The organism is Bradyrhizobium sp. UFLA06-06 (assembly GCF_054820065.1).
Genome location: NZ_JADFUD010000062.1, coordinates 1 through 47,398 on the forward strand (window position 1 = coordinate 1; position 47,398 = coordinate 47,398).

A 47,398-nucleotide genomic window follows, 5' to 3' on the forward strand; every position below is an offset into this window, starting at 1 on the left:
GGCGCGGTGTCGGTCGGCAACGCGACGAGCTACCGGCAGATCACCAATGTGGCCGACGGCACCCAAGACAGCGACGCCGTCACCGTGCGGCAGCTGACCGGCGCACTGACGTCGTTCGCGACCACGACGACGAAATACTTCCACGCCAACTCGACGCTCGCCGACTCGCTCGCGGTCGGCAACAACTCGGTCGCGGTGGGCCCCGCGACCGTGGTCAACGGTGACAACGGCATCGGCATGGGCTTTGGCGCAACCGTGGCGCAGACCGCGCCCGGCGGCATCGCGATCGGCCAGAATTCGGTGTCCAACTTCGCCGATTCGATCGCGTTCGGCACCAATGCCCAGGCGAGCGGCGTCCAGTCGGTGTCGATCGGCGCCGGATCCCAGACCACCAACCCGACCAGCGTTGCGCTCGGTCCGAACGCCAAGGCGACGGCGCAGGCCGGCGACGTTGCGCTCGGCGCCAATTCGACCACACAGGCGGTGGTCGCGACTTCGAGCACATCGATCGGCGGCACCACCTACAACTTCGCCGGCACGACGCCGACCTCGACCGTCAGTGTCGGCAGCGCCGGTGCGGAGCGCACCATCACCAACGTGGCCGCGGGCCAGATCACCCAGACCTCGACCGACGCGATCAACGGCTCGCAGCTCTGGGCCACCAACACCTCGCTTGCCGCTCTCTACACCACGGTGAGCAACATCTCGACCGGCGGTGGCGGCGTGAAATATTTCCACGCCAATTCGACCGCGGCGGATTCCATCGCGACCGGCGCGGAGAGCGTCGCGATCGGGCCGCAGTCGGTCGCGAGCGGTAGCAATGCGATCTCGATGGGCAACGGCTCGGCCGCGTCGGCCGACAACTCGGTCGCGATCGGCGCCGGCGCCAAGGCGACGGCGGCCAACTCGCTGGCGCTTGGCGCCAACGCGACCACCACGGCCAATCTGAGCGATGCGGCCTATACGCCGGTCGTCGGCAAGACCGTCGCCGGCGTTGCGACCGGCGAAGTGTCGGTCGGCGCGTCCGGCGCCGAACGCCGCGTCACCAACGTTGCCGCGGGCTCGGCGGCGACCGATGCGGTCAATGTCAGCCAGCTCCAGGCGGTTGCGTCGAGCTCGATCCGCTATGACTCCGACGGTTCCGGCAACACCACCAACAAGCTGACGCTGAACAGCGGCAACGGCGCGCCAGTGACCATCAGCAACGTGGCGCCCGGCGTCCTCGGCACCGATGCGGTCAACGTCAATCAGCTCAACAGCGCGTTCCAGCAGCTCAACGGCCAGATCGGCGAGGTACGGCAGGACGCCTGGCGGGCGGCCGCGATCGGCATGGCCGCCGCATCGCTGCGCTATGACGACCGGCCCGGCAAGGTGAGCGCCTCGGCGGGCGGCGGCGTCTGGCGCAGCCAGGGCGCGCTCGCCTTCGGCATCGGCTACACCAGCGAGAACGGCAAGCTGCGCACCAACGCCGCGGCAACCACCGCCGGCGGCGACTGGGGCGTCAGCGCCGGCGTGAGCCTGACGCTCAATTGACCCTGACGGCGACGAGGCGGCTGGCGTGTCTGGCTTTGGCGATCTGGCTCGGGGCGGCGGCGAACGCGGCCGCGCAGGGCGCACCGCCTGCCGCCTACGCCGTGAAGCCGTCGGACGTCGTGGTGCCGGAGGGCGAGACGCTCGGCGAGTTCAGGCGGATGATCCAGCCGTTCAAGAACTGGACCCTGATTTGCGACGAGAGTCTCAAATCGAAGCGCCGCGTCTGCAACGTCACGCAATCGATCGTCAACGCGCAGGGCGCGGTCGCCTTCAACTGGTCGCTGATCGCGACAGCCGACGGCAAACCGCTGATGGCGATGCGGATTCCCGCCGCCGCCGGGGTCGGCGCGCAGATCGAGCTCGCGATGGGCGACAGTCCGGACCGCATCGTCGCGCAGACCGACCGCTGCGATGGCAGTTTCTGCTTCGCCACGGTCGCGATCGGCAATGTGCTGAGGCGACACATCCGCGCGGCGACGCCGTGCCGCGTGTCCTATCAGCTGCCGCAAGGGCCGATCGCGCTGGAGGCGCCGCTGGACGGACTGTCAGGCGTGCTGGCGAAACTGAAATGAGACGACAAGCTGCATGCGGATCCGGAATCCGGAGCGACGCATCGAAGTGCGGGACGAGAGGATGAATACGTCGATGCGACTGAAGACCCCCATCCTGATTTTCACGGCGGTCGTCGTGGCGGCGCTCAGTGCAGCCGGCGTCGTGGGCTATGCCCAGCAGATGCAGCCGGCGCAGTCGCAGCCGATGCCGCTGCAGCCGGCGACGCCCGCGCCGGCCAAGAAGCCCGCCGCCGCCGCAAAGCCGCAGCCGCACAAACAGCGCCCGCAGGAAACGCCGACGCTGCCGTCTGCCGCGGCATCCGTTTCGCCGCAGCAGGCGGGCCAGCAACCGACGGTGTTCGACGAGCACGCGCGGCAGGGCAACATCGTGACCTGCGCCAATCTGTTCGGGACGCTCGGCCGCGGCCTCGCGATGAACTCCAATTACACCGCGCAGTCGCAGTGGGACGCCAAGGCCGGCAATTCGCATTCGGTGCAGTCGCTGGTCGCGCTCGCACCCAGCCAGCCCAGCCAGGCCACCCCCGCCGCCAATCAGCAGGCCGCCGGCATCGTGTTTGCCGCGCCGGTTGGATCGTCCTGCGAAGGCAATCTGGTGCGGGTGACGCCGCGGACGGAGAATTGCTCGACGGTTGCCGCCGAGCTCGCCAAGCTCAACGGACAGACCGGCGCGCTCGGTGATCTCGCGACGATGGCGCTGCCGAACGGCGCACAGGTGGTTCTGATTCCGCTGGGCAATGCCTGCGTCGCGGTGACCGCGCTGCGGGTCGCCGGGTAGCGCTGCCGCTCAACCCGGTCGACCCATGCCGTCGCCGGTCAGCCTGGCTGGCCGCGCCGCGTCGGTCCGGCCGATCTCACCAATGACGCCAGCGATGATGCCAGCGCGGGTAGCCGCCGCGATAATAGGCGTATGCCGGGCGCACCACGTGACGATAGCGGTAGCCGTAATAGGCCGGCCGGTATCCGCTATAATATGTCGTGGTGTAGCCGCCGCCCCAACGATACGGCGCAGCGTAATAGCCGTCATCATAGGCATAGCCGCCGCCGTAATAGGCGGGCGAATAGCCGTAACCGTAGCCGGGATAGCCGTAACCATAGGCATAGCCCGGATAGCCGTAAGCTGACGAGGCGAGGCCGCCGACGACTGCGCCGGCAATCAATCCGCCTGCGAGCGCGGGACCCCACCCCCACCCGCCGTGTCCCCACCGTGCTTCGGCGGGCGCCGGGGCTGCGATGGCGCTCACCCCAAGCGCACCGACGGTTGCAAGAACAAGGCCTGTCTTCCTCATGGGATCCTCCTCGATGATGATTGCCCAGCCGGTCAACGGGGCAGAGTGGCATTGGTTGCGAATGGCGGCGCCTGCAACGAACCCGGGCCTGCAACAAGCCTCGCTGGCGAGATGGGCACAGCGGTGCTGCCGTTGACGGCGAAGCAAATGTTCAAAGCCGAACGGAACCTGTTCCGATCTTCCGCCGGTCGCAGCGGATGATAATCCGCGCGAGCTCGCTGAACATCGACGTGACGGCGAACCCACCCTTCATTTCAAAACGGGAAAGCGCGGCCATCGGTTCCTGAAGGGATGATCGCGCGGCAGTTCCCTTGGTGCGAAATGTCGCGTCGCGCCGGCATCTAGGAACGGTGCGGGCGGCGACGCCGTTTTCTCACAGTTCACCGGCGAAAAGCGCGCACGGCTGTGCCGCGTCCTCGCCGGCTTTGTTGGAATGCGGCCGCGGTGCGGAGCGTGCCGGCCATTGGCGCCGGCTTCGCAATCCGGGTAGCCGCCAAACTCCAGGAGGAATCGGTAATGCAGAGCAAGATCATGAAGAGCAGGTTTCTGCTGACGACGGCCGTGCTGTTGGCCGGCGTCAGTCTCGCTTCGGCGCAAGGCATGCGCGAGGGCGGCGGTGGCAGCGTGGGTGGCGGCGGAAGCGTCGGCGCAGGCGGTGGCGGTGGTGAACACGGCCGATCCGCAGGCCCGTCGAGCGGCAGTTCCGGCGGCGCAATGCATGGCAGTCCCGGGGCGTCGCGAAGTGAAGGCATGACGGTCGGCCGCGGCCAGGGCGGCGCACGAGAAAGCCAAGGCGCACGAGAGAGCGGTCGGGCCGAAGGTCAGATGGGCCGCGGTGCGGCCGAGCGCAGCCAGACCACCGGCCAGGCCCGCGAGAGCGGCCGCGCCGAGCAGGGTCAGCGCAGCCAGAGCAAGCAAGACCAGAGCAAGCAAGAGCAGACCGTCGGCCAGAGCCGAAACCAGCGCGAGCAGATGGGACGATCTGAATCCCGCGAACGCGGCAGCGCCACGACGCGGCAAAGCCAGCAGCAGCAGGAGAATCGCGCCAACAGCGCGAACCGCAGCCAGGGCACCACGACCGGCCAGGGGACGGCTCAGGACAAGGCTCAAGGCAAGACTCAAGGCAAGGCGGACACGACGACCGGCCAGGGCACGACCACGGGCCAAGCAAAGGGCACGAATACGACCATCGGCCAGGGCACAACGGCAGCCCCGAATACGCGAGCCGGCCAGACCACGGGCGCGGCCGCTCCGCAGTCCGGCACGACGCAAAACCGGATGAACTCCGGACAGACCACCGGTCAGGCTCAGGGACAAACCGGGACAACCGCTCAGACCCAGGCCCAGTCGAACGCCACGGTCCAGACCGAGGCGGGGCGCACTGTGACCGCGCAACAGCAGAGCACGATCCAGCGCTCGGTGCTGTCGGCGCGTAACGCCCCGCGCGTCAATGTCGGCACGATCAACTTCGCGGTCAATCCGGGCGTGGTGGTGCCGCGGAGGTTCAACGTGGTGTCGGTCGCCGCCTTCCCGGCGCTGATCGATGCGTTCCCGTATTATCGCGACGACAGCTTCTTCGTCGTCGAGGATGAGGTCGTATTCCTCGATCGCGAGCGCCGTGTCGTCGACGTCGTCCCGGTCGGACCGCGGACGCGCTTCAGCCATCGCGGCGGTGGTGGTGGCGGTAGCGTTGCGATGATGGACCTGAACCCGCAGCAGATCCGCGAGGTGCAGCAGGTGCTGATCGACCGCGGCCTGCTGGTCGGCGAGGCTGACGGCGTATTGGGATCGCGGACCCGCGAGGCGCTGATCACCTTCCAGCGTCGAGAGGGCATCACGACCAGCGGCAGCGTCGACACGCGCACGGTGACCGCACTTGGCCTGTCGGATCGGATCGGTCAGGGCGCGGGCGCGTCGTCGACGGTCGGCCAGAGCCCCACCCAGCAGAACACGACTGGACAGACGACCGGTCAGACCAACAACGCGCCGCAGAACCAGTCGACCGGCCAGACCGGCGCTCAGCAGCCTGCCCAGCAGAATACGACCGGGCAGACCACGGGTCAGGCGAACTCGCCGCAGAACCAGTCGACAACCGGCCAGAGCGGAAATCAGCCGTCCGCTCAGCAGCAGGCACCGCAGCAGAATACGACGGGCGAGGCTGCACCGCAGGACCAGTCGACCGTCGGTCAGGGCAGCGGCAACCAGCCAAATGCCGGCCGGGATGCGCAGCCCAGCCAGCCCAACCAGAACAACAATCCGCCGTCGTCAGGCTCAGGCCAAAGCCCGCAGACGCCGGCGCAAAATTCCGATCGGAAATAGGATCCGAAATAGAATCCTTGGACAGGAGCCCCGCTGCAGAGCGGGGCTCCTTTTTTGCGATCTTGCGATCAGCCTTTCACGTCGGACTTCGGCACCAGGCCGAACCGGCCGTGCAGCCCGCGCCAGAGGCCGGCGCACAGAATGCTCAGAAGCTTGCGCATCGAACTCCCCTCGACATCAGCCATCGTGTGATCCTGCTGACGCCGGTGGTGAAAGGACAGAACCAATTCTGAGCAGGTCTGCGCAATCTTTGAGCAAGGCATCGTCGCTGCGGCGCAGTGCGTGCGAAAAAATCTCATGAGATTCAATTGCCGCTCGGCTGGCACGCCTCGTGCATCAATGGCGTCGAGTTGGCCGCTAGGGTTCCGATCTTGCGAAGCAAGATGCTGGTCCGAGAGCAGCCGCTTGCGGGGGAGACATCCCCGCAGGTGCACGGCGGGATAAAAGCCCGGGAGACCTCGTCAGCCAAGGGATTGGCGGAGCGATGGTCTTTTCGCCAGTCCCTTTTTGTGAAATTTCGCAAGAGGGATCGGCAATGAACAAATTCGTTTTCTTCTTTCGCTCTGTTGTCATCGGCTGCGCGGTCGCGCTGGCGGCTGCGCCTGCGGCCGACGCCGCGCCGAAGAAAAGCTTCAAGGTCGCCTGGTCGATCTATGTCGGATGGATGCCGTGGGGCTATGCGGCCGACACCGGCATCGTCAAGAAATGGGCCGACAAATACGGCATCGCGATCGAGGTCAAGCAGTTCAACGACTACGTCGAATCGATCAACCAGTACACCGCCGGCGGCTATGACGCCGTCACCATCACCAACATGGACGCGCTTTCGATTCCGGCAGCCGGCGGCGTCGACACGACAGCGGTCGTGATGGGCGATTTCTCCAACGGCAATGATGCCGTGATCCTCAAGAACAAGTCCGGTCTCGCTGACATCAAGGGGCAGACCGTCAATCTGGTCGAGTTCTCGGTGTCCCATTATCTGCTGGCGCGCGCGCTCGAGACCAGCAAGCTGAGCGAGAAGGACGTCAAGGTCGTCAACACCTCCGACGCCGATATCGCGGCGGCCTACAAGACGCCTGACGTCAGCGCGGTGGTGACCTGGAATCCGATCGTGACGGAAATCCTCGGCTCGCCCGATGCGAAGAAGGTGTTCGATTCCTCGCAGATCCCCGGCGAGATCATGGACCTGATGGTGGTGAACACCGCGGTCGCCAAGGACAATCCGGATTTCGCCAAGGCGCTGGTCGGCATCTGGTACGAGACGCTGTCGAAAATGACGGCGGACGATCCTGCCGCGAAGGCCGCCAAGGAAGCGATGGCCAAGGCCTCCGGCACCGACCTTGCCGGCTTCGACAGCCAGCTCTCGACCACAAAATTGTTCGACAAGGCGACCGATGCCGAAGCCTTCACGCGCAGCCAGACGGTCGGCGTGACCATGGATCGCGTGCGCAAGTTCCTGTTCGAGAAGGACCTGCTTGGCAAGGGTGCGAAGTCGGCCGACGCGGTCGGCATCGAGCTCGCCGACAAGTCGGTGCTCGGCGACAAGGCGAACGTCAAGCTGCGCTTCGACCCGACCTACATGGACGAAGCCGCCAAGGGCAAGCTGTGACTATGTAGTGCCGCATCAGGCAGGAGCCGACCATGCGACTCGTGAACATACGGCCGGGACGGCAGACGCGGTTCTATCTGCTCGCGCTGCCGTTCCTGTTGGTCGCAATCGCCTACTTCGCCGGCTCCAGCGCGCGGCTCGCGCAAAACCCCAACGACAAGCTGCTGCCGGCGCTGCCCAGCATGGTGCAGGCCGTCAAGCAGATGGCGTTCGAGGTCGATCCGCGCACCGGTGGCTATCTGATGGCCTCCGACACCGTCGCCAGCCTGGGGCGGCTGGGCTCGGCGCTGGCGATCTCGACGGTGGCGGCGCTGGTGCTCGGCATCGTGATCGGACTGTTGCCGGGCGCCAATGCCCTGCTCGGGCCGTTCGTGTCGGTCACCTCGATGGTGCCGCCGCTGGCGCTGTTGCCGATCCTGTTCATCGTGATGGGGCTCGGGGAGAATTCCAAGATCGCGCTGATCGTGATCGGAACGCTGCCCTGCATGATCCGCGACCTCGCCATGAAGGTGCAGGAGCTGCCGCGCGAGCAGATCGTCAAGGCACAGACGCTCGGCGCCTCGACCTGGCAGATCGCGCTTCGCGTCGCGATGCCGCAAACCCTGCCGCGGCTGATCGACGTGTTGCGCCTGCAGCTCGGGCCGGCGTGGCTGTTCCTGATCGCGGCCGAGGCGATCGCATCCGATTCCGGGCTCGGCTACCGGATCTTCCTGGTCCGCCGCTATCTCGCGATGGACGTCATCATCCCCTACGTCGCCTGGATCACGCTGCTGGCGTTCCTGATCGATGTCGGCCTGCGCGTCACGCAGCGGAAACTGTTTCCGTGGTTTGCCTCGGTGAGGGCGGAATGAGCGCGATCCGTTTCGACGACGTGTGGAAGGAATATGGCGACCACATCGTGCTCGAGCGCATCACGATGGAGGTCGAGCCGCGCGCCTTCATCGCGCTGGTCGGCCCGTCCGGCTGCGGCAAGACCACGCTGCTCCGCATGCTGCTCGGCGAGGAGCAGCCGTCCCGCGGGCAGATCCTGGTCGACGGCAAGCCGTTGCCCGGCGAGCCGGACGCCGACCGCGGCGTGGTGTTCCAGCGCTACTCGGTGTTTCCGCATCTCACAGTGCTGCAGAACGTCATGCTCGGCCGCGAACTGCGCGACGCCAAATTCACCGGCCGGCTGTTCGGCGCCGCGCGCCGCGCTGCCACCGACGAAGCGATGAAGCTGCTCGCCGAGGTCGGGCTCGCCGGCCAGGAGAGTAAATATCCGTCCGCCTTGTCGGGCGGCATGCAGCAGCGGCTCGCGCTGGCGCAGGCGATCATGCGCGGCCCGAAGATCCTGCTGCTCGACGAGCCGTTCGGTGCGCTCGATCCGGGTATTCGTGCCGACATTCACCTCCTGATGAAGCGGCTCTGGAACGAGACCCATCTCACCGTCGTGATGGTGACGCATGACCTCAGCGAGGCCTTCGGGCTCGCGACGCGCGTGATCGCGCTGGAGCGGCAGCGCAACCGGCCTGAGGAGCGCGACCGCTACGGCGCCACCGTGTCGCGCGACCTCGAGATATTCCCGCGCCGCAGCGCGGAGTTGCGGTCGTCAGTTCAACCAGCTCCGACCGGGACGACCCGGTCAGGCAAGGAGCATCAGCCGGGACGGCCCGGCGCTCTCGTCTTGAAGGAGCAACCATGATCCTGTCAGAGGAACAAAAGGCCGAGATCGCGGCGCATACCCGGCGGTATAACGAGCTGAAGGCGGCGGGGCAGGAGCACGCGCCGCGGGCACTGCCGGCGCCGACCGCGCGCGACGCCGCGCCGATCGATGCCGACACGGTCATTCACCGTGAGACGATCCCGTCCGGCTGGTACTGGACCACGCGGCTGAATCGTGGCGACACCCTGCGCATCGTCAATACGTCGGGGACGTCGACCGTCAGCCTGCTCGCCTGGAACGGCGCCGACACCACCGAGCGGCTCAACCACGCCGACACCATCAAGGTGCAGTGGGCGGCGCGGCTGCAGAAGGGACGGGTGCTGCTGTCCGACATGGGGCGCGCGCTGCTCGGCATCATCGAGGACAGCAGCGCCGCGCATGATGCTGTGGTCGGCGGCTCGACCGCGGCGACCAACCTGGCCAAATACGGCGACGGGAATTTCCGCAACACGCGCGACAATTTCATTCTCGCCGCAGCCAAGCTTGGCCTTGATCGCCGCGACGTGCATCCCTGCGTCAGCTTCTTCGCACCGGTCGCGATCGACGCCGACGGCAAGTTTGTCTGGTCGGAGCAGCGGCGGCAACAGGGCGATTTCGTCGATCTGCGCGCGGAGATGGAGCTTCTGATCGCGCTGTCGAACTGCCCGCATCCGCTCGATCCCGCGAAAGCCTATCCGCAGGCGGGCGTGGAGATCGTGCGCTATCGCGCGGCCGCGCCGGCGGCCGACGATCTGTGCCGGACCGCCACCGCGGAAGCGGTCCGCGCCTACGAGAACAACGCGCTGTATCTCGGCGAGACCCTGGAAGGAGCCGTGCGATGACCGCGCAATCTGTTCGCACCGGCGGTCGCATCGTTCTCGATGTCGAAATTCCCGCGCGCAAGCCGTGGTCGGCGATCATCCGCAAAGGGCAGACGCTGCGGATCACCGATAGCCATGGCCAGCAGGCGGTTGACACGCTGTTCTATTGCGCCGGTGATTTCGGCGAGCGCTACAGCGGGCAGGATACGCTGCGCGCGCAGGGCTCGGCCTATGTCGGGCTCGGCACCAGGATCATGTCCAACGAAGGCCGCGTGATGCTGCGCGTGACGGCGGATAGTTGCGGTCTGCACGACACCTCGGCGGGCGCCTGCTCCTGCGAGAGCAACACCGTGCGGTTCGGGCACCAGACCCGCTATCAGCACGCCTGCCGCGAGAATTTCGTGATCGAAGCCGCGAAATACGGCATGTCGAAGCGCGACATCGTGCCGAATCTCAACTTCTTCATGAACGTACCGATCGATCCCGCCGGCAATTTCACCGTGGTCGACGGCGTCTCCAGGCCCGGCGACGCCATCGAGCTGGTCGCCGAGATGGACGTGCTGTGCCTGATCTCGAACTGTCCGCAGATCAACAATCCCTGCAACGGATTCTTCCCGACGCCGGTCCAGGTCACGATCTTCGATGCGACGATCGTCGAGCCGGAGGCGTGAGGCATGTTCAGCAAGGTCCTGATTGCCAACCGCGGCGAGATCGCCGGGCGGATCGGCAGAACATTGCGCCGCATGGGCATCGGCTCGGTCGCGGTCTATTCCGACGCCGACCGCTTCACCCGGCCGGTGCTCGACGCCGACGAGGCGGTGCGGATCGGTCCGGCGCCCGCCGCGGAGAGCTACCTCAATGTCGATGCGATCATGGCGGCGTGCCTCGCGACCGGTGCGCAGGCGGTGCATCCCGGCTACGGCTTCCTGTCGGAGAACCGCCGCTTTGCCGAGCGGCTCGCCGGGCACGGCATCAAATTCATCGGGCCGCGGCCGGAGCATCTCGACGCCTTCGGTCTCAAGCACAAGGCGCGGGAGATCGCCGAGCGCAGCGGCGTGCCATTGTTGCCGGGCTCCGGGCTGCTGGAGACCATCGACGAGGCGGTGCAGCAGGCCGAAGCGATCGGCTTCCCGGTGATGCTGAAGAGCACGGCGGGCGGTGGCGGCATCGGGATGCAGCTGTGCCACGACATGGCGACGCTGCGCGAGCGTTTCGAATCGGTGCAACGCACCGCGCGGGCAAGCTTCGGCGATGCCCGGGTCTATCTCGAACGGTTCGTCGCCCGGGCCCGCCATATCGAGGTGCAGATCTTCGGCAACGGCAAGGGCGACGTGGTCGCGCTCGGCGAACGCGATTGCTCGCTGCAGCGGCGCAACCAGAAGGTCTTTGAGGAGACGCCTGCGCCGGGACTGTCGGCCGACATCCGCCGGCGGCTGCATGCGGCCGCGGTGTCGCTCGGCAAGGCCGTGTCGTACGAGTCCGCCGGCACGGTGGAGTTCATCTACGACGTCGAGCGTGAGGATTTCTACTTCCTCGAGGTGAACACCCGTCTCCAAGTCGAGCATCCCGTCACCGAGCAGGTCACCGGCGTCGACCTCGTCGAATGGATGATCCGGCAGGCGGCAGGCGAGGACGTGTTCGGCCAGGCGGGCGCGCTCGCGCCAAAGGGCGCTGCGATCGAGGTGCGGCTCTATGCCGAGAATCCGGGCGCGGGCTTTCGCCCGAGCGCGGGCCGCCTGACGCAGGTCAGCTTTTCGCCGGATGCGCGGATCGACGGCTGGATCGAGACCGGCACCGAGGTGTCGCCGTTCTACGATCCGATGCTGGCCAAGATCATCGTTTCAGCCGAGACGCGCGAGGCCGCGATCGCGCGGCTTTCGCAGGCGCTGGACGATACGGTCGTCGCCGGCATCGAGACCAATCTGGACTATCTGCGTGCCATTGCAGCCTCCGACGTGTTCCGCGGCGGCCAGGTGGCAACGAGTGTGCTCGGCGCCTTCGCCTATCGCCCGCGCACCATCGACGTCGTCGCGCCGGGGGCGCAGAGCGGGGTGCAGGAACTGCCCGGCCGGCTGCATCTCTGGCATGTCGGTGTGCCGCCGAGCGGCCCGATGGACGAACGGTCGTTTCGCCTCGCCAATCGCGTGGTCGGCAATCCGGAAGTAACGACGGCGCTGGAGCTGACGGTCAACGGACCGACCTTGCGCTTCAACACCGACGCGATCGTCGCGCTCTCGGGCGCGCGGATGAAGGCGTCGCTCGACGGTGCCGATGTCGCGTATGACGAGCCGCTCGCCGTGCGCGCCGGCCAGACGCTCGCGATCGGCAGCATCAAGGGGCCGGGCCAGCGCAGCTATCTCGCCGTGCGCGGCGGCATCGACGTGCCCCAGATTCTCGGGTCGCGGGCGGTGTTTGCGCTCGGCGCCTTCGGCGGCCATGCGACGGGCTCGCTGAAGGCCGGCGACGTCTTGCATATCGGCGCCGAGCCGCCGGGCCTTGCCGCGCCGCGGCGCGCGACGAAGGACGAGCGGCCGCAGCTCACATCGGCATGGCAGATCGGCGTCGTCTATGGCCCGCACGGCGCGCCGGACTTCTTCCTCGACGAGGATATCGAGACGCTGTTCGCGGCGAACTATGAGGTGCACTTCAACAGCGCGCGCACCGGCGTGCGGCTGATCGGGCCGAAGCCGCGCTGGGCGCGCGCCGATGGCGGCGAAGCCGGGCTGCATCCGTCGAACATCCACGACAACGCCTACGCCGTCGGCTCGATCGACTTCACCGGCGACATGCCGATCATCCTCGGCCCCGACGGACCGAGCCTCGGCGGCTTCGTCTGTCCGGCCGTCGTCGCGCGCGACGAGCTCTGGAAGGTCGGCCAGCTCCGGCCCGGCGACACCGTCCGCTTCGTGCCGGTCAAACGCGACGATCCGGTTGCCGGCCCCACGGTGCTGCGCGCGCCCGAACTTGGATCGGCGATCGTCGGTCGCAATGATGACGGCCCGATCCCGGTGGTCTATCGCCGCGCCGGCGACGACAATCTCCTGGTCGAATATGGCCCGATGGAGCTCGACATCGCGCTGCGGCTGCGCGTGCATGTGCTGGCGCAGGCGCTGGAGGAGGCGAAGCTCGGCGGCCTGATCGATCTGACGCCCGGCATCCGCTCGCTGCAGATCCATTATGACGGCACAGCGTTGTCGCGCGGAAAATTGCTCGACGTGCTCAAGCGGATCGAGCGCGAATTGCCGCCGGTCGATGCGATGCGGGTGCCGAGCCGCACCGTGCATCTGCCGCTGTCGTGGCGCGATCCGGAGGCCGAGCTTGCGATGCGCAAATATCAGGAGCTGGTGCGCGCGGACGCGCCCTGGTGTCCGTCGAATGTCGAGTTCATCCGGCGCATCAACGGCCTTGCGAGCGAGGACGATGTCCGTCGTATCGTGTTCGACGCCGATTACTTCGTGCTCGGCCTCGGCGACGTCTATCTCGGCGCGCCGGTGGCAACCCCGCTCGATCCGCGGCATCGGCTGGTGACCACGAAGTACAATCCGGCGCGGACCTGGACGCCGGAGAACGCGGTCGGGATCGGCGGCGCCTATATGTGCATCTACGGCATGGAGGGGCCGGGCGGCTACCAGTTGTTCGGCCGCACCATCCAGGTCTGGAACACCTGGCGCACCACGCGGGTGTTTGCATCAGGCCATCCCTGGCTGCTGCGGTTCTTCGACAAGATCCGCTTCTTCCCGGTCGACGCCGACGAGCTCCTGGACGCACGCGCCGCATTCCCGCACGGGCAGTACGACATCAGGATCGAAGAGGGCGAATTCTCCTACGCGGACTACGCGAAGTCACTGGCCGAGGCGCGGCCGTCGATCGCCGCGTTCAAGGCAACGCAGCAGGCCGCGTTCGACGCCGAGCGGCAGCGCTGGCGCGAGATGAAGCTCGACGAGGCGCCGGCGGAATCGGTCGATGCGAGCGTCGCCGCGACCGGTATTCCCGATGGTCAGCTAGGGGCCTTCTCGGAAGTGCCCGGCAACATCTGGAAGATCCTGGTCGAGGAGGGCGCCGAGGTCGCAGCCGGCGACACTCTCGCGATCATCGAGTCGATGAAGATGGAGATTTCGGTGCTCTCGCCCGCGGCAGGCCGCATCGCGTCGGTGCCGGTGAAGCCCGGCCAGACGCTGCGCGCGGGCGATGTCGTGGCGCTGATCCGGCCGGGCTAGCGCGGCTGCACAGCCGCACTAGTCCTTGGGATCGGTCGGTGGGACGGGCGGAGCGGGCGTCTCGGCCTCTTTCTCCGGCCGCTGCCGGCTTTGATGATCGGTTGACGCGCTTTGCCTTAACATTCGATCGATCTTCATCCTTACGCGGCGTGCCGCCAGCAATCCCAGGACCGCCTGAACCGTTCCCGCGAAGTTGCGATCGCCGATGGAGAACGAGTAACGCCAGGTGCCGGCGGCCTCGCCTTCAATGATCATGTAATGAATTGAACGATGAATGCCGCTATGCTGGGCAGGTGTTTCTCCAACCACGACCTAGCTCATATCGCTGTTCGCTTCGGCGTCAATCGCCTGTCCCAGCGAGTTTGCATGCTTGACCAAGCCCATGACGAGTTCGCCCCTGCGCGGGCCCATTGGAAGCCGACTGCCGTCGTTTCGAGGCAGAAATGGAGTGGCCGCGAAGCAATCGGCTAGATGATTTGTGTCCGTTGCGTCTTGTGATCCTGGGTCTTTAAATTGCGAGATGGTGTCAGACCGGATGCCCCGAACCCATGAGCTCGTTTGACATAGGTCAAAATACGATTCCGGAAGCTCCCGACGCTGAGCCACGAACACAGTTCGGTGCCGAATGAAAACCGCCACACGCCTTGCAAGCGCCTTGCCGTCGATACCGAGCTCTGCCGGGGGGATCGCGCGTCTCGCGTGTGCCCGGCTGCGGGACGCGCAGGTTGATCCGGCCCCGATCGTGTCAGCTGCAGGCCTGGCAATCGACGACGTCGAGGACCGCAAGCGCCGGATCGATGCGCGAGCGCAGGTCAGGCTGCTCGAACTTGCCGCAAGGGAATTGCAGGACGACTGCTTCGGACTCCATCTGGCTCAAGGCTTCAAGCTGGGCGAGATCGGGCTTCTGTACTACGTCATGGCTTCATCGGAGCATCTCGTTGACGCCTTGCGAATCGGCGGACGCTACTGCGCGATTAACAACGAGGGTGTGCGGTTGCGGAGCTCTCTGGATCGCGGCTTCGCCATCGGGTTCGAATATGTCAACATCGATCGGTCGTCGGATCGTCACCATGCGGAATTCTGGCTGGTTACGCTGATCCGTATTTGCCGCGCACTGACTGACGGCAGGCTGGTCCCGAAGCAAATCAAGCTGAGGCACGCCAGACGAGAAACGCCGTTGGATGTGCGATCTCTTCTCGGATGCGAGATCGAATTTGCAGCGGACAGGGACGAGCTCTTGTTTCCGTCCCGGATCGGCGCATTGCCTGTCGTGGGTGCGGATTTGCATCTCAACAGGATGTTGCTTCAATATGCCGACGAAGCGCTTCGTAACCGGGCATCACGACGAAGCAGCGTGCGGTCTCGCGTCGAAGGACACATCGCCCAATTGCTTCCGCACGGCAAAGCCAATGCCGAGGCGGTCGCGCGTCGTCTTGGCATGAGCCGGAGAACTCTCGCTCGAGCATTGTCGTCGGAGGGGGTGGGCTTTTCAGACGTTCTCGAGGCGTTTCGAACCGCACTTGCCCGCCATTACCTCGAAGATGAGGAACTGCCGATTTCCAAAATCGCATGGCTGTTGGGCTACAGCGAGGTCTCTTCCTTCACACATGCGTTCGTCCGCTGGACCGGCCTGACGCCGAGGGCCTATCGCAGTTCGAATGGCGATCGGTGATCGGCTGACACGAGGTATCAAGTAGCTGGCACAGACTAGCAAGACCTGGCGGATCGTCCTCCGCTAGGGCAGTTCCATGCGGTCGAACCTCCTTTCCCAGCTCGCGCGTCGCTGTCGCCGCGCTTCGGCCGAGGCCTTCGGCCCGATGACCAGAGACGACTGGCTATTCCTGGCTTCGATCATTTGTTTCCACAGTCTCTTGGTCGCGCTGGTCTGGATCGTGTTCGCGAACTGACTGATGGCGCTGCTACGCGGACGCTCGATTGCTTCGTCGATCCGCCGTCACCCGCCTCACACCTCGAGCCATTCCTCGCGAACGGCCGCACTGCTCTTGAGCTGGTCGGGGGTGCCTTCGAACACGACGCGGCCGTGGCCCATGATGTAGACCCGGTTCGAGATCTTCATCGCAATCGACAGCTTCTGCTCGACCAGGAGGATGGCGACGCCGGCCTTGGCGATCCGCGCGATCAATTCGCCGACCTGCTGCACGATCAGCGGCGCCAGGCCTTCGGTCGGCTCGTCGCCCTTCATGTTCCGCAGAATGCCGCGCAGGCCAGAAGTGCTCCGGTCAGAACATTCGAGAGGAACAGCCGGAAACTCACCTCGGGTCGGGCAAGGTCCAGCTGCCAGGTCTGCCAGGCAAGATGCGCGGCGATGACCAGCATTCCAAGGGCGTAAGGCATCGACATGCCCAGCAACCAGCCCCCGATCGACCAGGCCAGGACGGTCAGGCCGTAGAACAGGCCGATGCAGGCCTTGCCGTGCCGGCCGAACAGAATTGCCGTCGATTTCAGACCGAGGCGGGTATCGTCCTTCACGTCGACATAGGCATAGACGGTATCGTAACCGATCTGCCACGTGATGGCCCCGATCCACATCAGCACGGCTCCTGCCGGGATGTGTCCTGCGATCTCGGCCCACGCCATCAGCATTCCCCAATTGAACGCCGCACCCAGCACGGCCTGCGGCCAATGGGTGACGCGCTTGCAAAACGGATAGATGAACACGAGCGGCAGAACGCAAATCGCGACCAGGCGCGCGTCGGGGGTCAGAAAGAACAGGAGGCACGCCGCAAGCGCAAGCTGAACGGCCAGAAAGACAAAGGCGTGTCGTGTGCCGATTTGACCGCTTGCCAGGGGGCGAAGGCGCGTCCGCTCGACGTGGCCGTCAAACTTGCGATCGGCAATGTCGTTGGCGGTGGCACCGGCGCTTCGCATCAGCAAGGCGCCAAGGGAGAAGATCGCGAGCTGGCGCAGATCGGGGAAACCGTGCGACGCCTGGTTCAATGCGGCCCAGCAGGGAAACAGCGTCAGCCATATTCCGACGGGGCGATCCAGCCTTGCCAGTCGTGTGAATGGCCGCCACGCGGTCGGCAATCGGCGATCTACCCAGTCGCCCGGATGAATATCGCTCAGGTAGGGCCGGTTCACGGCAGCCATTGTCTCATCCGGGTCAGACTCTCATCCGGGTCAGAGGCACGTCACAACCTCCCAGCCATCAGCGCGTTTGCCATCAGCTTGCGGACGCCATATTTGTGGAACGGAACGACGAAGAAAAGATACACCTTGCCGGACCAATGATGGACCGTGCAGATGGTTGAGACGATCACGCTGGCTCCGTCGCCGTCGGGCACCTTGAGGACCGACAGTCTGAAATCCAGGTGCTTGTTGTTGCGGCCGGCGACGATCTCATTCTCGCCCAGCGCGAAGATCGGCCAGACGCCGATCGTGTCGCCGACGGCGTAGCGGTCCTTCACCTCGACATGGAAGATTTCGGACGCGGTCGGTGTATCCAGGCCTGCAAGGGAGGCGACCTTGTTGCGCGCGATCAGGAGCAGCTTCATCCACAATGGATGATGGGCGAAAATGCCGAAGAAGATATCGATGATGCCAAGCTCGATGCGGCTGAGCGGCGTCCGGTAGGAGTCACGGAAATAGGCCTGCTCGACAGCCTCGCGGCTGAGCAAGCCTCCGGATGGTACATCGCATTCAACAACGTTCATGCGAACTCCGAATCCAATCGTCGTTGCGCCGGCGCCGGCCGTCCGCCCAATGCAGTGCTTGCGGTGCAGGTCCGGCAACAGTCATTTAGCGCTCGATGGTGCCGGTCCGTCGAATCTTTTTCTGCAACAGCATCACGCCGTAGAGCAGCGCTTCCGCCGTCGGCGGGCAGCCGGGTACGTAGATATCGACCGGCACGATGCGGTCGCAGCCGCGCACCGCCGAGTATGAATAATGATAATAGCCGCCACCGTTGGCGCACGATCCCATCGAGATCACATAGCGCGGCTCCGGCATCTGATCGTAGATCTTGCGCAGCGCGAGCGCCATCTTGTTGGTTAGCGTGCCGGCGACGATCATCAGGTCGCTCTGCCGGGGCGACGCCCGCGGGAAGCACCCGAACCGCTCCAGGTCGTAGCGCGGCATCATGACCTGCATCATCTCGACCGCACAGCAGGCAAGTCCGAACGTCACCCAATAGACCGACCCCGTGCGGGCCCACGTGATCATGTCGTCGACGGAGGTGACGAAAAATCCCTTGTCCGCAAGCTCATTGCTGATTTCGAGCAAGGACGTATCATTGCCGGCCAATTCCATCTGAGCCTGCTCTCCATGGAGGCGGGTCGTTCGACAATTCGCGATTGCTTTCAACGTGCCAGACGTCGACTGTTCCTGTATTGAACGGTTCGGACACGCTCGAACGATGCCAGGCCTCCCGGGAAGCGCTGCAGTGACTGCGACGACCAGCTCTCAGATCGTGTGGCCGGGTCCGTCGATTGCGGGTTGCGTCTTCTGTACGATCATTCGGGATACGCGGGGCGTCGCGCTCGATCAGGCCCAACGGTTCAATTTCTTCCCGGCGGCGCCGCTCTGCTCCGTGACGTGGGTGCTCGCCGGTGACTGGCATCGGATCGATCAGCCAGACCAGATGGTGCGTCCCTGGACCGGAGCAGTGATGCCCACACTTGCTTTCTCCGGGACGCAGCTCGGGCCGGTCGTCACCTGGAACCCCGGCGAGACCTTTGCAATTACGATCGCATTCTATCCTGACGCGTTTTCTGCGATGACCGGGCTCGACTTGAGTACATTCACCGGGCGCACGGTGCCAGCGGAGCAGGTGCTGCCACCGCCGATGCTGGCGCTTTGCCGCGACTTCCTCGGTGCCGTTCAGTGCGATGGAGCCGAAACAGCGCTCGCGGTTCTCAAGGACAAGATCGCGGTCATGTGGGCAAGCGCGCGCCCCGCCGGAGCCGGGCCGATGCGATGGACCAAGGACTGGAGCAGAAGCCTCGTGGTCAGGGCCGCGCTGACCGACCTTGGGCGCAGTGCGCGGCAAATCGCACGGCGGGTTAGGTCATGGACCGGCGCCAGTCAGAGGGACCTGCAGGGCCTCGGCCATACCGAGCAGCTCTATGCCAAATTGCACGAGGCAATCCAGGACGGCGAGGTGAACTGGGCCGGCCTCGCAGCCGCGTCCGGATTTGCCGATCAGGCGCACATGATCCGACAAATGCGCCGCCACACCGGCTTCACACCGGAGCAATTGCGCAGGAGTGCGGGAAACGACGAAGCCTTCTGGGCCTACCGGCTGCTCGGGCAGTATTTCGACGAGCCGAAAGGTCAGTAGGCCGATGCAGTGCTCTGGTCGAGAAAGAGGCCTCTGGCGCGGCCGGTGCCCGGCTACACCTCGAGCCATTCCTCGCGAACGGCCGCATTGCTCTTGAGCTGGTCGGGGGTGCCTTCGAACACGACGCGGCCGTGGCCCATGATGTAGACGCGGTTCGATATCTTCATCGCGATCGACAGCTTCTGCTCGACGAGGAGAATCGCGACGCCGGCCTTGGCGATCCGCGCGATCAATTCGCCGACCTGCTGCACGATCAGCGGCGCCAGGCCTTCGGTCGGCTCGTCGATCATCATCAGTTCGGGGTCGCCGAGCAGCGTGCGGCAGGTGGTCAGCATCTGCTTCTCGCCGCCCGACAGCACGCCCGCCGGCGTGTCGGCGCGCGCGGCGAGGTTCGGGAACATGTCGAGCATCTCCTGCAGCCGCCACTTGCCGGGGCGGCGCGGGTCCTTGATGCCGAGGATCAGGTTCTGGCGAACGGTCAGTCCGGGGAAGATGTCGCGATGCTCCGGCACGTAGCCGAGCCCGAGGCGGGCGATCTTGTGGCTCGGCAGGCCCGCGATGTCCTGGCCCTTGAAGCGGATGGTGCCCTGCGGCGGCACCTCGCCCATGATCGCCTTGACGGTGGTGGAGCGGCCGACGCCGTTGCGCCCGAGCAGGCTGACGACCTCGCCGGCCGCGATGTCGAGATCGACGCCTTGCAGGATGTGGCTCTTGCCGTAATAGGCGTGAAGATTCCTGACCTCGAGCATCAGTCGACCTCCTCGCCGAGATAGGCTTCCTTGACCTTCGGATTGCCGCGGATCTCCTCGGGCGTGCCGGAGGCGATGATGTGGCCGTAGACCAAGACCGAGATGCGGTCGGCGAGGCCGAACACCACGCTCATGTCGTGCTCGACGATGACGAGCGTGCGCCCTTCGGTGAGGCGGCGGATCAGCGCGACGGCCCGCTCGGTCTCGGCGTGGCTCATGCCCGCGGTCGGCTCGTCCAGCATGATCACGCTGGCGCCGCCCGCGATCGTGATGCCGATCTCGAGCTCGCGCTGCTCGGCATAGGTCAAGAGTCCCGCCGGCACGTCGCGGCGATGGCTGAGATGGATGTCGTCGAGGATCTGCGCGGTGCGTTGCTTCACCTCGGGCAGATTGTCGACGTTCTTCCAGAACGCGTAGCGGTGGCCGGTCGCCCACAGCACGGCGCAGCGGACGTTCTCCCACACCGTCATGCGGGCGAACACGTTGGTGACCTGGAACGAGCGCGACAGCCCGCGCCGGTTGATCTCGAACGGCCGCAAGCCCGAGGTCACCTCGCCGTTGAGGCGGATCTCGCCCGAGGTCGGCTTGATGTGGCCGCTGATCAGGTTGAACGTCGTCGACTTGCCGGCGCCGTTGGGGCCAATGATGGCGTGACGCTCGCCCTTGGCGACGCTCAGATTGAGGTCGCGGATGATGGCGACATTGCCGAAGCTCTTCTCGACGGCGTTGACTTGGATGGCTGCGGTCATGCGAGATACCCCCGGTCACGGGCCACCGTCGCGGCGCGATCCCAGGCTTCCGCAACGCGCCGCCAGGTGATGCGCGCGACCAGGAAGCCGCCGACGAGCAGGACTGCCGCAGCGACCCAGGTCGTCGGCGCCGTGGCGATGAACGGGATGCCGAGCAGGTTGATCGCGTCGCCGCCCGAGAAGCGCGCGACGGTCTCGATGGTCAGGATGATACCGAGCGCCAGCGCCAGCGTCGGGATCGCCGCGACCAGGTAGGACGGGATCACGGAACCAAGCGTTCCGGCGCGGATCAGCGGACGGTGCTTCATCAGGATGCCGGCGATGCCGCCGGGCGCGAACATCACGATGCCGATGAAGATGATGCCGAAATAGAGCTGCCAGACCGAGGTGACGCTGGTCAGCCCGAGCTGCAGATAGGTCACCAGGATGGCGCCGAGGATCGGACCGAAGAAATAGGCGGTGCCGCCGATGAACGCGGAGAACAGCACGAGGCCCGATTGCGTCGCGCCGAGATAGGCCGAGTTGGCGATCTCGAAATTGATCGCGGCCAGCCCGCCGGCGATGCCGGCAAAGAAGCCTGCGAACATGTAGGCGAGATAGCGCACCACATGCGGATCGTAGCCGATGAACTCGACGCGCTCCGGATTGTCGCGCACCGCGTTGCAGATCCGCCCGAGCGGCGTGCGGGTCAGCGCGTACATCGCGATCGCCGAGACCATCACCCAGAACGCGATCAGGTAGTAGACCTGGGTCTGCGGCCCGAAGGTCCAGCCGAACATCGGCATCAGCGAGGTGCGGTCGGTGGTGATGCCGGACTCGCCGCCGAACACGCTGCGCAGGATCAGCGACGACGAGGCGACCAGTTCGCCGATGCCGAGCGAGATCATCGCGAACACGGTGCCGGCGCGCTTGGTCATCACCCAGCCGACGAGGAGGGCGAATGCCATGCCGCCGATGCCGCCGACCAGCGGGATCACCGGCAGCGGGATCGGCCAGTTGTGGCTCGCGACCGCATTCATGACATGCACGGCGAGGAAGCCGCCGAGGCCGTACTGCACCGCGTGCCCGAACGACAGCAGCCCGGTCTGGCCGAGCAGGATGTTGTAGGACAGCGCGAAGATGATCGCGATGCCGATCAGGCAGAACGAGGTCAGCGAGCCGCCGGCGCCGAACACCAGCGGCAGCACGACCAGCGCGATGGCTGCGAGCAGCCAGACGGCATAGAAGCTCAGGGCGCTGCCGGGCTCCTGCTTGGCCGCAGCGATGGAGGGCGTGGAAGCGTTGGTCATGACTCGCGCGTCCCCAACAGGCCCATGGGGCGGAAGATCAGGACCAGCACCAGCAGCACATAGGGCAGGATCGGCGCGATCTGCGCGATCGTGACGTTCCAGATGTCGGTGAGCGGCGAGGGGCCGAGGCTCGGATCGAGCGGGCCGAACACGCTGGCGAGCGACCCGTTCAGCGCGACCGCGAAGGTCTGGATCAAGCCGATCAACAGCGAAGCGATGAAGGCGCCGGGCAGCGAGCCGAGGCCGCCGAACACGATGACGACGAACAGGATCGGGCCGAGCAGCGCGGCCATGTCGGACTGTGTCACCAGCGAGGGACCGGCGATGACGCCGGCAAGGCCGGCGAGCGCGCTGCCGACGCCGAACACCAGCATGAACACGCGTCCGACATTGTGGCCGAGATGGCCGACCATGCTCGGATGGGTCAGCGCGGCCTGCACGATCAGGCCGACGCGCGTCTTCTTCAGCGTCACCAGGAGCGCGATGAAGATCACGACCGACACGACAAGCATGAAGATCTTGTAGGCCGGGTAGTTGGTCGAGAACACGGTGAAGGCGGGGAAGTCGAGCGCCGCCGGGACGCGGTAGTCGACCGGGCTCTTGCCCCAGATCATCGAGACGATCTCTTCGATCGCGAACGCAAGTCCGAAGGTCAGCAGCAGTTCGGCGACATGGCCGTGCTTGTGGGTGTTGCGCAGACCGTAGCGCTCGACCGCCATGCCGACCGCGCCGACCAGCAGCGGCGCCAGCACCAGGGCCGGCCAGAATCCGATCCAGCGGGTGAGCTGAAAGCCGAAAAACGCGCCGAGCATGTAGAAGCTGGCATGCGCGAAGTTCAGCACGCCCATCATGCTGAAGATGACGGTGAGCCCGCTGGACAACAGGAACAGCAGCATGCCGAACAGGACGCCGTTGAGCGTCGAGATGACGATCAGCTCAGCCACGGCGCACTCGCTTGAGACTGGAACGGTTCACGTGATCAAAGACCTGTCGCTGAAATGAACTGCTTGTCATTCCGGGATGGTGCGCAAGCACCAGACCCGGAATCTCGAGATTCCGGGTTCGATGCTACGCATCGCCCCGGAATGACTGAGACGGCCGATCAGGGCCGCTTCATGTTGCAGGTGGTCGGAAGCATCGTCTGCGCGGTGTCGATCTTGGACACGATGCGCCAGCCCCAGCCGGTGTTTTCCTCGTCGAACGGCTCCTTGGTCTTGTCGGCCAGCGAGCCGAACGAGGAGATGTAGATCGGCTGGAAGAACTGGTGGTCGTCCTTGCGGATGAAGCCTTCGCCGCCGTCGAACACTTCGAACTTCATGCCTTCGAGCGCGGCCGCGACCTTCACCGGATCGATCGAATTGGCCTTCTCGGCGGCCGCCTTGAACATCCGCATCTCGTTGACCGCGCGCGGATACCACACGGAAATGCCGGTCTTGGCGCGGAAGTCCTTCTCGAAATCCATCGCCGCCTTGTTGCCGGAGTTCGGGACGCCTTCGCTGATCTGGAACACCTGGCTTTCGAGGCCGGCCTGCTTGATCGCGGTCGGTCCACCGGCGCCGCCGGCATAATAGGTGTACCAGTTGACCTTGAGGCCGGCGTCGGCCGCCGCCTTCAGCAGCAGCGCGAAGTCCTGGCCCCAGTTGCCGGTTACGACGGTGTCGGCGCCGGACGCCTTGATCTTGGCGATGTAGGGCGAGAAGTCGGTGACCTTGAGCATCGGGTGCAGTTCGTCGCCGACGACCTGGATATCCGGCCGCTTTTCGCCCAGCATCTTGCGCGCCGTGGTGCGAACCGACTGGCCGAACGAATAGTCCATGTTGATCAGATAGACCTTCTTGATGGACGGCTGGCCCTTCATGTAGTTGGTCAGCGCTTCCATCTTGATGTCCGAGTTCGCATCCCAGCGGAAATGCCAGTAGCTGCACTTCTCGTTGGTCATCGCCGGATCGACCGCGGCGTAGTTGAAGTAGAGCACTTCCTTGCCGGGGTTGCGCGAATTGTGCTTGGTGACGAAGTCTTCCAGCGCCGCGCCGACCGACGAGCCGTTGCCCTGGGTGATGTAGTGGACGCCGGCGTCGACCGCCTTCTGCGCCTGCACCAGGCTTTCCTGCGGATTGGTCTTGTTGTCGAGCGGGACGATCTCGACCTTGTGGCCGAGGATGCCGCCCTTGGCGTTCAACTCGTCGGCGAGATACTGAAACGTCTTCAGGCCGCCTTCGCCAACGCTGGCGCCGCCGCCGGAGAGCGGATCGATATAGCCGATCTTGATGGATTCCTGCGCGGACGCCGCGCCTCCCAACACCGTCAGCGCTGCCGCGGCGGCAACGATCAGCCTATGCATCCTGCGTTCTCCCTTGCTCGTGTTTCTTGATCTTTAGCGATCGAGGCCGTCTCATAACCCCAATCGCCGAGCCTTCGCAACTTTCGCTTTGAATACTGCGTCAAGTTTTAGCGGAAGGTATTATGATGTTATAGGCTATATATCGTCGGAATCGGGCGCTGTTTTGAATTACAGGTAAACTTTTGGGTGAAGCAGCGCTCGCTCACTCGCTGGTTCACCATTTGGAACTGACGTCGTCCAGGACCTGCACCAAGCGAGCCTGATCGCTTTAGCCGGCACGCGAATTGGCGTTTGAGCCCGGATGTCGGCGCGGCTTGAGGCCCGCGAGGAAGAGCCGCGCGAAGTGATCGGCGATCTCGGCTGGAGACCAGTCACGCCGGGTCTTGAACCAGATCGGATACCAGTGGCCCATTCCGGTGAGAATGCGCTCTGCGAAATAGGTATCGATGCGGCGGAAACGGCCCTCGTCGATCCAGCGCTGATAGCTGTTCTGGTCTTGCCGGATCGTCGCCAGCACGTCTCCGACATAGGCTTTTCGGTCAGCCTCGTTGAGATAGTTGATGTTGTGGTAGGTCGCCTTTGGGCCGCAGGGCGTGTCGTGCAGCATCAACAGCAGGCGGATTCGCTGCACGATGTGATCGAATGCCCCAAGGCTGTGCTCTTGCAGATGCTCGCGGATGCTGACCTCGCCGGCGAGCCCGCGTCGCAGGCAGGCCAGCAGCAGGCTCTCCTTTTCACTGAAGTGATAGTAGATGCCGGCGCGGGTCATGCCCGCATCCACGGCGATGCTCTCGAGCGACGTGCCCGACGCGCCCCTGCGATTGAAGCTGTCCGAGGCAATCGACAGCATCCGGTCGAACTTTGCGGCCCGCTTGTTCAGCGCTGTGCGAGTCTCGAGGAACGGGGCGAGGCTGAGCGCCTCGGGCATTTTGGGAAGCGCGATCTCGCGCCGGTAGACTCCGTGCGTGATGATGTCGTCGATGGCATCGATCGCCTGTTGCCGCGTGTAGTAGTCGCGCTCGGACAGCCAGAACGGAACCCAGTCCAGGACGGAGATCAGCGCCACCGCCGTGAGCAGCGGCTCGTCGCAGGCGATCGAGTCGTCCGCCACGCCCCGATTCAGAATGTCGGCCAGCAGCGCGGCATTCTGCCAGCGCTTGGCATGGACCTCGCTGCTGTAGGGCGCGGCCAGCGCATCGATATCGCTGAACAGGATCATGCGCTGGCCTTCGGGGCGCAGCCTGCCGCGCACGAAGCGCCTGATGATCTCGAGCCCGTCGATGCCGGGCTCGGCCGCCGCCTCGATTTCGTGCCGATAGATTGCAAGGCCGCGCAGATAGCAGTGGAAGATGAGATCTTCCTTGTCGCGGAAATAGTGGTACAGCGCGCCCGGCACGGCCTGCACCGATGCTGCGACCTGCTCCATCGTCACGTTGGCATAGGAGTGACGGGCAAACAGCCGGGAAGCTGAGACGAGGATTTCTTCAGCCCGATCCGTCGGGTCGGCGGCGACTTGCAAGCTCGAATGCCCTTCCTGATCGCGGAACGAAAATCCGCACGCGAGATAATCCCCTTGGCAGCCGCTTGTCGATCTGCGATAGACGGTGGCATACCATACACCAGCGGGTCTTGATTGTCTGGTGATTTGGCGACCGTCGGCCCGTGGATGCGGGACGGCCAATATCGACCGGGCATCGGTTCGGCAGCAGCTTCGGACAGGATTTTGGAGAGCAAGCCTTTCGTGAGGAGGGCTATTGGAGAGAGCATGGCGCGCAACATTCTGATTTTGGGAGCTTCTTACGGCTCCCTGCTGGGGACCAAGCTGCTGATGGCGGGTCACAACGTGTCCCTGGTGTGCCGCAAGAACACCGCCGACCTGATCAACCGCGACGGCACCGAGGTGCGGATCAAGCTGCGCGACGAGAAGGAGCACCGCTCGATCTTCTCGCGCGATTTGTCCGGCAAGCTCGATGCCGTCACGCCGGCCGATGTCGACGTGTCGCGCTACGACATGGTCGGCCTTGCGATGCAGGAGCCGCAATACACCAACCACACGGTTCGCGTGCTGATGATCAAGATCGCAGCGGCGAAGCTGCCCTGCCTGTCGATCATGAACATGCCGCCGCTGCCGTATCTGAAGCGGATTCCCACACTCGCCGGCATGGACCTCGAGGAGGCCTACACCAACGCGCAGGTGTGGGAGCGCTTCGAGCCGGGCCTCGTCACGCTGTGCTCGCCCGATCCGCAGGCCTTCCGTCCGCCGGAGGAGAAGGCCAACGTGCTGCATGTCGGCCTGCCGACTAACTTCAAGGCCTCCGCCTTCGCCGACGACAAGCACAACAAGGTGCTGCGCGAGCTCGAAGCCGACATCGACGCGGTGACGCTCGACGGCCAGGACGTTCCGGTGAAGCTGAAGGTGTTCGATTCGCTGTTCGTGCCGCTGGCAAAGTGGTCGATGCTGCTGACCGGCAATTATCGCTGCATCACGCCGACGGAGCCGCAATCGATCCGCGACGCCGTGCACGGCGACCTCAAGCGCTCGCAGGCGATCTATGATCACGTCGACGGCATTGCGCGCAAGCTCGGCGCCGACCCCGCGGATCAGGTGCCGTTCGCGAAATACGCCAAGGCCGCGGAAAGCCTGCTCAAGCCGTCTTCGGCGGCCCGCGCGGTTGCCGCCGGCGCGCCGTTCATCGAACGCGTCGACCTGCTGGTGAAGCTGATTTCGCACCAGCTCGGCACGCCGAGCACCGAGATCGACCGCACGGTCGAGACCGTCGATCAGAAGCTGAACGAGAAGATCGTGCAGGGCGGCTCCGGCGCGGAGTAACGGAGTGGGGCTGGCGAGGGCATGCGTGCCCTCGCCATGCATCGGCGATCTGCAATGTGCGCAATCGCGGTTGCCGGACGCATGGCTCGACCTGTCCGGATGAGATAGACTCGCCCAGCTGCGGTTGGGAGCAACGGACATGCCGAGCAAATCGCTTCCTCTCCTTGCAATCTACGGCGACCTCGATCGCGCACGCGATATCATGCGCGCCTGGCAGCCGCTCGACCATCTTTCGCCCGACGACGCCGAGATCGTCGTGAAGGCGATCGCCGAGGGCATCGCGCGCGGGCGCCGGCACGGGATCGAGATGGGGCAGTGCCATCAGGCGGCGTGAGCTACACGCTCAGCACACTCCGATAGCGCATGTGAGGTGAGCACGCCGGTCGGGCTCCCTCTCCCCTTGCGGGAGAGGGTGGGGAGAGGGGTGGCTCCGGGCGAGATGATCGAAATGAAGTCAGCGCGCAATTTCGGCTACGTGTCGTGTGTGCTCGACTGAATGGGAGAGAGCGTGCCGTGCGGTACCCCTCTCCCCAACCTCGAGAGCGAGCTTCGCTCGCCTCGGACCCCCGCAAGGGGGGAGGGAGCCCTTCCGCCAGTGACTCCCTTACGAGAGGTTAGTCACCAACGCGAAGCGACCGTTAGCCCTCATGCCTCACGGCCAAAATCGTCACCGAACGCGTCTGCTGGCTCGGTGTCTGAAAATCGATCGTCTGGCCGACCGACAATCCGATCAGCGCGGCGCCGACCGGCGTCAGCACCGAGATGCGCCGCAGCGCGATGTCGGCTTCGTGCGGGTAGACGAGCACGACCTCCCTGACGTCGCCGGTCTCGTCGTCACGGTAGCGCACAAGCGAGCCCATGCGGACCACGTCATGCAAATCGGCGTCGTCGGCAACGAGCCGGGCGCGGTCCGTCTCGCGCGCGAGGAACTGGGCGACGCGGGGAAACACCGCCATGCTGGAATCGGCCAGCGCGCTGAGGCGATGCGCCTCGCTCGCGGTGATCACGATCGGCGGCAATGCCGGGGCGGTAAAGCTGCTCTGAATGGTTCGGGTCATGTCGGTTGATCTTTGTGGTTGATCGGAGGCGCACGAGCGCCGGCGCGCGGATATCCCGCGACGCGACGGACTGAAATGATTTGATGGCGTCGAGGAATCCGGACGGCGTGCGATCGCCGGCCGGCTAATTGCCTGCGTGCAAACGTCCGGCGCGCAATTCGCGGCGCGCAATACGGGTGTCGATGCGGAGCGTGTCGATCATGGCACCATCAACATAGCCCCTGGCGACGTCGCATCCATTGCGGCGAAAGCGCGCACGCGGGCCGCGTGGAACGATGCGCCACCGCCGCAAACAGGCCGGGCGTCAGGGCTGTCCGATGCCGGACAGGCCGAGCACCGCGCCGGCGGCAAGCGCGACAAGCGGATGGATGCGCGTCGTGGTGGTGGCGATCGCGACCATTGCCGCGATCAGGATCGTGCCCCAGCTCGAGGCCGATGCGTGGGTGATGACGATGGCGCTGGCGGTGACGAGCCCGGCGGTGACCGGAACCAAACCGGCCTGCACGGTGCGGCGCCAGGGCCGGTCCTTGAAGCGTTCCCAGAGCCGAAGCGCGAAGCCTGTCACCAACGACGACGGCCCGAACTTGGCGAGCGACGTCACCAGCACGCCGGAGAAGCCCGCGACTTGCCAGCCGACCAGCGGCACCACCATCATGTTCGGCCCGGGTGCTGCCTGCGCCAGCGCGAACAGCGCACCGAATTCCTGCGCCGTCATCCAGTGATGGACGTCGACCACCTGACGCTGCATCTCCGGCAGGATGGTGTTGCCGCCGCCAAAGGCGAGCAGCGACAGCTCGGCGAAGATCAGCGCGAGCGTGACGAGGGTTGCACTCATGACGCCTGCCTCGACCTGAGAAAGATGCTGAGCGGCGCCAGCGTCAGCAGCGTCGGCAGCAGCGGCAAGCGAAACACCGCGATCGCCAGCACGCAGAGCGCGCCGATGAACAGGCTGAGCACATCGCGCCGCAGCGGCCAGGCGATCTTGATCGCGGTGGAAATCAGGAGCCCGGCTGCGGCGGCAGCGAGACCGCCGAACAGATGACGGACGACCGGGTCGTCGGCGAAGCGGCCATAGATCACGCCAAGGCCGATCACGACCGCGGTCGGCACCGCGATCAGGCCGAGGATCGCCGCAAACGCGCCGGGAATGCCGCGAAACTTCAGCCCGACCGCGACCGACATGTTGATGATGTTGCCGCCGGGCAGGAACTGGCACAGCCCGAGCAGGTCGGTGAACTCCGCGCCGGTGAGCCAGCCGCGCTTCTCCACCATCATGTGGCGCGCCAGCGGCAGCACGCCGCCGAAGCCGGTCAGTCCGAGGATGAAGAAGCCCGTGAACAACTCGCCGACATCAGGCGCGACATGCTTGGTGGTTTGCGCGGCGGGGATGGCGTCCATCGGCGGGGCGGCTCCGGTTCGATTTGTTCTTTGCGACGACTCTAGTTGGCCGCGTGCCAAATATCCAATATATGGATAAGGGAATTTGCATATCTTTTCGATATGGATTGCCTGATGATCGAACTGCGCCATCTCCGCTATGCCGTCGCGGTCGCCGAGGAAGGCCATATCACCCGCGCCGCCGCGCGGCTCGGCATCCAGCAGCCGCCGCTGAGCCAGCAGATCCGCGCGCTGGAAGCCGCGATCGGCGCGCCGCTGTTTCGCCGGCAGCCGCGCGGGGTCGAGCTGACCGCCGCCGGCCGTGCCTTCGTCGGCAAGGCGCGCGCGATCCTGCGCGACGCCGACCTCGCGGTGGAGGCCGCGCGCCGCGCGAGCCGCGGCCAGGAAGGCCAACTGGCCATCGGCTTCACCTCTTCGGCCGCTTTCCATCCCTTCGTCACCGGCGTGATGCGCGAAATGCGCGAACGCGCGCCGGCGATCACGCTGTCGCTCGAGGAGGCCTCGACCGGAGAGCTGATCGCAGCTGTCGAGGCCGATCGCCTCGATGCCGCATTCGTGCGCGCGCCAAGCGAGCGGCTGGAGAACCTCACGATCACGCATCTGCTCGACGAGGAGATGGTGGTCGCATTGCCGGACCATCATCCGCGCGCCCGCAAGGACACCCGGCGGCGGATTTCGCTGGCCTCGCTCGCCGACGAGCCGCTGATCCTCTACCGCCGTCCGACCGGGCCGGGCCTCTACGACAGCATCATCGCCGCCTGCCGCGCCGCGGGCTTCAGCCCGAAGGTGGCGCAGGAGGCGACGCGGATGGTGTCGACGCTCAGCCTCGTCGCAGCGGGGCTCGGCATTTCGATCGTGCCGGAATCGATGGCGCGGCTCGAGACCGCCGGCGTGTCCTATCTCCGCCTCGACCGCGCCGCGGGCCTCGTCGCGCCGCTCGCGCTGGCCCGCAAGAAGGGCCCCGCCGGCGGCACGCTCGGCCGCCTGCTCGGGATCGTCTCGCGGCGGGTGAAGGACCGTGCCGGGGTTTAGTGGAGTCTGCGCGACGAAGCTGAACGTCGCCGCCGCCGCTCGGATGGCGCGGAATGTGGGGAGTTTGGCGAACGCGCGCGTCAGGGCGCGGCTAGATCACTGGCATCGATCCCCGATGCCGGCGCGTCGATCGCAACAGCTCAGTTGCGTCCGGCGGCTTCGGGTTCAATCAACACCGCGAAAGGCATTTCCGATGGCGCGCTTTCCTGTCCATACGCTCGAGTCTGCCCCTGAAGCCTCGAAGCCTGTCCTGCGCGAGGTCGAGGCGCGGTTTGGCATGATCCCGAACCTTGCGGCGACTATGGCGACGTCACCCGTGCTGATCCAGAGCTTCATCGGCATCTTCGACAAGGTTCACGGCGGCAGCTTCACCGAGCAGCAGATCCAGACCGTGCTGCTTACCGATGCGGTGACCAATCGCTGCACCTGGGCGGTCGCGCTGCATTCCGCGCTCGGCTTGCAGGCTGGCCTCGATCCGGCCGATGTCGATGCGATGCGTGCCGGCCGCTCGCCTGCCGACAAGACACTCGGCGCGCTCTCGACCCTGGCGCGGTCGCTGATCGAGAAGCGCGGGCGGCTCGACGAAGAGGAGATCGAACGATTCCTGGCGGCCGGGTTCTACAAGGACCTCGTGCTCGAAGTCATCACCATCGTGGCGGCGTCGACCATCACCAACTACACCGGCAGCGTCACCAATCCGCCGCTGGAGGCGGCGTTGCAGGAATATGCCTGGAACGGCTGAGACGATCGCGCTTCAGCGTCTTTCACTGCGTGCCGACCGCAAATAGCTTCATGTCCTAGACCGCGAATCTGGCGCGGTAGTCCTGCGGCGTGGTCGAGAGCAGGCGCAGGAAGCTGCGGCGCATCGTCTCCTCGGACCCGAAGCCGCAGCGCTGCGAGATGCGCTTGATCGGCAGGCGCGTTTCCGACAGCAGATGCCGCGCGCCCTCGACCCGGAGCCGCTCGATCGCGCGCGCCGGCGTCAGGCGGGTCGCTTCAGCGTAATGGCGGCTGAAGCTGCGCTCGCTCATGCCGGCCTGTTTCGCCAGCGTCGACAGCGAGAGGTCGCCGGCCAGATGGTTGCTGATCCAGTCGTGCAGCGCGCTGAACCTGTCGTCGGTTGCCTGTAGCGACAGGATTTCGCTGAATTGCGCCTGTCCGCCCGGCCGCTTGAAAAACACCACGAGATAGCGGGCGACGGCAAGCGCCGCCGTGCGGCCGAGATCCTCCTCCACCAGCGCCAGCGCCAGATCGATGCCGGAGGTGACGCCGGCCGACGTCCAGAACGAACCGTCGCGCACGAAGATCGGATCGGGCTCGACGCGGACATCGGGAAAGCGCTCGGCGAGCTCTGCGCAAAATTGCCAATGGGTCACGGCGCGGCGGCCATCGAGGGCGCCGGATGCGGCGAGCAGGAACGCGCCGGTGCAGACCGACGCGGTGCGGCGTGCTTGCCCGGCGCGCTTGCACACCCAGTCAACCAGCATGCGATCGTTCGCCGCCGCGTTGACGCCGTCACCGCCTGGAATCACCAGCGTGTCGACCGCGGTGCCGATGGCGGGCAGTGGATGCACCGCGAGCCCGACGCCGGCGGACGACTCGACGTGCGGGCCATCCTTTGCAACGACGCGGACTTCATATGGCTCCGCGTTGCCAGCCTTGGCCGCCAGCGCATTGGCGGACGCGAACACCTGCAATGGCCCGGTGACGTCGAGCAACTGCACCGCCGGATAGGCCAGCACTTCGATCGAGCGGCGGTTTGGCGAAAAACGTGGGCTGGTTGGCGTCATCGCCGAAACCTGCCGCGCTAGATTCGCTTTGTCCATAGCGCGAGGAAAGTTCAAGGAAAGTTCGAGGGAAGTTCGATGATTGCTCACGATGTTCATCTGCGGATCGGTTCGCTGCTGTTCGAAGGCGTCGATCAAATCGATTTGACCGGGCCGTTCGAGGTGCTGTCGCGGATTCCGAATTCGACCTGCCGCATCTATGCCAGGACCATGGCGCCGGTGCGGGACCTCAAGGGATTGCAGCTGCTGCCCGACGCGACGCTGGCCGATGCGCCGCCGCTCGATGTGTTGCATGTGCCCGGCGGGTTCGGTCAGGAAGCCCTGATGGAAGATGCGGAGGTGCTCGGCTGGATCAGCCGGCAGGCGGCGGGCGGATGCCGCATCTTCTCGGTCTGTACCGGCGCCCTGCTGTGCGGAGCGGCCGGCCTGTTGAAGGGACGCAGGGCGACGACGCATTGGGCCTCGCTGCATCTGTTGCCGTTCTTCGGCGCTGTTCCCGTCAATGAGCGCGTGGTGATCGATGGCAGCTACATCTTTGCCGCCGGCGTGACCTCAGGCATCGACGGAGCGTTGCGGCTGGCCGCTGAATTGCGCGGCGACGATGCCGCGCGGTCGATCCAGCTCTATATGGCCTATGCACCGGAGCCGCCGTTCGACAGCGGCACGCCGGAGACGGCGCCGCCCGCGATCCTTCAACAGGCCAGGCAAGCCGTGCGCGCGATCACGGCGCAGCGGGAGGAGACCGCGCGCCGCGTGGCTGCGAGGCTGGGCGTCGTCGTGCAGGCAGTCTGAGCGTGGACTAGTTTCCCGGCTCGAAGCTGCAGTCGGCGCCGCCGGCCTTGTCCTTGATCACTGTTGGATCGAGCGTGCAGGACAGTTTCGACAGCGCCTCGTAGATCGTGCCCGCGGCGCCGTCGGGCGGCACGCCGGCCAGCGCCACGGTCGCGAAGATCGCGTTGGCCTCGCGTCCCTTCACGGTACGGGCGTTGCCGCCGAAGCTCAGTTCGCAGGAGCGCGAGGTGATGGCGACATTGCTGGCGCGGCAGACGACCTTGTCGGCGGTGACGGTGATCTTCCTGGTGATGGGGACATTGCTGTCGCCACCAAAGAACGCGGCGACCGCCTTCTTCTCTTTGGCCGGCAGCGGCGAATAGGGCGCCACGACGCCGGCGAGCGCCAGCGCGACCGAACCGGAGGTGGTCGCGGGCGCGGCCCATGCGGTTGACGCGGCCAGCGACAATGAACATGCGAGGATCGTCAGTCGGCCAAGTCCCATTCCCATCTCCTGTATCTGCGCTTTCCGCGGCGCGGAATCGCTAGCACGTCTTGCGGACTGAACAGGTGACGCCATTCACACGCGATCCCGCAACTTCGCGTGAGGCGCGGATGCGCACAGGGCAGGGCGGCCCCGCGTGGACCCGCTTGCACGATCGCGCCATCGGCGGCACAGTCCGATCCGTGGCAGCGATGCCGCCAACAACGACGACAAGAAGATCAATCCGGGGAGCGCCATGGCGGCCACGCGCATCGACTGCGACATCCATCCCGCGGTGGGGGGAACGCGCACCACGCTGCTGCCCTATCTCAGCGATCACTGGAAGGAACAGGTCGTCAGCCGCGCCATCGACGGGCTCGACCTCAATTCCTACCCGCCGTCGATGCCGCTATCCGGCCGCGCCGACTGGCGGCCGGCCGACGGCAGCAAGCCCGGCAGCGATCTTGCCATGGTGCAGCGCGGCGCATTCGACCAGCTCGGCGCCAGCCACGCCATCTGCAACGTCGTCTATGGCGCGCAGGCGGTGTTCGATTCCTACATGGCGGCGGACTTCTGCAAGGCGATCAACGACTGGATCGCGGCCGAGTGGCTTGCCAGGGACACGCGGCTGCGCGCCTCGATCGTGGTGCCGATCCAGGCGCCGGACCTTGCGGTCGAGGAGATCGAGCGCAGGGCCGGCGACAATCGCTTCGTCTCGGTGCTGGTGCCCTCGCAAGGCGAGACGCTGCTCGGCCGGCGGCATTACTGGCCGATCTATCAGGCCGCCGAGAAATACAGGCTGCCGATCGCGATCCACGCCGGCAGCGCCTACCGCGGCGCGCCGAGCTCGATCGGCTGGCCGTCCTACCGTTACGAATATTATCTCGCCGAAGCGCAGGCGTTCCAGGCGCAGACGTTGAGCCTGATCTATGAGGGCGTGTTCGGGAAGTATCCGGGATTGACGGTCGTGCTGATGGAGTCGGGCGTCAGCTGGCTGCCGGCCTTCATGTGGCGCGCCAACAAGACCTGGCGCGGCGTGCGCGTCGAGGTGCCGTGGGTGGAGCGCGAGCCGGCCGCGATCATCCGCGACCATTTCCGCGTCACCATGCAGCCGTTCGATGCGCCGCTGGATGCAACAAGTGTCGCCGACATCATCGACCAGATCGGCTCCGACAAGATGTTCCTGTTCGCGTCCGACTATCCGCATTGGCAGTTCGACGGCGACGATCCGATCCCGCCGCATCTGCCGAAAATTCTTGTCGAGCGGATGTGTGCTGACAACCCGCTCGAAACCTTTCCGCGTCTCAAGTTGAATTCGTAGCGCATGATCCAAAAAAGTGGAAACTGGTTTTCCGACAAGATCATGCGCAAACAAAATGGAGGATCGCATGAGTGACGTCATCGACCGCCCGATGCTCGACCAGGAGAAGACCGCCGCGTCGCGGCTCAGAATCATCGATTGCGACATCCATCCGAGCATTCACGCGCACAGCGACCTCAATGAGTTCCTGCCGAAGCGCTGGCAGCAGCATCTGAAGGAATATGGCAGCCATCTGCGCACGCCCTATATCGGCACCACGCCGTATCCGCGCTCCTCGCCGCTGATCGCGCGGCGCGATGCCTGGCCGCCGACCGGCGGCGTGCCCGGCTCCGATCTCGATTTCATGCGCAAGCAGCACCTCGACCCCTTCGACGTCGAGTTCGGCATCCTGCAGGTGCTCGACCTCTTCATCTTCTCGCAGCAGAATCTGGAATTCGGCGCCGCGATCCAGCGCGCCATCAACGACTGGCAGCTGGCGTTCTGGGCGCATCGCGATCCGCGCCTGAAGGCCTCGATCCTGGTCGGGCAGGACGGCTCCGACCTCGGCCTCGCCGAGATCGAGCGCTGCGCCAAATCAGGCGAATACATCCAGATCAACGTCTCGCCGCGTGCCAACGAGCCGCTCGGCCGCCGCCGCTACTGGCCGATCTATGAACGCGCGCAGGAGCTCGATCTGCCGCTCGGCATCCATGTCGGCGGCTATGGCGGGCATGCGCCGACCGGCGGCGGCTGGCCGTCCTACTACTGCGAGGAGCATCAGTCGAACGCGCACACGGTGGCCTCGAATCTCACCAGCCTGGTGCTGGAAGGTGTTCCCGAGCGCTTCCCGAAACTGAAGATCGTGTTCATCGAGGGCGGCTTCGGCTGGATCCCCGCGACGATGTGGCGGATGGATCAGCACTTCGAACGCTTCCACAGCGAGGTGCCGCATCTGAAGCGCCGGCCGAGCGAATATGTGAAGCAGCATTTCTGGTTCACGACCCAGCCGATCGACGAGCCGGATGAAGCCAGGCACCTGCGGCAGCTGATCGAATGGGTCGGCATCGACCGGCTGTTGTTCTCGTCGGACTATCCGCACTGGGACTATGACGACGCGCGCTACGCCTTCAAGACGCCGCTGACGGACGCGGAGCGTCGCAAGATCTTCAATGCCAACGCCCGCGCGGTTTACAAGTTCTGATCATGACCCGTCACATCGTCGCGCGCACCAGCGAGATTCCGGCCGGCGGCAACAAGGTGTTCGGCATCGAGGGCCGCGACATCGTCGTGTTCCACGTCAATGGCGAGTTCTTCGCGCTGCTCAATCGCTGTCCGCATGAAGGCGCGCCGCTGGAGAAGGCGGCCTGCGTCGCGCGCCTGACCTCGCCGGAGCCCGGCATCTATCAGCGCGACCGGGTCGGCGAGATGCTGCGCTGTCCGTGGCACGGCTGGGAATTCGACATGCGCAACGGGCAGTCCTGGTTCGATCCCAAGCGGTTCAGGATCCGCTCCTATCCGGTCGCGGTCGAGAGCGGCGCCGAGTTGCAGAAGGGGCCGTATGCCGCCGAGACGTTCCCGGTGCATATCGAGGACAACTACGTGATCGTCGAGGTTTGACCGGCGTCGCGCTAACCCTGTCATGCCGGCTACGGCGACAAATAGTGTTATTGCAATAACTGCAATAATGAAGTTCCGTTAGAGATAATTATAATATCACCTGCAATGGGCCACCTTGAGTTGGCGGTCGGGAATGAACCCGTCCACCACATCAGGAACGGCACATGAAGCTGTACCACTTCGCTCTCTCCGGCCACGCGCATCGCGCCCGCCTGTTTTTGTCCCTGCTGGGAATTCCGCACGAACTGGTCGACGTCGATCTCAAGTCCGCCGCGCAGAAGCGGCCGGAATATCTCGCGCTCAACCCGTTCGGCCAGGTGCCGGTGCTGGACGATGACGGCACCATCATCTCCGACTCCAACGCGATCCTGGTCTATCTCGCGACCAAGCTCGGCCGCACCGACTGGCTGCCGCAGGATGCAAAGGGCGCTGCCGCGGTCCAGCGCTGGCTGTCGGTTGCCGCCGGCGATCTCGCGTTTGGGCCCGCAGCGGCACGCCTCATCACGGTGTTCGGCGCAAAGCACAATCCGGACGACGTGATAGCGCGGGCGCACGTTCTGTTGAAGCGGCTCGAGGCCCATCTCGCCGGTCGCGACTGGCTGGTCGGCGCGGCGCCGACGATCGCGGACGTTGCGCTCTACAGCTATCTGTCGAGTGCGCCCGAAGGCAATGTCGATCTCTCCGCCTATGCGCGCGTCAACGCGTGGCTGCGCCGGATCGAGGCGCTGCCGGGCTTCGTGGCCTTCGCCAGGACCCCTGTCGGTCTGGCGGCCGCGTGACCTGCTGACCGGGCGTGCCGTCGGGCGCGCCCGTCCAACCCCGAAGGGGAGGGCGATACGATGAGCGACAGACGAACCAAGCACAAGCTCGCGACCTGGCATGCCGGCGAAAAGGCGATCCAGCAGCAGGTTGGTGTCGCCGAGAAGATGCACGCCGTCGGCCAGCGCGCGGTGCGCGACTTCATGCCCGACCAGCACCGCGATTTCTTCGCGCAGATTCCCTTCATCGTCGTCGGCAGCGCCGACCGAAGCGGCGACGCCTGGGCCTCGCTGCTGGCCGGCAAGCCCGGCTTCATCTCCTCGCCGACACCGCGCAGCCTCGAGATCGTTGCGCGGCCTGACGCCAGCGATCCCGTCAGCGAAGGCATGCGCGACGGCGATGCGATCGGACTGCTCGGAATCGAACTGCACACGCGGCGCCGCAACCGTGCGAACGGGCTGCTGCGTGCGGCATCGGGCAAGGCGCTCAGCTTCGAGCTCGATCAGAGCTTTGGCAATTGCGCGCAGTATATCCAGCTTCGCGATTTTGCCTTCGTGCGCGAGCCGGATGAACCTTTTGCGGGGGAGATCGAGGCGAGCACGACGCTCGATCAGGCCGCGCGCGACATGATCAAGGCGGCCGACACGTTCTTCGTGGCGTCCTATGCCGAGCGTGAGGACCGTCGCCAGGTCGACGTCTCGCATCGCGGCGGCCGGGCGGGCTTCGTCCGCGTCGCCGACGACGGCACGCTGACGATCCCCGATTTCGCCGGCAATCTGTTCTTCAACACGCTCGGCAACATCCTCGTCAACGGCAAGGCCGGGCTGGTGTTTGTCGATTTCGAAACCGGCGACTTGCTGCAGCTGAGCGGTGACGCCGAGGTGATGCTGGACTCGCCGGAGATCGCGGCGTTTCAGGGCGCCGAGCGGCTGTGGAGCTTCCGTGCCCGCCGTGTGGTGCGCAGGCGCGGCGCGCTGACGCTGCGCTGGGCGTTCCGGGCCGAAGGCTGGTCACCGAATTCGCTGATGACCGGCGACTGGGTGCAGGCCGCCGAGCGGATTCGCGCGGCCGAGCGCGCGACGCAGTGGCGGCCGTTCAAGGTCATCAAAATTGTCGACGAGAGCCGATCGATCCGCTCGTTTCATTTGCAGCCGGACGACGGCGCGGGGCTGCTTCCGCACCGGGCGGGACAGCATTTGCCGATCCGTCTCTCGTTGCCCGGTTTCGACAAGCCGGTGATCCGCACCTACACGCTGTCGGTCGCGCCGTCGGACGACATGTACCGCATCAGCGTGAAGCGCGACGGCGTCGTATCGCAGCATCTCCACGACACCATCCATGCCGGCGACATCATCGAAGCGCGCGCGCCGGCTGGTGGCTTCACGATCGATGCGCGCGAGAAGCGGCCCGCGGTGCTGCTCGCCGGCGGTGTCGGCATCACGCCGCTGCTCGCGATGCTGCGCCACGTGGTCTATGAAGGGCTGCGCACCCGCGGCATCCGGCCGACGACCCTGATCCAGGCCGCGCATGCGAAGCAGGACCGCGCGTTCGGCGATGAATTGCAGCAGCTGGTGGATGCCGGCGGCGGCGCGGTGCGGATCATCCGCGTCCTCGGTGATGTCGACGGCGCCGAGCAGGGCGTGGACTACGACGCTGCGGGACGGATCGACATGGCGCTGTTGTCGCGCGTCCTGCCGTTCAACGACTATGACTTCTATCTATGCGGGCCGCCGCAGTTCACCCAATCGCTCTATGACGCGCTGCGCGGCTACAACATTGCCGACGGCAGGATTCACGCCGAAGCCTTCGGTCCTTCATCGCTGGTCCGGAAGCCCGACCTCGTCACCGCAGCACCGCCGCGCCGGCCGCCGGCGACGACGCCGATCCCGGTCGCCTTCACCACATCGTTGAAGGAGGCGCGCTGGACGCCCGAGGCGGGGACGCTGCTCGAACTGGCGGAAGCGCGCGGCCTCAGCCCCGCCTTCAGCTGCCGCGAAGGCAATTGCGGAACCTGCCGAACGCGATTGCTGGCCGGTGCCGTGACCTATGTGAAGCAGCCCACCGCAGAGGTGGCCGACGACGAGGTGCTCATCTGCTGCGCCGTGCCGGCAAAGCCGGCGGCCGACGGCGAGGATCGGATCCAGCTTGATCTCTGATCAGCCGTGCCGCAGGACGCCGGCCTGCGCAACTTGATCGCCTAAGAGATGAGGTTGAATGGCAATCGCAAGGTGGTGCGCCCCCTCTCCCGCTTGCGGGCAGGGCAATCGCATATGGAAAGAAATCTGTCGGGCAGTGTCCTCGCGGCCATCCTTCGAGACGCCCGCCTTCGGCGGGCTCCTCAGGATGAGGATCTTGTTTTGCGGCACAATAGTAGACCCTCATGGTGAGGAGCGCCGCTTGCGGCGCGTCTCGAACCACGAGGCCGAGTTACCTCCGCAGCCGCCGAAGGGGCATATGCGATTCCCCTGTGCTTGCGGGGGAGGGTTGGGGTGGGGGCTCTCTCCGCGAGTCACGCTGCGGAGAAAGCCCCCACCCGCATCGCATCTTTGATGCGATGCGACCTCCCCCGCAAGCGGGAGAGGTGGAGTCAGTGCGTCGTGAGATTGATCGAACTGACTTCATCATGCTCAGCCCATGCTGCCCGGCATGAAGCAGCGTGGCCTCGGGTGTCCGTCCAGATAATACGGCCAGACCATGGTGCGGCCGGCACGGTTCGGTCCGGCGACGACGGCTTCGTCGGGAACGTCGACCCACTCGCCTTCGAGCCGCACACGATAGTGGCCGTCCTTGGTGTCCCAATCGGCGTCATCGACACGCTTCGCGTCGCTGCCGTCGCAGCAGGGTCCCTTGACGCTGCGCAGGCTCTCATACCAGCCGTTCAACTCGGGTTGCTGGTGATCATGGGCCTGCGCCGGCCCGATCGCCGGCTTCGCCAGCAGGGCGGTGACTGCAACGAGCGTCGCACGCCAAAACCGTTTGCTCATCTGATCCTCAAATCCGGAAAGCCCATGACAGCCAACCCGGACATGGTCATCGAGATCAGGACATCAATCAGATGATGATCGTCATCCAATCACATTCGTGAGAGGCGCGCGGGGCGCTGCCGGAAGGCCGGGTGCTGGCCAGCTCAGGCGAGCAGGCTCATCACCTGGTCGATCACGGCCTTCACCTGTTTCGAATCCGGCCTCTGATGCGCAAGCGCCAGCAGGCCGGCATGCACCACCATGATGGTGTGGGCGGTGACGTCGGGGTCAAAGCCCTTGCTGAACTGGGCGCGATCGGTGCGCAGCCGCGTGCGCAGCAGCTCTTCAAGCCGCCGGTTGTAGCGCTCGATGCTCTTGCGGAGCTCGACCTGGTCGAGCGAGCCATCGGTCGCGGAGTTGATCGACAGGCAGCCGCGCTGTCCCTTCTCGCCCGAGCAATAGGGAATGAAGCCGGTAAGCCACTGCTTGATGATGTCCCGCGCGGGCCCCGGCTGCGCCAGCACGCGCTCGGCCCAGCCGAGGATGCCGTCGTGATAGCGGTCCAGCACCTTCAGGAACAACGCGTTCTTGTCGCCGAACGCCGCGTAGAGGCTGGGTTTCGCGACGCCGCTCGCCGCCGTGATCTCGTCGAGCGAGGTCGCCTGAAAGCCCTTCCGCCAGAACATCTGGCGGGCGATTTCCAGGACATCGTCCGGATCGAAGCTGCGCGGCCTTGCCATATCCGTCTTTTATGTACTCTCGCGTCGGATGTGAAGCCTTCACCTTGCCGTGAAGGCAGGTCCGGCTATTGACGTAATCTCTATTCTGTACTTAGAAGTACATAATGAAATCGGGAGGTCACGCCATGAAAGCTGTTCAGGTCGTTGCGTTCGGACGTGCTGCGGAGGTGGTCAAGCTCAACGAGGTGCCGGACGTGGGCAGCCCCGGCCCCGACGAGGTTGTGGTGGCGGTGGAGGCCGCGCCGATCAACAATTCGGATTTCATGATCATCGCCGGGCGATACGGCTATCTGCCGTCGCCGCCGGCCACGCTCGGGATCGAGGGCGTTGGAAGGGTCGTCGCCCGAGGAGCGCAGGTCAGGAACCTGAAGGAGGGGGACCGCACGCTGATTCCGTTCACAGTCCCGACCTGGACCGAGCGGGTCAAATTCACGGCGTCATGGCAGCGTCCGCTGCCCGAGAATGCGGATATCCGGCAGCTCTCCATGATCGGGGTCAACCCGGCCACCGCCTATTTGCTGCTGACCGATTTCGTGAAAGTCGCGCCCGGCGGCTGGATGATCCAGAACGGCGCCAACTCGGCGACGGCCCGCGCGGTGATCGCAATCGCCAGATCGCTCGGGCTCAAGACCGTCAACATCGTCCGGCGCGAGGAGGTCGTGGATGAGGTCAAGGCGATCGGCGGCGATCTCGTGCTGCTCGACGGGCCGGATCTCGCCAAGCGCGTCGCCAGGGAAACGGGTCGGGCGCCGATCCAGCTGGCGCTTGACGTGGTCGGCGGTTCATCCGCCTTGAACCTGATGAACTGCCTCGCGCCAAAAGGAGTGCTCGTCATCTACAGCGCGATGAGCGGACAGCCGTTCTCCGGTTCGCCGTTGAGCGTGATCTTCAACGAGGTGTCGGTGCGCGGCTTCTGGCTCGGCCATTGGGGCAAGACCGCGACCGATCAGGCATTGGCCGGAATGTACGACCATCTGGTGCCGATGGTCGCATCGGGCGCGATCAGCGCGCCGGTCGTGGGGACTTATCGCCTGGAGGATTTTTCGCAGGCGATCGCGCAGGCGTCGGCATTCAAGGGCAAGGTGATCTTCACGCCGAACTAGGTCGTACTCCCGATATTCACCGGCGCGACACGGACCGCGATGCCCGTTTTCGCCGGCGCATGTCCGCTCGGCGTCAGGCGGGGCAGCTAGACGATGGTCGAGAGCGTGAACGCGTGCCACGCACCCCAGTCAATGCCATCGTACGCGCGCACATACATGCTGTCAGTGCCGGTGGTGGCGCCGCCACGCATCCAGATGTCATCGAGGTCGGCGGCATTGACGTCGATCACGGTGCTGGCTGCCCAATGGGAGTTCGCAGAGGTCCAGAAATAGCCGCTGTTGGCGTTGCTGCCGCCATCCCAGAACTGGTATGCGGCCGCGGGATTTCCGTCGACGTCGGAATAGGACAACAAATTGCTGACCTGGCTCCACTCATTGATGTGCAAGGTCTGATCGTTGATCGAAGCGACCGGCGCGTGGTTTGGCAGCGACGTCAGGGTAAAGCTGTCCCAATTGCTCCAGGCGGTGCCGTCGAACGCCCTGACCCACATGGTCTCGGAGCCGCCGGCGGTGCCGCCTTGCACCCAGATGCTGGACAGATCGGACGCCGGAACGTCGATCACCGTGTTGGCTGCCCAGTGTGAATTGGCCGGCGTCCAGAAATAGGCGCTGTTGGCGGCCGAGCCGCCGTCCCAGAACTGGTATTTGGTGATCGCATCGCCGTCGGCGTCGGATGCCGTCGTCCAGTTGACGAGCTGCGCCCACTGCGCGGCGTTCAAGGTATGATCGTTGATCGTCGCGGTCGGAGCCGTATTCGTCGACGTCAGGGTAAAGCTGTCCCAATTGCTCCAGGCGGCACCGTCGAATGCCCTTACCCACATCGTCTCGGAACCGGTTGTCGAGCCGCCTTGAATCCACAGATTGGCCAGATCGGATGCCGAAACGTCGATCGTCGTGTTGGCAGCCCAGTGGGAATTGTCGGGCGTCCAGAAATAGGCGCTGGTCGTCCCCGTGCCGCCGTCCCAGAACTGGTATTTGGTGATCGTGTCACCTTCGGCATCGGTGGCAGTGAGCCAGCCCTGCGGTTTGATCCATTGATTGACGTGCAGCGACTGGTCGTTGACGGTCGCGACCGGAGCCGTGTTCGGCGTCGACGTCAACGTGAAGCTGTCCCAGTTGCCCCAGCCCGTTCCGTCGAATGCTCTGACCCACATCGTCTCGGAACCGGTCGTCGAGCCGCCTCGCACCCAGACGTCGGCCAAGTCGGCCGCCGAGACTTCGATCGTCGTGTTGGCGTCCCAGTGGGAATTGGTTGGAGTCCAGAAGTAGCCGCTGGTGGCAGACGTGCCGCTGTCCCAGAACTGGTACTTCGTGATCGCATCATGATCGGCATCCGTCGCCGTCAGCCAGCTGCTGATGGTGACCCACTGATCGATGTGCGTGGAATGATCGCCGATCGTCGCGACGGGGGTCGAGTTCGTTGACGTCAACGTGAAGCTGTCCCAGTTGCCCCAGTCCGATCCGTCGAACGCTCTGACCCACAGCGTCTCGGAGCCGGTCGTCGAGCCGCCGCGGATCCAGACATCGGCCAGCTCGGCCGCCGATACCTCGATCGTCGTGTTGGCAGCCCAGTGGGAATTGCTTGGAGTCCAGAAGTAGCCGCTGGTTGCGGACGTGCCGCTGTCCCAGAATTGGTATTTGGTGGCGGCATCCCCGTTGGCGTCGGTGTAATTCAGCCAATCCGTGGCTTGCACCCATGTGTTGATATGCAGCGATTGGTCGCTGATCGTGGCAACCGGCGTACTGTTCGGAATCGTCGTGAAGGTGAACGACGTCCAGGTACTCCAGGCAGTCCCGTCGAAGGCACGTGCCCACAGCGTTTCCGAGCCGCTGACCGAACCGGAACGCAACCACACCTCGGAGAGGTCAGACGCCGCGACGTCGATGACGGTGTTGGCGTCCCAGTGGGAATTGGTTGGAGTCCAGAAGTAGCCGCTGGTCGCGGACGTACCGCTGTCGAAGAACTGATAGCTGACCGCGGAATTGCCATCGGCGTCGGAATAAGTGAGCCATGGCTGTATTTTTTGCCAGTGATTGGACAACAGGCTGTGGTTGCCAATCGTGACGACCGGTGCGGTATTGGCCATGGTTTGCGTCCTCGTGAGGTGCGCCGGTCGAGACCGGCTAATTTCCAAGGTGCAAGGCAATCAATTTTGGACCGTGAGGCGGGCTATTCCTGGTCCAGTGTCGTTCGGCTGGGATCAGCGCATTCCAAAGAAATCGTTAATATCAAATTCAGGATCGCAGAATTTCAATGCAGCATCTATGATGGGTGTCACACCCATCCTTCAGGTCGCGTGCGGCAAAATGTCATAGGTATCGGATCCGCCCGGCCTCGCGTGCCTCGTGCCGCCTTTGAAGCGGCAGCGGGGGATAGCGGCCGCAAATCGGTTTTACAAATTGCGGATGGTCTCTGAATTTTATCCGAACCACGACTTGTGACCGGTGAGGAGCAGCAGTTGAATACCTGCCGCGGCCAGGATGGAGGCCAAAACATATCTGGTAGCAGTTTGCGATAGCCACCGCAGACCTATCGTCGTCCCGATCATGGCGCCAGCCAGCGCTGCCAATGCGTAAAGCCATGTGCCGCTGGTAGGCATTTGGCCGGCATAAACAGCCCCGATCAATCCGACCGCCGAATTCGCGAGAATAAACGGCGCTGACAGCGCCGCTGTCTGCTTGGGTGACGCCCATTGTAATGCGACCAAGATGGGCGCGAGAAAGACCCCTCCGCCGACGCCAGTTAGCCCGGAGACAAGGCCGACACCCGCGCCTACTGCGCCCGCGCCCCATACCGGCGTCAGTCGATCCGGCTCACCAGCCTTAGGACGACGGAAGGCAAGGATAGCCGCAGCAGCGAGAAGAACCGCTCCGGTCGCGACGTCATACAGACGTTCGTCAAGAACGATGAACCCGCCAACAAGAGCGGTCGGGAGCGACGCAATGAGGATCAGCCTTAGCTTGGCCCAATCAACCAGGCCCGCGCGATGAAAGCGCCAGGTCGAATAGGTGGCTGCGACAATATTGAGTAGCAGCGCCGTTGGACGCATCTCGTTCGAAGGGAACGAGGCGAATGCCATGAGAGCAAGAAATGCTGTCCCGCCAGCTTGACCAACCGTAGCATAGAGCAGCGAGACGCCGGCGAACATCAACGTCAGCATTGAGGTTCTTTCCCAAGCGTGCCGAGGCTAACAGAACGTCAGGACGACCCCAAAGGCAAAAAACGTTCCGTCGATACGATAGGCGGCGCGATCGTGACCACGCAACGGTCGCGGTCCTCGCGACAAGCCAGCTGCAACGTCTCGAAATCGATGACTACTTGATCGTCGCGCGCACCGTGATGACCGAGGTGCCGGATGCCTTCGGCCCCTGGCCCGTTGCCTTGATGGCAAACGTATCGCTGCCCTTGTACTTGGCCTTCGCCCTGTATTCGAAGGTCGATGCGTTGATCTTCTTCAGCTTGCCGTAGGCCGGCTTCTGTGAGATCGCGGAGTCCGTCACCGTGCCGCGGATCCCGATCGGGATCTGGCAGCTTTGGCCCGAGGCGACGTCGATATCGCCGCTCGAATTCTCGCCCCAATCCGCCAATGTCATCGACATCGAGCATTCCGGCACGGGCTGCGCCGAAGACGCGGGCGTGACATGCGATGCAAAGATGAGTGCCAGGGCGGCGACCCCCGACGCCCGCGTCGTGACGATACTCGTTTTCATGCAAGGCCCACTGCTGAAGGTTCTCGGCGCAGGAATCCTGCAACGTGGAAGCAGGGGTGGCAAGGGCTTCGCCTCGCCCGCGCGACATGTGTTGAAATGCCTGGGCGCTTGTTGCGTCGCTGAAGCGCCCCCATAGTCACCGCAGCCTTGATCTGATCGGGGCCAACGCGCGCGTGACAAGGAAGGGTTCCAATGGCTGAAAGCAACGACGGTCAGGCAAACGCTCAACCAGCTGGATTTGCCGGCGTCACCCGCAAGACCCTTGAGCGTCTCGCTTTGCCCGGCGATGATCGCGAGCTTGTCGTTGCCGAGGTGACCTATCCGCCCGGCGGGGTCGCTCCGCTGCACCGCCACCCCGTTGGCGGCGTGGTCTTCATCGTCGAAGGCGTTGCCGAGTCCGCGTATGGCGACGAGGCGCCGCGCCAGTATCGGGCAGGCGAGACCTTGCAGGATCGACCCGACGTGCCGCACAGGCTGTTTCGCAATTGCGATCCGGAACGGCCGCTGCGCTTCCTGACGATCTACGCGCTCGAACCCGGGCGCGCCTACACGATGGAGCCGTGAGGTTGCGAAAAGGTCGGAGGCAAAATACTACCGCTGGCTCGCTTGAGGTTTCGGGTTTGCGCCAGCCAGCGGAGGTGGAACGGCGAGCAGGAGGCAAACCGATTCCACCAGGAGTTCATGTGCACGGTCGACAATGTCGTCCAACGAACTCGTCTTCGCGAACATGGCCTGGGCTTCAGCCAACAACCGGTCACGCGTTGGTATGCTGGGCAGATGCAAGTCGGCACGATGCTGCAACAGAGCAAGCGCTTCCCGCACCGACAGTCCGGTTTCGTGGACCGACGATTTGATAGCCAGCGCGATGTATTCGGGATTGAAGCGACCAGCGAGTTGCTCAGCCGTTCGCTTGATCACACGCGATCCCAAGCGCTGCTCGTTGCGGAGGACCTGCATGGGTGGCGCCTTCAGATCCCAGACAATACCGAGCCAGGACAAGGCCACCAAGACATAATAGGTCACGTCAATCTCCCACCACCGGAAGCCTTGCCGCGCACTACTTTGATAGGCGTGATGATTGTTGTGCCAACCCTCACCCATCGTAAACAGAGCCAGCAGCCAATTGTTGCGGGAGTCATCGCCCGTAACATACCGCTTGCGTCCGTGAACATGTGCGAGGGAGTTGATGCAAAACGTTGCGTGATACAGCAGCACGGTGCTCCAGAAGAAACCGACCACGAGCCCGGGCCATCCGGCGATGAGGAAGCACAGACCTGCGACCACGATCGCCGGCAAGACCTCCAATCTGTGTAGCCACATCAACTCCGGATACGAGGCAAAATCCGCAACTTTCGTCAGATCCTGTCTCTTATACACATC

General features: G+C 64.9%; 47 protein-coding genes, 1 pseudogene and 1 riboswitch. Of the genes and pseudogenes, 24 read left to right on the top strand and 24 right to left on the bottom strand.

The window, feature by feature from the left end; all coding sequences use genetic code 11:
- The 3 genes from IF803_RS34285 to IF803_RS34295 form a co-directional block, all read left to right on the top strand.
- Positions 1-1,533: YadA-like family protein (locus tag IF803_RS34285; protein ID WP_461195197.1), on the top strand; the 1,533-nt coding region annotated here is incomplete at its 5' end.
- Complete coding sequence (locus IF803_RS34290) at positions 1,530-2,105, top strand: invasion associated locus B family protein (RefSeq protein ID WP_461195199.1); 576 nt, start codon at positions 1,530-1,532, stop codon at positions 2,103-2,105. The genes IF803_RS34285 and IF803_RS34290, both read left to right, overlap by 4 nt.
- 73 nt (positions 2,106-2,178) lie before the next feature.
- On the top strand, positions 2,179-2,880 hold the full coding sequence (locus IF803_RS34295; protein ID WP_461195201.1) for a hypothetical protein: 702 nt from the start codon (positions 2,179-2,181) through the stop codon (positions 2,878-2,880).
- Between the two features lie 76 nt (positions 2,881-2,956).
- Here the strand turns inward: IF803_RS34295 and IF803_RS34300 are convergent, their stop codons facing one another.
- Both IF803_RS34300 and IF803_RS34305 read right to left on the bottom strand, forming a co-directional pair.
- The gene (locus IF803_RS34300) at positions 2,957-3,391 is read right to left on the bottom strand and encodes a hypothetical protein (protein ID WP_304557487.1); all 435 of its coding nucleotides are present in this window, start codon (positions 3,389-3,391) and stop codon (positions 2,957-2,959) included.
- Between the two features lie 151 nt (positions 3,392-3,542).
- Positions 3,543-3,668, bottom strand: coding sequence for a hypothetical protein (locus tag IF803_RS34305; protein WP_461195203.1), 126 nt, complete (start codon positions 3,666-3,668; stop codon positions 3,543-3,545).
- A 239-nt stretch (positions 3,669-3,907) separates the two neighbouring features.
- On the opposite strand from IF803_RS34305, the gene IF803_RS34310 reads away from it, so the two are divergent.
- The 7 genes from IF803_RS34310 to uca all read left to right on the top strand — a co-directional run bounded on the left by IF803_RS34310 (position 3,908) and on the right by uca (position 14,038).
- The gene (locus tag IF803_RS34310; protein WP_461195205.1) at positions 3,908-5,710 is read left to right on the top strand and encodes a peptidoglycan-binding domain-containing protein; all 1,803 of its coding nucleotides are present in this window, start codon (positions 3,908-3,910) and stop codon (positions 5,708-5,710) included.
- A gap of 346 nt (positions 5,711-6,056) precedes the next feature.
- Positions 6,057-6,167: riboswitch (guanidine-I (ykkC/yxkD leader) on the top strand.
- Positions 6,168-6,245: 78 nt separating this feature from the next.
- Positions 6,246-7,319: a putative urea ABC transporter substrate-binding protein gene (locus tag IF803_RS34315; protein ID WP_461195206.1), complete on the top strand. Its 1,074-nt coding sequence runs from the start codon at positions 6,246-6,248 to the stop codon at positions 7,317-7,319.
- 32 nt (positions 7,320-7,351) lie between these two features.
- The gene (locus IF803_RS34320; protein WP_411784273.1) at positions 7,352-8,170 is read left to right on the top strand and encodes an ABC transporter permease; all 819 of its coding nucleotides are present in this window, start codon (positions 7,352-7,354) and stop codon (positions 8,168-8,170) included.
- Positions 8,167-9,000: an ABC transporter ATP-binding protein gene (locus IF803_RS34325; protein WP_028341326.1), complete on the top strand. Its 834-nt coding sequence runs from the start codon at positions 8,167-8,169 to the stop codon at positions 8,998-9,000. The genes IF803_RS34320 and IF803_RS34325 overlap by 4 nt, the downstream gene beginning before the upstream one ends.
- The gene (locus tag IF803_RS34330; protein ID WP_028341325.1) at positions 8,997-9,842 is read left to right on the top strand and encodes an urea amidolyase associated protein UAAP1; all 846 of its coding nucleotides are present in this window, start codon (positions 8,997-8,999) and stop codon (positions 9,840-9,842) included. The genes IF803_RS34325 and IF803_RS34330 overlap by 4 nt, the downstream gene beginning before the upstream one ends.
- Positions 9,839-10,492, top strand: a complete 654-nt coding sequence (locus tag IF803_RS34335) for an urea amidolyase associated protein UAAP2 (RefSeq protein WP_461195209.1) — start codon at positions 9,839-9,841, stop codon at positions 10,490-10,492. The genes IF803_RS34330 and IF803_RS34335 overlap by 4 nt, the downstream gene beginning before the upstream one ends.
- A gap of 3 nt (positions 10,493-10,495) precedes the next feature.
- Positions 10,496-14,038, top strand: a complete 3,543-nt coding sequence (uca, locus tag IF803_RS34340) for an urea carboxylase (protein ID WP_461195211.1) — start codon at positions 10,496-10,498, stop codon at positions 14,036-14,038.
- Between the two features lie 18 nt (positions 14,039-14,056).
- Here the strand turns inward: uca and IF803_RS34345 are convergent, their stop codons facing one another.
- Positions 14,057-14,347 (bottom strand): hypothetical protein, encoded by a 291-nt coding sequence (locus IF803_RS34345; RefSeq protein ID WP_155258540.1) that lies wholly within the window; start codon positions 14,345-14,347, stop codon positions 14,057-14,059.
- Between the two features lie 316 nt (positions 14,348-14,663).
- On the opposite strand from IF803_RS34345, the gene IF803_RS34350 reads away from it, so the two are divergent.
- Positions 14,664-15,710, top strand: a complete 1,047-nt coding sequence (locus IF803_RS34350) for an AraC family transcriptional regulator (protein ID WP_461195213.1) — start codon at positions 14,664-14,666, stop codon at positions 15,708-15,710.
- A gap of 291 nt (positions 15,711-16,001) precedes the next feature.
- Here the strand turns inward: IF803_RS34350 and IF803_RS34355 are convergent.
- The 4 genes and pseudogenes from IF803_RS34355 to IF803_RS34370 form a co-directional block, all read right to left on the bottom strand.
- Positions 16,002-16,232 (bottom strand): annotated as a pseudogene (locus tag IF803_RS34355) (ABC transporter ATP-binding protein); the annotation flags it as partial.
- A 5-nt stretch (positions 16,233-16,237) separates the two neighbouring features.
- Positions 16,238-17,149, bottom strand: coding sequence for a 4-hydroxybenzoate octaprenyltransferase (gene ubiA / locus IF803_RS34360; protein WP_461195215.1), 912 nt, complete (start codon positions 17,147-17,149; stop codon positions 16,238-16,240).
- 41 nt (positions 17,150-17,190) lie between these two features.
- Complete coding sequence (locus tag IF803_RS34365) at positions 17,191-17,712, bottom strand: DUF2867 domain-containing protein (protein ID WP_461195217.1); 522 nt, start codon at positions 17,710-17,712, stop codon at positions 17,191-17,193.
- Positions 17,713-17,797: 85 nt separating this feature from the next.
- Positions 17,798-18,307 carry a NuoB/complex I 20 kDa subunit family protein gene (locus IF803_RS34370; RefSeq protein WP_461195219.1) on the bottom strand — a complete coding sequence of 170 codons (510 nt, stop codon included), beginning with the start codon at positions 18,305-18,307 and terminating at the stop codon, positions 17,798-17,800.
- Positions 18,308-18,665: 358 nt separating this feature from the next.
- On the opposite strand from IF803_RS34370, the gene IF803_RS34375 reads away from it, so the two are divergent.
- A complete protein-coding gene (locus IF803_RS34375) occupies positions 18,666-19,337 on the top strand; it encodes a helix-turn-helix domain-containing protein (RefSeq protein ID WP_461195221.1) in 672 nt (223 codons plus the stop codon).
- Positions 19,338-19,390: 53 nt separating this feature from the next.
- Here IF803_RS34375 and IF803_RS34380 read toward each other — a convergent pair whose 3' ends face one another.
- From IF803_RS34380 to IF803_RS34405, 6 genes are all read right to left on the bottom strand, one after another.
- Positions 19,391-20,086 (bottom strand): ABC transporter ATP-binding protein, encoded by a 696-nt coding sequence (locus IF803_RS34380; protein WP_016847028.1) that lies wholly within the window; start codon positions 20,084-20,086, stop codon positions 19,391-19,393.
- A complete protein-coding gene (locus IF803_RS34385; RefSeq protein WP_028332917.1) occupies positions 20,086-20,835 on the bottom strand; it encodes an ABC transporter ATP-binding protein in 750 nt (249 codons plus the stop codon). Before IF803_RS34385 ends, IF803_RS34380 begins: the two co-directional genes overlap by 1 nt.
- Positions 20,832-22,124 (bottom strand): branched-chain amino acid ABC transporter permease, encoded by a 1,293-nt coding sequence (locus IF803_RS34390; RefSeq protein WP_461195223.1) that lies wholly within the window; start codon positions 22,122-22,124, stop codon positions 20,832-20,834. The genes IF803_RS34385 and IF803_RS34390 overlap by 4 nt, the downstream gene beginning before the upstream one ends.
- Positions 22,121-23,068, bottom strand: a complete 948-nt coding sequence (locus IF803_RS34395; RefSeq protein WP_137476931.1) for a branched-chain amino acid ABC transporter permease — start codon at positions 23,066-23,068, stop codon at positions 22,121-22,123. The genes IF803_RS34390 and IF803_RS34395 overlap by 4 nt, the downstream gene beginning before the upstream one ends.
- A 158-nt stretch (positions 23,069-23,226) precedes the next feature.
- Positions 23,227-24,465, bottom strand: a complete 1,239-nt coding sequence (locus IF803_RS34400; RefSeq protein WP_461195225.1) for a branched-chain amino acid ABC transporter substrate-binding protein — start codon at positions 24,463-24,465, stop codon at positions 23,227-23,229.
- A gap of 268 nt (positions 24,466-24,733) precedes the next feature.
- On the bottom strand, positions 24,734-26,305 hold the full coding sequence (locus tag IF803_RS34405; protein WP_461195227.1) for a TetR/AcrR family transcriptional regulator: 1,572 nt from the start codon (positions 26,303-26,305) through the stop codon (positions 24,734-24,736).
- Here IF803_RS34405 and IF803_RS34410 point away from each other — a divergent pair.
- Entirely contained in the window at positions 26,231-27,295 is a 1,065-nt protein-coding gene (locus tag IF803_RS34410) for a ketopantoate reductase family protein (RefSeq protein ID WP_461195229.1), read from the top strand. The two genes, IF803_RS34405 and IF803_RS34410, sit on opposite strands and share 75 nt — an antisense overlap.
- Positions 27,296-27,434: 139 nt before the next feature.
- Positions 27,435-27,629 carry a hypothetical protein gene (locus IF803_RS34415; RefSeq protein ID WP_028332921.1) on the top strand — a complete coding sequence of 65 codons (195 nt, stop codon included), beginning with the start codon at positions 27,435-27,437 and terminating at the stop codon, positions 27,627-27,629.
- A gap of 304 nt (positions 27,630-27,933) precedes the next feature.
- On the opposite strand, the gene rnk is transcribed toward IF803_RS34415, so the two are convergent.
- The 3 genes from rnk to IF803_RS34430 all read right to left on the bottom strand — a co-directional run bounded on the left by rnk (position 27,934) and on the right by IF803_RS34430 (position 29,751).
- Positions 27,934-28,353: a nucleoside diphosphate kinase regulator gene (gene rnk / locus IF803_RS34420; protein ID WP_461195232.1), complete on the bottom strand. Its 420-nt coding sequence runs from the start codon at positions 28,351-28,353 to the stop codon at positions 27,934-27,936.
- 304 nt (positions 28,354-28,657) lie between these two features.
- Positions 28,658-29,188, bottom strand: coding sequence for a chromate transporter (locus IF803_RS34425; RefSeq protein WP_461195233.1), 531 nt, complete (start codon positions 29,186-29,188; stop codon positions 28,658-28,660).
- Entirely contained in the window at positions 29,185-29,751 is a 567-nt protein-coding gene (locus IF803_RS34430) for a chromate transporter (RefSeq protein ID WP_461195235.1), read from the bottom strand. The genes IF803_RS34425 and IF803_RS34430 overlap by 4 nt, the downstream gene beginning before the upstream one ends.
- 114 nt (positions 29,752-29,865) lie before the next feature.
- On the opposite strand from IF803_RS34430, the gene IF803_RS34435 reads away from it, so the two are divergent.
- Together IF803_RS34435 and IF803_RS34440 are read left to right on the top strand one after the other, a co-directional pair.
- Positions 29,866-30,783 (top strand): LysR family transcriptional regulator, encoded by a 918-nt coding sequence (locus IF803_RS34435; protein WP_461195236.1) that lies wholly within the window; start codon positions 29,866-29,868, stop codon positions 30,781-30,783.
- A 193-nt stretch (positions 30,784-30,976) separates the two neighbouring features.
- The gene (locus tag IF803_RS34440) at positions 30,977-31,525 is read left to right on the top strand and encodes a carboxymuconolactone decarboxylase family protein (RefSeq protein ID WP_461195238.1); all 549 of its coding nucleotides are present in this window, start codon (positions 30,977-30,979) and stop codon (positions 31,523-31,525) included.
- A gap of 55 nt (positions 31,526-31,580) precedes the next feature.
- Here the strand turns inward: IF803_RS34440 and IF803_RS34445 are convergent, their stop codons facing one another.
- On the bottom strand, positions 31,581-32,573 hold the full coding sequence (locus IF803_RS34445) for a GlxA family transcriptional regulator (RefSeq protein WP_461195240.1): 993 nt from the start codon (positions 32,571-32,573) through the stop codon (positions 31,581-31,583).
- Positions 32,574-32,648: 75 nt separating this feature from the next.
- On the opposite strand from IF803_RS34445, the gene IF803_RS34450 reads away from it, so the two are divergent.
- Positions 32,649-33,362, top strand: a complete 714-nt coding sequence (locus IF803_RS34450) for a DJ-1/PfpI family protein (RefSeq protein WP_461195241.1) — start codon at positions 32,649-32,651, stop codon at positions 33,360-33,362.
- Between the two features lie 7 nt (positions 33,363-33,369).
- Here IF803_RS34450 and IF803_RS34455 read toward each other — a convergent pair whose 3' ends face one another.
- Positions 33,370-33,846 (bottom strand): hypothetical protein, encoded by a 477-nt coding sequence (locus tag IF803_RS34455; RefSeq protein WP_461195243.1) that lies wholly within the window; start codon positions 33,844-33,846, stop codon positions 33,370-33,372.
- 235 nt (positions 33,847-34,081) lie between these two features.
- Here IF803_RS34455 and IF803_RS34460 point away from each other — a divergent pair, with 235 nt between their 5' ends.
- From IF803_RS34460 to IF803_RS34480, 5 genes are all read left to right on the top strand, one after another.
- Positions 34,082-35,146 carry an amidohydrolase family protein gene (locus IF803_RS34460; RefSeq protein ID WP_461195263.1) on the top strand — a complete coding sequence of 355 codons (1,065 nt, stop codon included), beginning with the start codon at positions 34,082-34,084 and terminating at the stop codon, positions 35,144-35,146.
- A 67-nt stretch (positions 35,147-35,213) separates the two neighbouring features.
- Complete coding sequence (locus IF803_RS34465) at positions 35,214-36,326, top strand: amidohydrolase family protein (RefSeq protein ID WP_461195244.1); 1,113 nt, start codon at positions 35,214-35,216, stop codon at positions 36,324-36,326.
- Positions 36,327-36,328: 2 nt separating this feature from the next.
- Entirely contained in the window at positions 36,329-36,742 is a 414-nt protein-coding gene (locus IF803_RS34470; RefSeq protein WP_461195245.1) for a Rieske (2Fe-2S) protein, read from the top strand.
- A gap of 164 nt (positions 36,743-36,906) precedes the next feature.
- Complete coding sequence (locus IF803_RS34475; protein ID WP_461195247.1) at positions 36,907-37,521, top strand: glutathione S-transferase family protein; 615 nt, start codon at positions 36,907-36,909, stop codon at positions 37,519-37,521.
- 60 nt (positions 37,522-37,581) lie between these two features.
- A complete protein-coding gene (locus IF803_RS34480; RefSeq protein ID WP_461195249.1) occupies positions 37,582-39,657 on the top strand; it encodes a 2Fe-2S iron-sulfur cluster-binding protein in 2,076 nt (691 codons plus the stop codon).
- A gap of 471 nt (positions 39,658-40,128) precedes the next feature.
- On the opposite strand, the gene IF803_RS34485 is transcribed toward IF803_RS34480, so the two are convergent.
- Both IF803_RS34485 and IF803_RS34490 read right to left on the bottom strand, forming a co-directional pair.
- Entirely contained in the window at positions 40,129-40,485 is a 357-nt protein-coding gene (locus tag IF803_RS34485) for a hypothetical protein (protein WP_461195250.1), read from the bottom strand.
- Positions 40,486-40,628: 143 nt separating this feature from the next.
- The gene (locus IF803_RS34490) at positions 40,629-41,204 is read right to left on the bottom strand and encodes a TetR/AcrR family transcriptional regulator (RefSeq protein WP_461195251.1); all 576 of its coding nucleotides are present in this window, start codon (positions 41,202-41,204) and stop codon (positions 40,629-40,631) included.
- 125 nt (positions 41,205-41,329) lie between these two features.
- On the opposite strand from IF803_RS34490, the gene IF803_RS34495 reads away from it, so the two are divergent.
- Positions 41,330-42,307: a zinc-dependent alcohol dehydrogenase family protein gene (locus IF803_RS34495; protein ID WP_461195252.1), complete on the top strand. Its 978-nt coding sequence runs from the start codon at positions 41,330-41,332 to the stop codon at positions 42,305-42,307.
- An 86-nt stretch (positions 42,308-42,393) separates the two neighbouring features.
- Here IF803_RS34495 and IF803_RS34500 read toward each other — a convergent pair whose 3' ends face one another.
- The 3 genes from IF803_RS34500 to IF803_RS34510 all read right to left on the bottom strand — a co-directional run bounded on the left by IF803_RS34500 (position 42,394) and on the right by IF803_RS34510 (position 46,018).
- The gene (locus tag IF803_RS34500) at positions 42,394-44,394 is read right to left on the bottom strand and encodes a hypothetical protein (protein ID WP_461195254.1); all 2,001 of its coding nucleotides are present in this window, start codon (positions 44,392-44,394) and stop codon (positions 42,394-42,396) included.
- A gap of 333 nt (positions 44,395-44,727) precedes the next feature.
- Positions 44,728-45,468 carry a sulfite exporter TauE/SafE family protein gene (locus IF803_RS34505; RefSeq protein WP_461195256.1) on the bottom strand — a complete coding sequence of 247 codons (741 nt, stop codon included), beginning with the start codon at positions 45,466-45,468 and terminating at the stop codon, positions 44,728-44,730.
- 154 nt (positions 45,469-45,622) lie between these two features.
- Entirely contained in the window at positions 45,623-46,018 is a 396-nt protein-coding gene (locus IF803_RS34510) for a hypothetical protein (protein WP_461195258.1), read from the bottom strand.
- Between the two features lie 192 nt (positions 46,019-46,210).
- On the opposite strand from IF803_RS34510, the gene IF803_RS34515 reads away from it, so the two are divergent.
- A complete protein-coding gene (locus tag IF803_RS34515) occupies positions 46,211-46,582 on the top strand; it encodes a cupin domain-containing protein (protein WP_461195259.1) in 372 nt (123 codons plus the stop codon).
- Between the two features lie 27 nt (positions 46,583-46,609).
- Here IF803_RS34515 and IF803_RS34520 read toward each other — a convergent pair.
- On the bottom strand, positions 46,610-47,398 hold a 789-nt coding region (locus IF803_RS34520; RefSeq protein ID WP_461195261.1), incomplete at its 5' end, for an acyl-CoA desaturase.

Bases quoted from the DNA above. Each gene is read 5' to 3' on its own strand.
- IF803_RS34295 (WP_461195201.1), top strand. From the start codon at position 2,179: ATGCGACTGAAGACCCCCATCCTGATTTTCACGGCGGTCGTCGTGGCG.
- IF803_RS34300 (WP_304557487.1), bottom strand. From the start codon at position 3,391: ATGAGGAAGACAGGCCTTGTTCTTGCAACCGTCGGTGCGCTTGGGGTG.
- IF803_RS34305 (WP_461195203.1), bottom strand. From the start codon at position 3,668: ATGGCCGCGCTTTCCCGTTTTGAAATGAAGGGTGGGTTCGCCGTCACG.
- IF803_RS34310 (WP_461195205.1), top strand. From the start codon at position 3,908: ATGCAGAGCAAGATCATGAAGAGCAGGTTTCTGCTGACGACGGCCGTG.
- IF803_RS34315 (WP_461195206.1), top strand. From the start codon at position 6,246: ATGAACAAATTCGTTTTCTTCTTTCGCTCTGTTGTCATCGGCTGCGCG.
- IF803_RS34320 (WP_411784273.1), top strand. From the start codon at position 7,352: ATGCGACTCGTGAACATACGGCCGGGACGGCAGACGCGGTTCTATCTG.
- IF803_RS34325 (WP_028341326.1), top strand. From the start codon at position 8,167: ATGAGCGCGATCCGTTTCGACGACGTGTGGAAGGAATATGGCGACCAC.
- IF803_RS34330 (WP_028341325.1), top strand. From the start codon at position 8,997: ATGATCCTGTCAGAGGAACAAAAGGCCGAGATCGCGGCGCATACCCGG.
- IF803_RS34335 (WP_461195209.1), top strand. From the start codon at position 9,839: ATGACCGCGCAATCTGTTCGCACCGGCGGTCGCATCGTTCTCGATGTC.
- uca (WP_461195211.1), top strand. From the start codon at position 10,496: ATGTTCAGCAAGGTCCTGATTGCCAACCGCGGCGAGATCGCCGGGCGG.
- IF803_RS34350 (WP_461195213.1), top strand. From the start codon at position 14,664: ATGAAAACCGCCACACGCCTTGCAAGCGCCTTGCCGTCGATACCGAGC.
- ubiA (WP_461195215.1), bottom strand. From the start codon at position 17,149: ATGGCTGCCGTGAACCGGCCCTACCTGAGCGATATTCATCCGGGCGAC.
- IF803_RS34365 (WP_461195217.1), bottom strand. From the start codon at position 17,712: ATGAACGTTGTTGAATGCGATGTACCATCCGGAGGCTTGCTCAGCCGC.
- IF803_RS34370 (WP_461195219.1), bottom strand. From the start codon at position 18,307: ATGGAATTGGCCGGCAATGATACGTCCTTGCTCGAAATCAGCAATGAG.
- IF803_RS34375 (WP_461195221.1), top strand. From the start codon at position 18,666: ATGCCCACACTTGCTTTCTCCGGGACGCAGCTCGGGCCGGTCGTCACC.
- IF803_RS34380 (WP_016847028.1), bottom strand. From the start codon at position 20,086: ATGCTCGAGGTCAGGAATCTTCACGCCTATTACGGCAAGAGCCACATC.
- IF803_RS34385 (WP_028332917.1), bottom strand. From the start codon at position 20,835: ATGACCGCAGCCATCCAAGTCAACGCCGTCGAGAAGAGCTTCGGCAAT.
- IF803_RS34390 (WP_461195223.1), bottom strand. From the start codon at position 22,124: ATGACCAACGCTTCCACGCCCTCCATCGCTGCGGCCAAGCAGGAGCCC.
- IF803_RS34400 (WP_461195225.1), bottom strand. From the start codon at position 24,465: ATGCATAGGCTGATCGTTGCCGCCGCGGCAGCGCTGACGGTGTTGGGA.
- IF803_RS34410 (WP_461195229.1), top strand. From the start codon at position 26,231: ATGGCGCGCAACATTCTGATTTTGGGAGCTTCTTACGGCTCCCTGCTG.
- IF803_RS34415 (WP_028332921.1), top strand. From the start codon at position 27,435: ATGCCGAGCAAATCGCTTCCTCTCCTTGCAATCTACGGCGACCTCGAT.
- rnk (WP_461195232.1), bottom strand. From the start codon at position 28,353: ATGACCCGAACCATTCAGAGCAGCTTTACCGCCCCGGCATTGCCGCCG.
- IF803_RS34425 (WP_461195233.1), bottom strand. From the start codon at position 29,188: ATGAGTGCAACCCTCGTCACGCTCGCGCTGATCTTCGCCGAGCTGTCG.
- IF803_RS34430 (WP_461195235.1), bottom strand. From the start codon at position 29,751: ATGGACGCCATCCCCGCCGCGCAAACCACCAAGCATGTCGCGCCTGAT.
- IF803_RS34435 (WP_461195236.1), top strand. From the start codon at position 29,866: ATGATCGAACTGCGCCATCTCCGCTATGCCGTCGCGGTCGCCGAGGAA.
- IF803_RS34440 (WP_461195238.1), top strand. From the start codon at position 30,977: ATGGCGCGCTTTCCTGTCCATACGCTCGAGTCTGCCCCTGAAGCCTCG.
- IF803_RS34445 (WP_461195240.1), bottom strand. From the start codon at position 32,573: ATGACGCCAACCAGCCCACGTTTTTCGCCAAACCGCCGCTCGATCGAA.
- IF803_RS34450 (WP_461195241.1), top strand. From the start codon at position 32,649: ATGATTGCTCACGATGTTCATCTGCGGATCGGTTCGCTGCTGTTCGAA.
- IF803_RS34455 (WP_461195243.1), bottom strand. From the start codon at position 33,846: ATGGGACTTGGCCGACTGACGATCCTCGCATGTTCATTGTCGCTGGCC.
- IF803_RS34460 (WP_461195263.1), top strand. From the start codon at position 34,082: ATGGCGGCCACGCGCATCGACTGCGACATCCATCCCGCGGTGGGGGGA.
- IF803_RS34465 (WP_461195244.1), top strand. From the start codon at position 35,214: ATGAGTGACGTCATCGACCGCCCGATGCTCGACCAGGAGAAGACCGCC.
- IF803_RS34470 (WP_461195245.1), top strand. From the start codon at position 36,329: ATGACCCGTCACATCGTCGCGCGCACCAGCGAGATTCCGGCCGGCGGC.
- IF803_RS34475 (WP_461195247.1), top strand. From the start codon at position 36,907: ATGAAGCTGTACCACTTCGCTCTCTCCGGCCACGCGCATCGCGCCCGC.
- IF803_RS34480 (WP_461195249.1), top strand. From the start codon at position 37,582: ATGAGCGACAGACGAACCAAGCACAAGCTCGCGACCTGGCATGCCGGC.
- IF803_RS34485 (WP_461195250.1), bottom strand. From the start codon at position 40,485: ATGAGCAAACGGTTTTGGCGTGCGACGCTCGTTGCAGTCACCGCCCTG.
- IF803_RS34490 (WP_461195251.1), bottom strand. From the start codon at position 41,204: ATGGCAAGGCCGCGCAGCTTCGATCCGGACGATGTCCTGGAAATCGCC.
- IF803_RS34495 (WP_461195252.1), top strand. From the start codon at position 41,330: ATGAAAGCTGTTCAGGTCGTTGCGTTCGGACGTGCTGCGGAGGTGGTC.
- IF803_RS34500 (WP_461195254.1), bottom strand. From the start codon at position 44,394: ATGGCCAATACCGCACCGGTCGTCACGATTGGCAACCACAGCCTGTTG.
- IF803_RS34505 (WP_461195256.1), bottom strand. From the start codon at position 45,468: ATGCTGACGTTGATGTTCGCCGGCGTCTCGCTGCTCTATGCTACGGTT.
- IF803_RS34510 (WP_461195258.1), bottom strand. From the start codon at position 46,018: ATGAAAACGAGTATCGTCACGACGCGGGCGTCGGGGGTCGCCGCCCTG.
- IF803_RS34515 (WP_461195259.1), top strand. From the start codon at position 46,211: ATGGCTGAAAGCAACGACGGTCAGGCAAACGCTCAACCAGCTGGATTT.